The organism is Peptoniphilus senegalensis JC140 (assembly GCF_000321025.1).
GTDB classification, from domain to species: Bacteria; Bacillota; Clostridia; order Tissierellales; family Peptoniphilaceae; genus Peptoniphilus_A; species Peptoniphilus_A senegalensis.
Genome location: NZ_HE610718.1, coordinates 707,210 through 764,880, shown reverse-complemented (window position 1 = coordinate 764,880; position 57,671 = coordinate 707,210). Strand labels below are relative to the sequence as shown.

General features: G+C 32.8%; 49 protein-coding genes, 1 pseudogene and 1 riboswitch (1 of these 51 cut by a window edge). Of the genes and pseudogenes, 15 read left to right on the top strand and 35 right to left on the bottom strand.

From position 1 onward, the window contains the following. Positions 1–96: the 5' end (the start) of an MATE family efflux transporter gene (locus PTSHG_RS08080; protein WP_019108393.1), read on the bottom strand. 1,248 nt of this gene lie to the left of the window's left edge; only the first 96 of its 1,344 coding nucleotides appear in the window; it begins with the start codon at positions 94–96; its stop codon lies beyond the left edge, outside the window. 424 nt (positions 97–520) lie between these two features. Further along, positions 521–820 carry a hypothetical protein gene (locus PTSHG_RS08075; RefSeq protein WP_019108392.1) on the bottom strand — a complete coding sequence of 100 codons (300 nt, stop codon included), beginning with the start codon at positions 818–820 and terminating at the stop codon, positions 521–523. A 418-nt stretch (positions 821–1,238) separates the two neighbouring features. On the opposite strand from PTSHG_RS08075, the pseudogene PTSHG_RS10325 reads away from it, so the two are divergent. Continuing rightward, a pseudogene (locus PTSHG_RS10325) lies at positions 1,239–1,419 on the top strand (IS481 family transposase); the annotation flags it as partial. 585 nt (positions 1,420–2,004) lie between these two features. Here the strand turns inward: PTSHG_RS10325 and PTSHG_RS08065 are convergent. After that, positions 2,005–2,226: a hypothetical protein gene (locus PTSHG_RS08065; RefSeq protein WP_019108390.1), complete on the bottom strand. Its 222-nt coding sequence runs from the start codon at positions 2,224–2,226 to the stop codon at positions 2,005–2,007. Between the two features lie 933 nt (positions 2,227–3,159). Here PTSHG_RS08065 and PTSHG_RS08050 point away from each other — a divergent pair. From PTSHG_RS08050 to fucO, 3 genes are all read left to right on the top strand, one after another. Beyond that, entirely contained in the window at positions 3,160–4,113 is a 954-nt protein-coding gene (locus tag PTSHG_RS08050; protein WP_019108387.1) for a 2-hydroxyacid dehydrogenase family protein, read from the top strand. 8 nt (positions 4,114–4,121) lie between these two features. Next, positions 4,122–5,150: a formimidoylglutamase gene (gene hutG / locus PTSHG_RS08045; protein ID WP_019108386.1), complete on the top strand. Its 1,029-nt coding sequence runs from the start codon at positions 4,122–4,124 to the stop codon at positions 5,148–5,150. A 253-nt stretch (positions 5,151–5,403) separates the two neighbouring features. Beyond that, a complete protein-coding gene (fucO, locus tag PTSHG_RS08040) occupies positions 5,404–6,552 on the top strand; it encodes a lactaldehyde reductase (RefSeq protein WP_019108385.1) in 1,149 nt (382 codons plus the stop codon). Positions 6,553–6,610: 58 nt separating this feature from the next. On the opposite strand, the gene PTSHG_RS09405 is transcribed toward fucO, so the two are convergent. The 13 genes from PTSHG_RS09405 to PTSHG_RS07975 form a co-directional block, all read right to left on the bottom strand. Next, positions 6,611–7,375: an IclR family transcriptional regulator gene (locus PTSHG_RS09405; RefSeq protein WP_019108384.1), complete on the bottom strand. Its 765-nt coding sequence runs from the start codon at positions 7,373–7,375 to the stop codon at positions 6,611–6,613. A gap of 134 nt (positions 7,376–7,509) precedes the next feature. Then, positions 7,510–8,679, bottom strand: a complete 1,170-nt coding sequence (locus PTSHG_RS08030) for a UxaA family hydrolase (RefSeq protein ID WP_019108383.1) — start codon at positions 8,677–8,679, stop codon at positions 7,510–7,512. Positions 8,680–8,688: 9 nt separating this feature from the next. After that, positions 8,689–8,979 carry a UxaA family hydrolase gene (locus PTSHG_RS08025; protein WP_019108382.1) on the bottom strand — a complete coding sequence of 97 codons (291 nt, stop codon included), beginning with the start codon at positions 8,977–8,979 and terminating at the stop codon, positions 8,689–8,691. Between the two features lie 2 nt (positions 8,980–8,981). Then, entirely contained in the window at positions 8,982–9,878 is an 897-nt protein-coding gene (locus PTSHG_RS08020; protein WP_019108381.1) for a dihydrodipicolinate synthase family protein, read from the bottom strand. Between the two features lie 46 nt (positions 9,879–9,924). Continuing rightward, positions 9,925–10,722 carry an amidohydrolase family protein gene (locus PTSHG_RS08015; RefSeq protein WP_019108380.1) on the bottom strand — a complete coding sequence of 266 codons (798 nt, stop codon included), beginning with the start codon at positions 10,720–10,722 and terminating at the stop codon, positions 9,925–9,927. Then, positions 10,709–11,989, bottom strand: coding sequence for an MFS transporter (locus PTSHG_RS08010; RefSeq protein WP_019108379.1), 1,281 nt, complete (start codon positions 11,987–11,989; stop codon positions 10,709–10,711). Before PTSHG_RS08010 ends, PTSHG_RS08015 begins: the two co-directional genes overlap by 14 nt. A 14-nt stretch (positions 11,990–12,003) precedes the next feature. Next, positions 12,004–12,795 (bottom strand): L-fucose dehydrogenase, encoded by a 792-nt coding sequence (locus PTSHG_RS08005; protein ID WP_019108378.1) that lies wholly within the window; start codon positions 12,793–12,795, stop codon positions 12,004–12,006. A gap of 538 nt (positions 12,796–13,333) precedes the next feature. Continuing rightward, positions 13,334–23,599, bottom strand: a complete 10,266-nt coding sequence (locus tag PTSHG_RS09685; protein ID WP_019108377.1) for an InlB B-repeat-containing protein — start codon at positions 23,597–23,599, stop codon at positions 13,334–13,336. Positions 23,600–23,909: 310 nt separating this feature from the next. Further along, the gene (locus tag PTSHG_RS07995) at positions 23,910–25,112 is read right to left on the bottom strand and encodes a 2-oxoacid:acceptor oxidoreductase family protein (RefSeq protein WP_019108376.1); all 1,203 of its coding nucleotides are present in this window, start codon (positions 25,110–25,112) and stop codon (positions 23,910–23,912) included. After that, positions 25,112–25,864, bottom strand: coding sequence for a thiamine pyrophosphate-dependent enzyme (locus PTSHG_RS07990; RefSeq protein WP_019108375.1), 753 nt, complete (start codon positions 25,862–25,864; stop codon positions 25,112–25,114). Before PTSHG_RS07990 ends, PTSHG_RS07995 begins: the two co-directional genes overlap by 1 nt. Then, entirely contained in the window at positions 25,864–26,928 is a 1,065-nt protein-coding gene (locus PTSHG_RS07985) for a 3-methyl-2-oxobutanoate dehydrogenase subunit VorB (protein ID WP_019108374.1), read from the bottom strand. Before PTSHG_RS07985 ends, PTSHG_RS07990 begins: the two co-directional genes overlap by 1 nt. An 11-nt stretch (positions 26,929–26,939) precedes the next feature. After that, positions 26,940–27,158 (bottom strand): 4Fe-4S dicluster domain-containing protein, encoded by a 219-nt coding sequence (locus PTSHG_RS07980; protein ID WP_019108373.1) that lies wholly within the window; start codon positions 27,156–27,158, stop codon positions 26,940–26,942. 10 nt (positions 27,159–27,168) lie between these two features. Next, complete coding sequence (locus PTSHG_RS07975; RefSeq protein WP_019108372.1) at positions 27,169–27,861, bottom strand: ATP-binding protein; 693 nt, start codon at positions 27,859–27,861, stop codon at positions 27,169–27,171. A 417-nt stretch (positions 27,862–28,278) separates the two neighbouring features. On the opposite strand from PTSHG_RS07975, the gene htpG reads away from it, so the two are divergent. The 3 genes from htpG (at position 28,279) to PTSHG_RS07960 (ending at position 32,168) form a co-directional block, all read left to right on the top strand. Next, positions 28,279–30,129 carry a molecular chaperone HtpG gene (htpG, locus tag PTSHG_RS07970; protein WP_019108371.1) on the top strand — a complete coding sequence of 617 codons (1,851 nt, stop codon included), beginning with the start codon at positions 28,279–28,281 and terminating at the stop codon, positions 30,127–30,129. Positions 30,130–30,465: 336 nt separating this feature from the next. Continuing rightward, on the top strand, positions 30,466–31,398 hold the full coding sequence (locus PTSHG_RS07965; RefSeq protein WP_019108370.1) for a MarR family transcriptional regulator: 933 nt from the start codon (positions 30,466–30,468) through the stop codon (positions 31,396–31,398). Between the two features lie 2 nt (positions 31,399–31,400). Next, positions 31,401–32,168, top strand: coding sequence for a hypothetical protein (locus PTSHG_RS07960; RefSeq protein ID WP_019108369.1), 768 nt, complete (start codon positions 31,401–31,403; stop codon positions 32,166–32,168). 120 nt (positions 32,169–32,288) lie between these two features. On the opposite strand, the gene PTSHG_RS07955 is transcribed toward PTSHG_RS07960, so the two are convergent. After that, a complete protein-coding gene (locus tag PTSHG_RS07955) occupies positions 32,289–32,675 on the bottom strand; it encodes a hypothetical protein (protein WP_019108368.1) in 387 nt (128 codons plus the stop codon). A 220-nt stretch (positions 32,676–32,895) separates the two neighbouring features. Here PTSHG_RS07955 and PTSHG_RS07950 point away from each other — a divergent pair, with 220 nt between their 5' ends. The 4 genes from PTSHG_RS07950 to PTSHG_RS10245 all read left to right on the top strand — a co-directional run bounded on the left by PTSHG_RS07950 (position 32,896) and on the right by PTSHG_RS10245 (position 35,694). Continuing rightward, positions 32,896–33,489: a type IV toxin-antitoxin system AbiEi family antitoxin domain-containing protein gene (locus PTSHG_RS07950; protein WP_019108367.1), complete on the top strand. Its 594-nt coding sequence runs from the start codon at positions 32,896–32,898 to the stop codon at positions 33,487–33,489. Beyond that, complete coding sequence (locus PTSHG_RS07945; RefSeq protein ID WP_019108366.1) at positions 33,482–34,315, top strand: nucleotidyl transferase AbiEii/AbiGii toxin family protein; 834 nt, start codon at positions 33,482–33,484, stop codon at positions 34,313–34,315. The genes PTSHG_RS07950 and PTSHG_RS07945 overlap by 8 nt, the downstream gene beginning before the upstream one ends. A 130-nt stretch (positions 34,316–34,445) precedes the next feature. After that, complete coding sequence (locus PTSHG_RS07940) at positions 34,446–35,558, top strand: sodium ion-translocating decarboxylase subunit beta (protein WP_019108365.1); 1,113 nt, start codon at positions 34,446–34,448, stop codon at positions 35,556–35,558. 10 nt (positions 35,559–35,568) lie between these two features. Further along, entirely contained in the window at positions 35,569–35,694 is a 126-nt protein-coding gene (locus PTSHG_RS10245; RefSeq protein WP_019108364.1) for an OadG-related small transporter subunit, read from the top strand. A gap of 68 nt (positions 35,695–35,762) precedes the next feature. On the opposite strand, the gene PTSHG_RS07930 is transcribed toward PTSHG_RS10245, so the two are convergent. The 3 genes from PTSHG_RS07930 to PTSHG_RS09540 all read right to left on the bottom strand — a co-directional run bounded on the left by PTSHG_RS07930 (position 35,763) and on the right by PTSHG_RS09540 (position 37,469). Continuing rightward, positions 35,763–35,990 carry a hypothetical protein gene (locus PTSHG_RS07930; protein WP_019108363.1) on the bottom strand — a complete coding sequence of 76 codons (228 nt, stop codon included), beginning with the start codon at positions 35,988–35,990 and terminating at the stop codon, positions 35,763–35,765. A gap of 5 nt (positions 35,991–35,995) precedes the next feature. Continuing rightward, entirely contained in the window at positions 35,996–36,766 is a 771-nt protein-coding gene (locus PTSHG_RS07925) for a hypothetical protein (protein ID WP_042231074.1), read from the bottom strand. 277 nt (positions 36,767–37,043) lie between these two features. Next, positions 37,044–37,469: a hypothetical protein gene (locus tag PTSHG_RS09540; RefSeq protein ID WP_019108361.1), complete on the bottom strand. Its 426-nt coding sequence runs from the start codon at positions 37,467–37,469 to the stop codon at positions 37,044–37,046. Between the two features lie 151 nt (positions 37,470–37,620). Here PTSHG_RS09540 and tpx point away from each other — a divergent pair, with 151 nt between their 5' ends. From tpx to PTSHG_RS07905, 3 genes are read left to right on the top strand one after another with little or no spacing between them, the layout of a single operon-like run. After that, positions 37,621–38,121, top strand: coding sequence for a thiol peroxidase (tpx, locus tag PTSHG_RS07915; RefSeq protein WP_019108360.1), 501 nt, complete (start codon positions 37,621–37,623; stop codon positions 38,119–38,121). Between the two features lies 1 nt (position 38,122). Continuing rightward, complete coding sequence (gene rlmH, locus PTSHG_RS07910; RefSeq protein WP_019108359.1) at positions 38,123–38,605, top strand: 23S rRNA (pseudouridine(1915)-N(3))-methyltransferase RlmH; 483 nt, start codon at positions 38,123–38,125, stop codon at positions 38,603–38,605. Positions 38,606–38,614: 9 nt separating this feature from the next. Next, positions 38,615–38,995, top strand: a complete 381-nt coding sequence (locus PTSHG_RS07905; RefSeq protein WP_019108358.1) for a hypothetical protein — start codon at positions 38,615–38,617, stop codon at positions 38,993–38,995. A gap of 44 nt (positions 38,996–39,039) precedes the next feature. Here PTSHG_RS07905 and PTSHG_RS07900 read toward each other — a convergent pair whose 3' ends face one another. The 7 genes from PTSHG_RS07900 to hisS all read right to left on the bottom strand — a co-directional run bounded on the left by PTSHG_RS07900 (position 39,040) and on the right by hisS (position 45,376). Then, complete coding sequence (locus PTSHG_RS07900; RefSeq protein ID WP_019108357.1) at positions 39,040–39,795, bottom strand: ZIP family metal transporter; 756 nt, start codon at positions 39,793–39,795, stop codon at positions 39,040–39,042. 96 nt (positions 39,796–39,891) lie between these two features. Continuing rightward, positions 39,892–40,107, bottom strand: coding sequence for a hypothetical protein (locus PTSHG_RS07895; protein WP_019108356.1), 216 nt, complete (start codon positions 40,105–40,107; stop codon positions 39,892–39,894). Between the two features lie 8 nt (positions 40,108–40,115). Next, positions 40,116–40,655 carry a M48 family metallopeptidase gene (locus PTSHG_RS07890; RefSeq protein ID WP_019108355.1) on the bottom strand — a complete coding sequence of 180 codons (540 nt, stop codon included), beginning with the start codon at positions 40,653–40,655 and terminating at the stop codon, positions 40,116–40,118. Position 40,656: 1 nt separating this feature from the next. Next, positions 40,657–41,844: a cardiolipin synthase gene (gene cls, locus PTSHG_RS09390; protein ID WP_238318764.1), complete on the bottom strand. Its 1,188-nt coding sequence runs from the start codon at positions 41,842–41,844 to the stop codon at positions 40,657–40,659. Next, positions 41,841–42,119 carry a PLD nuclease N-terminal domain-containing protein gene (locus PTSHG_RS10140; protein ID WP_238318755.1) on the bottom strand — a complete coding sequence of 93 codons (279 nt, stop codon included), beginning with the start codon at positions 42,117–42,119 and terminating at the stop codon, positions 41,841–41,843. Before PTSHG_RS10140 ends, cls begins: the two co-directional genes overlap by 4 nt. A gap of 12 nt (positions 42,120–42,131) precedes the next feature. Continuing rightward, complete coding sequence (gene typA, locus PTSHG_RS07880) at positions 42,132–43,955, bottom strand: translational GTPase TypA (RefSeq protein ID WP_019108354.1); 1,824 nt, start codon at positions 43,953–43,955, stop codon at positions 42,132–42,134. A 113-nt stretch (positions 43,956–44,068) separates the two neighbouring features. Next, positions 44,069–45,376 (bottom strand): histidine--tRNA ligase, encoded by a 1,308-nt coding sequence (hisS, locus tag PTSHG_RS07875; protein WP_019108353.1) that lies wholly within the window; start codon positions 45,374–45,376, stop codon positions 44,069–44,071. 281 nt (positions 45,377–45,657) lie between these two features. Here hisS and PTSHG_RS07870 point away from each other — a divergent pair, with 281 nt between their 5' ends. Beyond that, entirely contained in the window at positions 45,658–46,881 is a 1,224-nt protein-coding gene (locus PTSHG_RS07870; protein WP_019108352.1) for a sodium/glutamate symporter, read from the top strand. A gap of 81 nt (positions 46,882–46,962) precedes the next feature. Here the strand turns inward: PTSHG_RS07870 and PTSHG_RS07865 are convergent, their stop codons facing one another. The 8 genes from PTSHG_RS07865 to PTSHG_RS07830 all read right to left on the bottom strand — a co-directional run bounded on the left by PTSHG_RS07865 (position 46,963) and on the right by PTSHG_RS07830 (position 57,536). After that, on the bottom strand, positions 46,963–48,447 hold the full coding sequence (locus tag PTSHG_RS07865) for an aldehyde dehydrogenase family protein (RefSeq protein ID WP_026088873.1): 1,485 nt from the start codon (positions 48,445–48,447) through the stop codon (positions 46,963–46,965). 293 nt (positions 48,448–48,740) lie between these two features. After that, positions 48,741–49,469 (bottom strand): amino acid ABC transporter ATP-binding protein, encoded by a 729-nt coding sequence (locus PTSHG_RS07860; protein WP_019108350.1) that lies wholly within the window; start codon positions 49,467–49,469, stop codon positions 48,741–48,743. A gap of 1 nt (position 49,470) precedes the next feature. Continuing rightward, a complete protein-coding gene (locus PTSHG_RS07855) occupies positions 49,471–50,241 on the bottom strand; it encodes an amino acid ABC transporter permease (RefSeq protein WP_019108349.1) in 771 nt (256 codons plus the stop codon). Between the two features lie 17 nt (positions 50,242–50,258). Continuing rightward, positions 50,259–51,113: a transporter substrate-binding domain-containing protein gene (locus tag PTSHG_RS07850; RefSeq protein WP_019108348.1), complete on the bottom strand. Its 855-nt coding sequence runs from the start codon at positions 51,111–51,113 to the stop codon at positions 50,259–50,261. A 106-nt stretch (positions 51,114–51,219) separates the two neighbouring features. Continuing rightward, positions 51,220–51,387: riboswitch (Lysine riboswitch) on the bottom strand. A gap of 192 nt (positions 51,388–51,579) precedes the next feature. Then, the gene (locus tag PTSHG_RS07845) at positions 51,580–53,337 is read right to left on the bottom strand and encodes an S-layer homology domain-containing protein (protein ID WP_019108347.1); all 1,758 of its coding nucleotides are present in this window, start codon (positions 53,335–53,337) and stop codon (positions 51,580–51,582) included. Positions 53,338–53,513: 176 nt separating this feature from the next. Then, complete coding sequence (gene clpB, locus PTSHG_RS07840; RefSeq protein ID WP_019108346.1) at positions 53,514–56,093, bottom strand: ATP-dependent chaperone ClpB; 2,580 nt, start codon at positions 56,091–56,093, stop codon at positions 53,514–53,516. Positions 56,094–56,113: 20 nt separating this feature from the next. Further along, on the bottom strand, positions 56,114–57,040 hold the full coding sequence (locus PTSHG_RS07835) for a DnaJ C-terminal domain-containing protein (protein WP_019108345.1): 927 nt from the start codon (positions 57,038–57,040) through the stop codon (positions 56,114–56,116). Positions 57,041–57,113: 73 nt separating this feature from the next. Next, a complete protein-coding gene (locus PTSHG_RS07830; RefSeq protein WP_019108344.1) occupies positions 57,114–57,536 on the bottom strand; it encodes a hypothetical protein in 423 nt (140 codons plus the stop codon). Positions 57,537–57,671 lie beyond the last annotated feature (135 nt).

The window sequence follows — 57,671 nt, the reverse complement described above, 5'->3', positions numbered from 1 at the left end:
GGACTGTATAAACATGGAAACTACAATGGGAAAGGATACCTGAAATAAAAGTTTTGGGATTGACATAGTCCCCAATTTATTTCCATTACTTTGCACCTAATCACTCCTTAACTTTATATATTATATAGGAGATTATAAGATTTTTGAAGTATAAAAAAGAAGTTAGGAAAATTCCCAACTTCTTAAATATCATTCTTTTCTTTTAACAGTAATAATATGTTCGTAATTGTATAGATAAATGAAACTAGACCCATAAAAGATATTATAATTTCAACATTTTGAAAAAAAGCTAGGTGATTTATGTTTTTCCCATATCTCATGTAATTTTCCATTTAATATAATTTATAAAATAAATTATAGAGTTAAAAGCTAACCCCTTTCTTCCAAATAGTATCATAACTGTTAAGCTAATTAAAAATACACTTATTTTTAATTAGTGTTTAGTATTACAACCTATCGCTATAAAAATATGGTTAAAGAATTATTCCTAAACCATATTTTTATGTTTTTAACTTTTAAATTATAAAACTTTTATAATAGTAATTATTACTATTGAGATTAAACGTCCAATTACAAATGGTAATGCCAAAATAACAACTTCTGTCAATTTTTTTTTAAATTGTTTTCCTAATTTATTTTTATTTACAAAAAGAAATATAAAATTAATTATAAAATACGTCAATATAACCTCATCAATCAAAGATAATATAAAGCTAGTATCGACATAGGATTTTATAAATAACATAAATATGAAAAAAGATGCTATTATTTTTATCTGCATAGCAGGATTTAACATCAGATTTTTAACTTTTTCTTTCATAAATATCGCCTTAATTTTAAAAGACTAGTATGTAGAGTAATCTTCTACAGATTTTAACCGTCTTTTTTTCATTGCTCGATAGTATATCTACCATTAATAAATTTGCCTCTTTATCATATGCCCACACACTATTAAAAGTAGAAAAAAAATAGAAGCAACAAGGCAAGTAATAAAGCTGTATATTTTTTCATTTTTACCTCCTAATATCCAATATAATATAACTTGCATTATATATAAGACATTGGAAACATCTCCTATTTTTTATCTTAAAAATAACATTTATTCGCCCATTTGTCAATACGTTTTCCTCTTCTTATAAAGCCTTTTGTAGCCTTCTAATTGATGTGTGTCCAATAAAAAAAAGAGAAATATCTTATATAATTGCATTAACCAAAAAACAAAAGAAAGGATACTCTCTATGAAGACTATTATACTAAAAACACAAATATATTTACTACACACATTACAAACAAGATATCATGCAGTAAAAAATATAGAAACTGTCATTCTGTAGCTTTTGTTACTAGAAAATATAAGATATCTAAAGTTTTTTAATGATGTGCAATAAAAAATTTGATGGAACTAAATACTCTCGTAAAGATAATTTTCTTCGCCTTATAGATAAATTATGTGATAGTCTGGAAATTAGACATCAATTAATACGTACTAGAACTCATAGACATAAGGGAAAATTGAGAGAAACTATAGAAATGATAATGAAAGATTTTATAGTTATGAGAATTTGACATATCAAATGAATAGATCTTTTTATAAATCTAATAGACTCCCTATGTAATCATTAAATTGGAATATACCTTATAAAAAAATCTATTATTGATAGTTGACTAATCAATAATAGATTAACATACGGTATATTTATTTTTTAAGTTTTTGGTCTAACATCAGTTACAAATCTACATAAGGTTATACATCATTTCCCAGCTTCATTTTTTTTAGAAAAATATATCAAAATTATGGCTAAGCAAACTAATAAGAGAATATCCAAATAATATCTACCAAATTTAGAACTTCTTATATATTTTGTATAAAAATTAAAAAAAGAAACGCCTGTAAAATGATTGAACAAAAAATAAAATATATTAATTCCAATAATTGTTATAATTATTTTTTTTAAAGCTTTCATAATACTAAATTAGTCCTAAACTAAAAAAGTTTAATATTTTTTAAAAAGAAAACCAGTAGTTTTGATATCTATCATATTTAGGACCATGATAAATATAATTAATGGCTCTCATTTTAGGTCTTTGCGTATTTATAGGATATTCATATTGTACTTGTTTTTTTATAGATATATAGTATTCTGGAAAATATCCTCCAGCCAATGTTCCTACGATTGAACCACCTACCACGCTAAATACAGCTCCTATTTTACCGCCAATTGCCATTCCCACTGCATTCCTATCATTATATTTTGAAGGGGAAAGGACACTTGAAATAAAAGTTTTGGGATTGACATAGTCCCCAATTTATTTCCATTACTTTGCACCTAATCACTCCTTACCCTTTCTATTATATAGGAATATATAAATTTTTTAAAGTTCAAAAAAAGATAAAATAAACTTATGCAAATCATTGTAAAAGCTATCTATTTTATGAGTTTCAAATTAATCTAAGCCTTTCTATTTCATATTCCATATTAAAAAACAATATTTCCTAATTTTTTAATACATTTTCTTTTAATATCTTGATTTGTCAACTCAAGGTATAAAATATTGAATTTTAAAACATTATATTATATACTTTTAGAAAGTAATTAGTTAATAAAGGGGAGATTAATATTAATTTTAGATTTACATATTTGCTTCTTGCATGTCTTTTAATTAATGAAATGTATCAAACAAGGAAGTTAAAAAAAATTGAGAATGACATTGAAGAATTAGAAAATGAAGATATCAAATCGGCTTTAAAATTAAACTTTACATTAAATAAAGTGTTATATAAGAATTTATTTAATATTGCTGGTATCTTATTTTTAATAGTTTTCTTTGTAGCAAAGCAAGTTGATTTACTTTAGTTTTATGATATGCATGATGCCTTTTAATCAGGTTATTTATGCATATTCTGTTAGAGATACAGATTTAGTTGTTACTTATTGATGTAAAATAAAAAACATTTATATATAAAAAATAGGCTTTTGCAAAAGTTCTTAAATTAAAGATCTTATAACAAATAGTGTTGATGAGAAATCATCGACACTATTTTTGTTTCTTTCTTGTCACAAATGTTTGACAATCCTAGACTTTTCCCCTTTATAGAATTTTTCTCATCTTTTAATATATTTCTTAAATATGTTAAAATAAAAGTAATGAGGTGATTTTGTGAAACTATTAATTACAAGTAATATTCCAGAAAAAACTTACGATGAACTAGATAAAAATTTTGAGATAAGCTACCACAACTCCAATGTTCCACTTAAAAAAGAAGAAATTATAGAAATGATTAAGGGACAAGACGCCCTTCTCTGTCCCCTATCTGATAAAATCGACAAAGATGTAATTGACGCAGGAAGGGACTTGAAAATTATTGCAAACTACGGAGCAGGCTTTGACAACGTCGACATAAATTACGCCAGAGAAAAAAATATTGTAGTTACAAATGCACCTGCTCCTGCTTCTGCTGTCTCTACTGCTGAGCTTGCCTTTGGTCTTATGCTTGCTGCTGCAAGGCGTATTGTATCTGGCGACAAGGTTACAAGAAAGGGAGAATTTTATGGCTGGAGACCAACATTTTACCTTGGAAGTCAACTTAAAGGCAAAACTCTTGGCATAATAGGTCTTGGAAATATAGGAAAGAACCTAGCAAAAAGAGCCAAGGCCTTTGAAATGAAAGTAATTTATTATTCCCGCACGAGAAAGGAAGATTTTGAAAAGGAATTTGGCATAGAATATAGAGATAAGGACGATGTAATAAAAAATTCTGACTTCTTGAGTCTACACACTGCCTTTGTGCCAGAACTTCGCCACATGATTTCTAAAAAAGAACTTGAAATAATGAAAAAAAGTGCTATATTAATAAATGCGTCAAGAGGTCCAATAGTGGACGAAGATGCTCTTGCCCATGCACTTATAGAAAAGGAAATAGCAGGTGCCGCTCTTGATGTATATGAAGAAGAACCAAAAGTAAATGAAAAATTGTTGAACCTTGATAATGTAATTCTCGCTCCTCACCTTGGCAATGCAACTTTTGAGGCAAGGCTTGAGATGGGCGAAAATGCAAAGGACAATCTAATTGATTTTAAAAATGGAAAAACTCCAAAGAATAAAGTAAACTGAGGTGTAAAATGATAAATTATTACAGCCCACAAGAAATGGGAATATGGTCAGGCAGAGTTGATGACGAAAATGATTATGAATCCTTTAGATGGCATCAATGGGTTAAGCCACTTGACTTAAACGATGAAAACCTAACTCCCTTCGAAGGCAAATTAGGATTTGGAATTATAGGATTTGAATCAGACCAAGGTATTGAGCTTAACAAGGGAAGATTTGGTGCTGCTGCAGGTCCTGCTGCTATAAGAAAGGAACTTGCAAAACTTCCATGTCAATTTTCTAAAGAGCTTAAAATTTTTGACTGCGGAAATGTCACAAGCAAGTACACAACTCTTGAAGCAAGCCAAGACGAACTAGCTAAAGCTGTAAAAAGAGTTCTAGAATTAAATTTATTTCCCCTAGTATTAGGCGGTGGTCACGAAACTGCCTTTGGCCACTACAAGGGACTTTCAACTTACCTTGATGACAAAGAAGACAATAAACTTGGAATATTAAACTTTGATGCACACTTTGACCTTAGACCTTACGAAAAGGGAAATGGAACAAGTGGCACAATGTTTAGACAAATTGCAGACTATACTCGTGAAAAGGGAACTGAATATGCCTACTATGTAATGGGTATTCAAAAACACTCCAACACTCTTTCGCTTTTTAGAACTGCTGATGACTTGGGAGTTAAATATGTTTTGGGAAAAGATTTGATAAATGGCAACTTCTTTGAAATAGTCCATGATCTTGACGAGTACATTGCAGAACAAGACCATATATATATTACAATTTGTATGGACTGTTTCACATCAAGCTTTGCGCCAGGAGTTTCTGCGCCACAAGCTCTTGGAGTTGACCCAGAAAAAGTAATCATACTTTTAAAACACATCTTCTCAACAGGAAAGCCAATGAGCTTTGACATTGCGGAAGTTTCTCCAAGATTTGACCATGACTCTGTAACTGCAAACTTGGCATCAATTTTAGTCTACACAGTTGTATCAACAATGGCACAGTATAAATTAGGCAAAGAAAACAAAAAATATATTCCATAATAAAGTTTTTTAAAGAAAGAGAACCATGATAAAATTTTCATGGTTCTCTTTCTTTAAATAGCTTATTTTAATTTGCCCTTCCAAGCTTAGAAATCTTTTTATTTTATCTAATAATTTTAAGTTTATTTTATCACAATTTCATTCTAAAGCATTGACAAAAAAACATTTTAATACTATTATTAAATCGTAATTTGTATTTGAGTTTACGTTTCTTAAATGCGTATAGTTTTATAATTTTTAGGAGGATAGAATTATGACAAAAAGAATTATTCTAAATGGAACTTCATATCACGGAAAAGGTTCAATCAATGAAATTATTTCTGAAATTAAAATGAGAGGTTTTAAAAAGGCTTTCGTGGCATCAGACCCAGACCTTGTAAAATTTAATGTGACATCTAAAGTTACAGACCTGCTTGACAAAGAAAATTTCCCTTACGAACTTTACTCTGATATAAAACCTAATCCAACAATTGAAAATGTTCAAAATGGCGTAAAAGCTTTCAAAAACTCTGGCGCTGACTTTATAATAGCAATAGGTGGCGGTTCTTCAATGGACACTTCAAAGGCTATTGGTATCATTATAACTAATCCAGAATTTGAAGATGTTCGTTCATTAGAAGGACTTTCTCCAACAAAAAATCCTTGCGTTCCAATTATTGCAGTTCCTACTACTGCTGGTACAGCAGCAGAAGTTACAATTAACTATGTAATTACTGATGTGGATAAAGAAAGAAAATTTGTATGCGTTGACCCACATGATATGCCAATAGTAGCAATAGTTGACTCTAATATGATGTCATCAATGCCAAAGGGGCTTACAGCAGCAACTGGAATGGATGCATTAACTCACGCAATTGAAGGATATACTACAAGAGATGCTTGGGAAATGACTGATATGTTCCACATTGAAGCAATCAGATTAATCGGAAAACATTTAAGAGGAGCAGTGGAAAATACACCAGAAGGCAGAGAAGGTATGGCACTAGCTCAATATATTGCTGGAATGGGTTTCTCCAATGTTGGACTTGGTATTGATCACTCAATGGCTCACACATTATCTGCACATTATGATACTCCTCACGGTGTTGCTTGTGCTATGTTCTTGCCAATTGTAATGGAATTTAATAGAGATTATACTGGCGAAAGATATAAAGACATTGCAATAGCACTTGGAGTTGAAGGTGTCGATAAAATGACTCAAGAAGAATATAGAGACGCAGCAATTAAAGCAGTTGAAAAATTATCAGCAGATGTTGGAATTCCTAAAACTAACGAAAGAATTAAAGAAGAAGACCTTGATCAACTTGCAACAGATGCATTAAATGACGCTTGTTATCCAGGAAATCCAAGAGAAGCTACTAAAGAACAAGTCATTGAAATGTTCAGAAAATTAATGGCTTAAATAAAATAAGAGATAAAACAAAAACTCTTCTAACTTAAAAATTAGAAGAGTTTTCCTTTTATATTAAATCTTCATCTTTGAATATAGTGTATTCAAAGGTGCTCTCTATTTCTTTTTTATATTTTAACAATATATCTAAAATACCCTTTAACTTCTCTTCGCTACTTCTAAAAGTCGGCACAGAAACGCTCATCGCAGCTATGACTTTTCCATCTTTTTCTATTGGAACAGCAACACATTTTGCATCTAAACTTGTTTCTTGAATGTCATAAGAATAACCTCTTGACTTAACCTTTTCAATTTCATCAATAAACTCATCTATGTTAGTTATCGTATATTTTGTCAAAGCTTCCATATCAGCGCCAATCAACTCTCTAATTTCATTTTGGCTATTTTTATAGATCAAGACTTTTCCCAAAGCCGTCGAATATATTGGCAAAAACTTGCCAACATAACTCATAAGTTGAATTGATTGCTTAGGTTCTTTCTTTGCAATATAAAATACCTTATTATCTTGAACTATACCAAGTTGACAAATCTCATTACATTCCTTTACAACTTCTGTCATATAATTTTTTATCATTTCAAGAATTGATGTAGAATCAATATAAGACTCGCCAACTATAAAAGAATTAATTCCAATTCTATACTTCATATTATCTTTTTTTGATAAAAACTTTAGCTCAACCATAGTTGTCAATATTGGTGAAATTGTACTTTTTGGAATACCAGTCTTATCAGAAATCTCACTTAAAGTGAGATCCTCCTTTTCAGAAGCAAGAGTCAAGAGTATTTGGAGCACTCTCTCTGTTGGTTTATGCATACTTTACTCCTTCCTAAGAATAAAAAATTTAATATTAAAAATTTAGTTTAATTTCATTACAAATCTTTTTAACTTTATCATTATATATTAATTGACCACAAAAAAAAAGAGCCCTTAGGCTCTTACTATAATAATTAAACGAAGGCAGAAGCTCTTTGAATTGCAGTTTCTGTATAGCCTAAAAGTTCTGCTTGAACTAATTTTCCATTACATACCTCAACAATTAAATCTAATAATTCTTCACTCGCTTCTTCAATACTTTTATTTTCTGTAATTACTAAACTTGCATCATAATCAATGTTATCGCTCATCTTAGCATAAGTCTCACTATTTCCAGTGATTTTTAAAACAGGGGCTATAGCGTGTCCAGTCGGCGTTCCTCTACCAGTTGAAAATACAACCAATTGACATCCCCCAGCAATTATACCACCAACAGAAGACGCATCATTGCCCGGTGTATCCATGATTACTAATCCCTCTTTACCTTTTATCTGTTTAGAATAATCATAAATATTATTTATGCTTGATGTTCCACCCTTATGAATACATCCAAGGGACTTTTCTTCCAAAGTTGTCAAACCACCTTCAATATTTCCCGGCGACGGATTTCCATAACGAACATCTAAACCAGTATCATTTCTTATCTTATCTTCATAATTTTTAATAATTTGATATATTTTATCATGAACTTCTTTATTTTTTGCTCGTCTAGCCAAAATATGTTCCGCACCAATAAATTCTGTAGTTTCACAAAGTACAGAAGTACCACCAGCTTCTACCAATTTATCACTAACCTTACCTATTGTAGGATTTGCAGCAAGACCCGATGTTGTATCAGACCCTCCGCAATTTGTCCCAAGAATAAGCTCTGTTAGTGGAAACTCTTCTCTTCTAACTAATGCAGCATCGCCGATCATTTTTTTTGCAAGTCTTTGTGCCTTTTCGATAGTCTTTAAAGTGCCACCCTCTTCTTGAATAACAAGAACTTCAACTGGCTTAGTAGTTCTCTCTAAGATCTTATCCCTTACTAGATCTGCTTGAGCAGTCTCACAACCAAGCCCCACAACAATAACACCATACACATTTGGATTAGCACCATAACCTGCAAGAGTATCCAAAGTCAACTCAAAATCTACACCAACCTGAGAACAGCCAAGTTGTAAATTAAAAGTTACTGCACCATTTACCCCTTGTGCAATCAATCTTGTTGTATCCGATGCACAAATACTTGCCGGTAATATTAACACATGATTTCTTATTCCAACTCTGCCATCTTCTCTTTTGTAACCCCAAAAAGTCCTCAAAATACCACCTCATTCCTTCTCTTCAAGATTTTCTCTGTGATCCTTTACATTGTGCGTATGAACATGAGAGCCCTTAACAATATCCCTGCTTGCCCTGCCAATATTTTCACCATACTTCACAATATTTTCATCTTCCTTAATATCGCATAGTGCAATCTTGTGATACAAAGGAATATCATCTTGTGCGGTAACTTCCTTTATATCATCATTATCCACATACTTTACAAGATCAGATTTTTTTACCTTACTTAAAACCGTTATAACATTATCTCTTTCACTAACTTTGAGAGCGTACTTCATCACTACCTCCTAGACATAACCCTATCCCTTAAATCTTTTGCAAACTCATAATCCTTATTATCCAAGTCTTCAAAAGGGAAAATAGTATACTCACTTATATTAAGTCCATCATCTATTAAAAACTTTTTAAAAATATGTGAAAAATTCATTTCAACACTATATAAAGGCATAAGCCTATCAATTATATTGCCAATGGCTTTAACATCATGAAAACTTCCGTCATTAATAGCCGCTACCCAATCTGACCACAACTTAGGCTCAAAATTAGAAATAGCTGCAATACATCCATTTCCACCAGCAATAACATTTGGCACAAAATGATCATCATATCCAGAATAAACTTCAAAATCATCCCTTAAATCTTTCACTTTTAAGATTACTTCCTTTGTATGAGAAAGATTTGCAGTAGAATCCTTCATTCCCTTAATATTCTTATGTTTCTTTGCAAGACTAAAAGTTGTATCTGCACTCATATCAAAACCAGTTCTGGCAGGGAAATTATAAATATAAATATCTCCCTTAACCCTTTGAGCAAGAACATCAAAATAATGAAAAGCTTCTTCTTGACTTATACCATAATAAAAAGGAGGAAGAATCAAAACCCCTTTAACACCAAGAGAAATAGCATAATTAGATAAGTCAACACATTCGTCAAAATTAAGAGAGTTAGTACCAGGAATTAAATCAAGCCTTCCCTTAGACTCATCCACATAAAGCTTTATCAATTTTTTCTTTTCATCTAAAGAAATAGCCGTAAACTCTCCACTACTTCCTAGTGGAACAGCCCCATCAACTCCCTTATCAATTAAGTGTTTAATTAATAACTTATTTCCCTCTATATCAATATTCCCCTTGTCATCAAAAATCGTAACTGTCGGTGTGATTATTTTTGCTTTCATAATTATCCTTTCAATTTATATAGGCAGTCAAAAAAGACTGCCTTAATTATACATCTAATCCATAACATCTAACTGCATTGTTAAAGAAGAAATCTTCATCATCTTTAAACTCATCAAGTAAAATTGAAAAATGTTCTTTAAATTCAGAATATATTTCAACAACAGGCCAATTTGAGGCATACATAAGTCTATCACTTCTAAAAGTTTCCTTAACAAATTTTAAAAGTTCTCTTACAAATTCCTTGTCTGATGTATTATAGCCTGAAACCTTAATATATACATTATCTAACAATGCAAATTTTTTCATAACATCTTTGTATTCATCACTTAACACTTCAACATTACCTAAGTGATTTAAAATAAAAGTTTCCTCTGGAACTTTTTTAACTGTTTCATAAAAATCTTCCAATTCATTCACTCTATTACAAGACTCAAAAGGCATATTTTTCTTTGAAAGATTTTTTAAACCTTCAATAAAAGATTCTTCTAAGCATCTTCCTCTAGGAGAATCCCCTGTATGGAGAGGTTCTCTTATTCCTTTTGCAAACACTGGAACTCTCATAGTTGGCGAAACTTTTGATCTCATCATAGTTGCTAAAATTTTATCATTATTTTTGCACAAATCATATACTATTTCGTCTTCCTCTACTGGATCAGCGCCATCTATTTCGACATAAATTCCGCCTACAAAATCAATTCCATCGACTTCATCATATTTATTAAAATAATCTTCTATTGTAAAAGTTTTTTTAATAACATCATCAGCACCCTCAAGCCAAGGTAAATTTTGTTTATCTAAATCCCATACATGAAAATGTGTATCTATAACTTTAATTTTTTTCATTTTGCACCTCTAAATTTTTCTTTGAACCTTTAAATCCATACCAAGCACAATATAAGAATCCTGGAACTGTTAACCACATTGCAGCTTGAATTCCTAATTTATCTCCAACAGCACTCATAATTAAAGGAATTATTGCAGCTCCAACTATACTCATTACAAGCATACTTGAACCTGTTTTTGCATCATTTCCTTTTATATCAGTAAGTGCAAGTGAAAATATTGTTGGGAATCCAATAGAAATAAATAAATATGCACCCATAAATAATATTACAGACAATTTACCAAGTCCCAATCCAACAGTTACCATACATATTGCAGAAGTAGTCATATAAACCCCTAATATTTTTCCAGCTTCGAATTTTTTCATAAGTGGTGTTGTGACAAAACGACCTATTGTGAATAGTAAGGAAAGCACTGCCAAATATTTTGTCGCTGTGCCTGAAGTCATACCTTCCCAACTAGAAACTGCATAAGATGAAAATAATGCCATACCTCCTACTTGAAGTCCTATAAATATAAATTCTGCAATTATTCCAAGTACAAAGTGAGTTCTTGACATCAATCTCGAAATAATTTCTCCTGTTTTTTCATCCCTTACCTTTTCTTCATCATCCCCTGGTGGCGATGGAAGATTTGCAAAGAAAAATACTGCTATAACGGCTATTAAAGCTATGGCTATTACAATATAAATTCCCTTCGTATTGGATAAAAATTCAAGCTTAGCCTCTTCAAATCCTGGCTCTCCATAGTTAATAGTTTGTCCAATTATGTTTCCTAAAATAACAGGTCCAACAATATTTCCAACCCCATTAAAGGATTGTGCCAAATTTATTCTCATTGATTCATTTTCAGGATCGCCTAGTTTCGTAATATATGGATTACAATTTGTTTCAAGCGTTGCAGAACCACAAGCTATTACAAACATAGCAAGTAAGAAAAGAGTATAACTCATTGAATTAGTAGCTGGGATCGTGAGAAGAGAACCAATTATAAAAAGTACAAGTCCTGTCATTATTCCGCCTTTATATCCAAACTTCCTTGAAATTATTGAAGCAGGAATTGACAAAAAGAAATATGCCCCAAAATAAGCAACTTGTAATAAAGAGGTTTCTGTATTACTTAATCTCATGTAATTTCCCATCGGTGCATATAGGGCATTTACTAAATTCATAGTAAGACCCCATACAAAGAATAAAGAAGTTACAAGAATTATAGCAAGTCCTGCTTTAGATCCTCTATATTCCTTAATTTGTTTTTTATCATTCATTTGATCAACCCCAATTAATCTAAAGCTCTATCTAAATGAACATAACCACCATCAACATATACCCATTGTCCAGTTGTGTGAGATGCTCTGTCTGACAATAAAAATACTACAGTATTAGCAATTTCTGATGGTTCAGTCATTCTGTGTTCTAGTGGTATTCTATCAGTTATTAAGGCAAGTCTTTCCTTTTGAGCTTTTTCATCGCCAAAAGTTTTTATCCAATCCGCATAAAGAGGTGTCCAAGCCTCAGCAACTACGATTGCATTTACTCTTACACTATCTTTTATAAGTGCAGCTGCCCATTCTCTTGTTAGTCCTAAAATTGCTCCCTTAGCTGCTGCATAAGCACTTGTCTTACCTTGTCCAGTAAGTGCAGTTTTAGATGCTATGTTCACTATTGAACCCTTAGATTCTTTTAAATATTTTACTGATTGATGAACTAATTCATAATAATGAGTTAAATTGCCGTGAATAGACTTCTCAAATTCTTGCCAATCTGTTGTTTCCAATGCTAAATTATCATTTCTTCCAGCATTATTTACAATTCCATCAATTCTTCCGTACTTTTTAATTACATCTTCAACTATAGGTTTTATTTCATCTGTATTATTCAAATCAATGTAATAAATTGAATATTTATCAGTAATCTCTTTAAGTTCTTTCTCAAAAGGTTCAGCTTGATCATTTTTTCTGTTTAATACAACTGGAATAATACCTTCTCTAGCACATTGTAATGAAATTGCTCTACCTATTCCCTTAAAACCACCTGTAATAATAACAACTTTTCCTTTTAAATGTAGATCCATAATATCCTCCTAAAATTAATGTAAATTGTTCGTTATTAAGAACCAATTCGTATTTGCGTTTCTGTAAGAATTATCTCATACTCTTTACAAGATTACAATAGTAAAATAACATTTTCATAAGATTTTTTTTGAAAATTTTTTTATGTTTTTTAGTATCTTGGGCTTTTCTCAAGGAAAATACTATTATTTTTAAGTTTAAATATAATTTTGAAAACAATTTCTTTTTTTCTTTTAATCAAAATTTTATTTCCGCAAGTTTATTTCTACGATTTTATTTCTAAATCGCTACTTCAAAATTTACTTACACAAATTAATTTTTTAACATTTTATGACCACTTCTCCAAAAGTATTTAATTTATTCTTAAATATTTTTGGAGGAGTTAGCTTGAAAAAATTTATTTTATCTTAGCTTGAAAAAATTTATTTTATCCTAAAATATAAATAAAAGTCTCTAAACATTTATCTATCTTTTATCTTTAATTTTTCTCATAAAAAAATGGAAGGCTTTCGCCCTCCACTTTTTCTTTATTCACTTTTCCTATCTAGGATTTCTTTGAAATTTTGCTTGCACAATATTTAGATCCCTTGTATCAATATTGAATACATTTTTGTCTTCTTTAATCCAGTGTGCTCTGTATAAATCATTCTTGTATAAGAAAGTGTTGCTTGCACAAAGGATGTCTTCGTAAGACCACATATCTTTATTGACATCTTTGTAAGATATTAGACTCTTTTCGTTGTTTCTAATGTAAGTCTTGTCAAGAACTCTCTTGAATGCCTTGTTAGAAACTGCGGCAACTTCTTCTCTTGGGATAAATTCATCGCCCTTATAAGTTGCAAGTCCGTCAGTGTAAATCTTTAACCAGCCTTCATTGTATGCTGCTTCGATTTCTCTCATTGCCCAGTGTCCATCTCTCAAATTCATGTGATTTCCACTTGCATTTCCAATTTCTTGGAATCTCTTTAGTGTTGCAATCCATTCATTCCTTGTAATCTTAGATTGTGGTTTAAAGTTACCATCATCGTAACCCTCAAATACATTAGCTTCTGTTACAATCTTGACAGCTCTAGTGTACCAAGCTTCTCCAATGTCCTTGTAAGAAAGTTTGAAGTTTGAATTGTACTTGTAGCCATCTTCAACAAGTGCGTTGGCAAGAATTTGTGCTGCCTCAGCACGAGTAAGTCCATCCTTAGGTCTAAAGTCGCCATTAAATCCTTGCATATACCTTACTTCTTTGAAATAAGCATTGTCAATTATTGGCACTTTGACAACTTTTTCTTGGATTATTGTTTCATATCTAACTTCTGGACGAAGTGGATAGTATGGTCTCTCTGGATAGTAAGGCCTTTCTGGATAATAAGGATCATCTGGTCTTTCTGGTGTTGGTGGCACATACTTATCTTGAACAATTACATCCATTTTAACAGTTACACTTGTTCCATCTGTATAAGTTACCTTTATTGTTGCAGAACTTACTCCTTTTTTGTTTACGTCTGGTTGCTCGATAATATCAATATTGCCAATATCTTTGCCAGTAGGAGGAGTAATTTTTTCTAGGTACTTATCCTTAGTTGGTTGTACGCCTACATCTGTTATTACATATTTAACATTTGGTTGTGGAACAATTGGAGCAGCTTCTACAACATATATTGCTGTTATTTTAGTCTCACTTGTAAATGTCCCTGTCAAAGGTGTATCCCATCGAGAGAATCTCCATCTATCATTTTGAAGTTCATCTTTAACTTCTGGTGAATTTACAGGGATTGTAACAACTTTTTCTGGATTTACCCAGAATACTCTATTTGTTTCGTCCTTTGCCTTTTTTGTTGGAATTACAGTAACTTTTACAAAATTATCTGGAACAGCTGGTTTAGTTGTTGGATCATTTGGATCTGGTTGTTCAACTACATCGCCAGTTACATTGTATTTTACTGGAACTTCTCTTGTTTCTCCATTTGGATAAATTACCTTTATTGTTGTTGTCTTATTTGTTCCTGGTGTTTGAGTATCTGGATTTCCGCCAACAAATTCAAATTTAGTTCCTGGTGGCAAGTTATCTTTGTTATTAGGATCATTATCGTCATAAGGATTTTCTATAAAATCTTTTGGAGATGGATTAGATCCTTGTGGTATCCATTGATCGTCTTTTCCTTTAGGTTCTACATTTTTGTCAAATTCGTAAGTTGCAACTATCGTTTCATCTTTTGTGAATGTGTCTGTAATTTCTGTTTCGTAGAATTTAGCAGGATCACTTCCAACTAATTGCCACTTAACAAATCTATTTGTCTTTGTAACTCTACCTTCTTCAACAACTTTACCTGTTGGAGCAAGAATGTCTGGAATTGTAACTTCCACATTTGGTTTAACCCAGAATACTTTAGTAAATTTAGTATTCGGAGTTGCATTATCAGTTGTATCAACTGTTATCTTTACATAAGAATCTGGTACAAGTGGTTTTTGTCCATTTTCTCCACCAATTTGTGGAACTACATGATCAACTACCTTAATTGGCACTTTAACTACACTTGTTTTTCCATCTGGATAATGAACTTCAATTTCTGCTCTTGCTTCTCCAGGGTTATTTACATCAGGAGTACCGTCCTTTGTATAAGTGAAGGTTGTTCCCTTTGGTAAATTATCTTTGTTGTTTGGATCATTAGGATCAAAAATATTTTTAATCAAATCATTTGGATTTGGAACATCGCCTTTTCCTGTTACAACATTATCCTTTGGAATAGGACCATTAGTTAATTTTTCAGCTTTTACATTGTACTTAGCTGTAATGTCTGTATCTTGATTAAATTTGCCATTAATCTCAATTCCTGGTTCCCAAGATGGTGTAATTGTTCCTCTTGTAACAGCCCATTCTTTGAACAAGAAAGTATAGGTGTTATTATTAGCATCCGTAATTTCTCTTCCTACAGGATCTGTACTTGGAATAGTTACTTGTTCTTTAGGATTTACAAAGTAAACCTTATTTTCCTTTGTTGCATCTGTTGCCTTATCTGTTGGAATAAGTGTTACTTTTACATAGCCCTCAGGTTGTTTGTTTGTACTTCCATCTGGATTGTTTTCAGGAATTACATTTTGAAGTCTTACAAATGTAAATGTGAAAGTTGTCAAATCATCTGTAAATTTCTTATTAAATTCAGTTGGATTCCAAGTTCCACCTACTTCAGTATATGCAAAGTCTGGAGTTTTTGTTAATCCATTAACCTTATCAGTAAGGTCCACTACTTTTTCTGGGTTTACATAATATACTAAAGTTCCTTCTAATTTTCCATTAACACCAACAAACTTAACTGTCTTATAGCCTTCTGGTTTGTCAGAGCCATCAGTATTCTTTTGTGGGATTATATCATCCTTAGAAGTATATTCTGCTGTTATTGTCTCATCTCTAGTAAATGTTTGAGTAAGGTCCTTATCCCAATTCTTAAAGTCATATCCAATATTTGCCTTAACACTTGGAGCAGGTACTGTAACTTCTACATTTGGTTTTACATAGTAAACAGTTTGTCCTGTTAATTCTTTTCCATGTTCGCCCTTATCAAATCTTACTGTGAAATATCCTTCCGGCTTATCAGAACCATCAGTATTCTTTTGAGGAATTACATTGTCTTTTGCATTGTACAAAGCTTTTATTACATCGCCATCAGAATATTCGATTTTCTTTTCTATTTGTGTATCCCAATTAGCAAAGTCAAATCCTGTGTTCGGTATAACTCTTGGTTCTAATACCTTTAATGCAACTGCTGTATTAGGCTTAATATAATAGATACTTGTGCCTTCTAATTTTCCATTTTTCTCTGCACTAAAGCTTACTGTGATATATCCATCAGGTTTATCATTTTCGCCGCCATTTGGCTTATCCTTTGGAATAATATCAGGAATTTTATCGTAAATCGCACTTACTGTTAAATCTTCACTTATAACTTTACTATCCAACTTATCCCATTTAGTAAACTTATATCCAATTTCTTCTTCTACTCTTGGTCTTGTAAGATCGCCCAACGTCTTATTTGCCTTTGGATTTACATAGTAAATAGTTTGTCCTTCTATCTTTGTTCCATGTTCTCCCTTTTCAAAAGTCACTGTTACATAGCCATCTGGTTTAGGATTTTCCTTTCCTTGATCATCAGTTGCAGGAATTATAGGAGCAAGTTCAGTGAAAGTTCCCTTAATTGTTGTCGCTTTATTATATGCTTGTGAAACTTTTGGATCAGGTGTCCAAGTATTAAACTCATAGCCAGTATCCGCAACAGGTGTAGGTGCATTTAGCGTTACTTTTCTATTAGGGTCAACATAATAAGTTGTTGTTTCGCCTTTAGCGATTTGACCGCCATTACCTTCAATTACAAAGTCAACCTTTACATAGCCTGACTTTGGTGTAATTGATACTGCATCTATAGGATTAAAGCTTGCAGTAATTGTTGTAACTGGATCTGTATAAACTCTTGGAACTTCTGGATTTATATCCCATGCAGAAAATTCAAATCCAGTATCTCCAATTGGAGTAGGTGGAACTAAAGTTACATACTTGCTAGGATTAACATAGTAAACTTTATCTTCTTCCAAGCTACCATTGATTCCTGCTGTGAAATTAACTTCCACATATCCCTTAGGCTTATCTACTCCGTCTTTTTTCTCAATTGTATCTGGAATTGGATTTGCCTTAGCTTTTACAACTATATCTTCTGTAATTACAAGTGTATCCTCTTTATCCCACTTGTCAAAAGTATAACCAGTTTTTTCTTCGTAGGCTGGTTTTGTTAATTCTGCAAGAGTAATATTTGCATCTTTCTTTACATAGTATGCTTTACTTTCTGTTAAACTTAATCCTTCATCTGTGTCAAAAGTAACTCTTACATAAGTGTCATCTGGTCTAGTGATTGGGTCTTTTGGATCATAAGGGATAATATCTTTATCATTTGTCCATTGAGCAACAGCTGTTTTACTTTCTTCTAAAGTTACTAAATCACCAGCTTGATAAGTTTTATCTCCAATTTTCCAACCATCAAATTTAGCATCTTTCTTTGATAATCCTGCTGCTGATGCTAGTCTTACGCTAGTACCTTGAGCTACTGTTACTCCTTCTGGAACTTTTCCTTCAGCTCCATTTGCATCGTAAGTCAAAGTAACTCCATCCTTAACAAACCTTGCTACATATTCTAGGTTATTTGTAACAGGATTATTTTTATCAATAGCTTCGTACCATTTTTCAAATAGATAGTTTTTATCTGCAATTGTCTTTGGAACTGCTAGTTCTTTTTCTCCTGCAGTTTGTCCATCTGCCAACTCAACAAGTTTGATGCCTGCCTTTGGATTTACATAATAAATCTTTTCAGTCTTATCTCCCTCAAGCTTACCATGATCGTCCGCTCTGAAAATTACTGTTACATAGCTATCTGGTTTTTTAACACTATCGTCAGTTTTTTCTACTATATCTGTTGACTTATCAAATACAAATTCAAAAACTGTTTCATTATCTGTGAATGTTCCCTTTAAAGTTTTATTATCTTTGTTGCTCCAATTTTCTCCATTTACAAAATATCCAGTGTCTGGAGTTTTTTTGATGTCTCTAGCAACTTCTGTCATATCGACTTCCACTTCTGGCGATACATAATAAATGAAGTTTCCAGTAAGTGTATCTTCAAGCTTTCCGCCTGTGCCTGCCTTGAAAATAACTTTCACATAATTATCGAGAACGCCTTCTGGCTTTTCTCCCTTTGGTCCAGCTGGAATTATGTTTTTGTGAACTTCAACTGGAATTATTACTGGATTGTCATTAGTTCCTTGTGTAGTACCGTCTTTGTATTTAACGATAACTTTTGCTTCTTGCTTACCTGTTGTATTTGGATCTGGTTTTGAAATAACTGTTATTGAATCAATTTCTTTACCATCTTGCGGTGTAATTTGTTTAATTAAATCCTTATCTGTTATTTCTTTGCCTTGTGGCGTATCTAATTTTGTAGTCTTTAATGGATCTTCAATTGTTCCTGCTTGAATTGATTTTTTATAAGCAGCTTCTATTACTGTTACTTTATCTGTATATTGATGCTTAGCTAAATCAATTTTTTCTGGTCTTACATCAATTAAGTTGTCATCAGATTCGCCAGTCTTAACCTTTTGCCATTCTTTAAATTCATAATTAACATTTTTCTTGCCAAGGTTTGGTATATCCACTTCTTGGTTAGTTTTTCCTGTAGGTTCAGTAACTGAAATTGTTACTTCCTTAGTTGAGTTAACCCAGAATGTTTCTTCAAAGGCTGTGTCATCTGTTGCCTTATCTGTTGTCTTAACTATTACCTTCACATAAGATTCTGGTACAGGAGGTTTATTGTTAGGATCAGTTTGTTCAACTACATCCTTTTCAAATCCTGGAGAAATGACTGTCTCTTCTGTAAATTTATGACGCTTGCTAAAGTCATAAGCACCATTTTCATTTTGTGCGTCTTTATCTGCTGACCAATGAGTGAAACCAAGTTCTTTCTTTTCAGCTTCTGTCAAAGTGATTTCAGGAATTTCTACCCAAGCGTTTTTGTTTACATAGTAAATCTTAGAATCTTTTTCCCCTGGCTTTCCTGTTGGATTAACTGTAACTTTTACATAGTTACCAGTGACATTAATAAGATCTCCATCAGCTTCTGTTGCATCCTTTAAAACTTTTGGCATTGCTCCACTTGTAAGGGCTTCGTAAACATTTTTATAAACCTTTACTGGTATTTCAATCTCTTGTTTAGAGTTATCAGAAAACTTTATCTCTGCCTTGATTTTTACTTCTCTAACAAGTTCTGTTGAATCGTCTTTGTCAAGTTCTCTTAGTTTTTCATAGATTTCATCTGCACTGTCCTTGATTGTAATTTCTGTTCCTGTTGGGAAAGCTACTTCTTTTCCATTTTTATCTAATTTTTTAACTTGTTCTTTAAGCACATCTTCAGTAGGGATAAAATTATTTATCCAATTGCCGTCTTTAAAAGATTCAGTAACAACTAAAGTATCAACCTTTACATCAGACCAGTCAAAAAATGCAGTAAATGTGTAATTTTTATCTATTATAGTGTTGTCATTTAATAGAGGTTTTTCATCCCACTTTATGAATTTCTTTCCTGCATCTGGAGTGATGTAATACTTGCCATCTTCTTTAGCTTCGCCCTCTTGTAATTCTTGTGGTGTAACTAATAAATCTGATTTAAGTCCCTTAATGACATCGTAGTTTATTTCTTTTACTGGATTTCCATTTTTGTCAGTAAAAGAGCCACCATCTTTTACCTTGTAGGTAACTCTTACATATCCATCTGGAACTGGATCATCCTTTGGAACATCTATAACTCTAACATCTTCATAATAGAAGAATATTTCATCAAGACCTGTTCCGTTGATACCTTTAAACTCTCCTGTATCTTCTTCCACATCATAGAAAAGTTGTTGTTGTGGGTCGCTTGCAAGCTTCCAACCTGGAATGCGTCTGTAATTTCTTGCATCAAAATGTCTATTTCTACTTACAACTTCTTCTTGAGGTATTATGCTATTATCTTTAACAATATTTGCAATAGCTGCCTTCTTTTCTTCAAGAGTAGCCGTACCTGCCATTATCTCGTCAATTTTGTCTTTTGCCTTTTTGTCAAGATAATTTACCTTGTAGTCACGAGTTTTAAAGCGTCTGTAATAGAAATGGAATTCATTGAACTCTGCCTTAGGATTAGGTTTAGAATTTCCATCATCCCCCAAAATAAATTGCGGTTCAACTTTTAATGAGTGGAGGTCAGTATTATCAAACTTGTGATGCTCGTTATATTTCTTGTAGTCTTCCTTTACTTTATTGCCATCTGGCAAAGCCATAAGTTCTTCATGAGGCATTAAAATCCAATCTTGATTTTGTTCTGTCGCTGTGGCTGCAGTGTAAAATTTTGCACGAGCGTCTTCGATTATAAACTTCCTTGGATTTCCTATTTCATTTCCATCTTTACCAATAAAGTGATGATATACAGGAACATCTATTTTATTGTTTGCAAGCCAAATAGCTTTTATATATACGTCGCCAACAACATCATTTCCAAAAGCATAAAGTTCAGGAACGCCATATGTCTTTCTGTAACTTGTATCTACATTGCCATCTTTATTGTATCTAATAACTTGCCAGCCCAAAAAGTCATAACCCTTTCGTTTAGGCTTTTGTACCTTATTAAGCTTTTCTTTATGGTTTACTGTAAAGATTTGCTTGCTACCTTCATTTGCTTCTTTTACTGCAGACTTATTTACATTGTGATCCTCACTTCTTCTAAAGATTAAATCTTCAACAGTAATATTTCTCATTGTTCCGCCATCTGGGTCAATGGTTACCTTCCATTTAGCGTCAGGTTCTCCCCACTTAGCAAAAAGGAATTGGTCATAATGAAGTTTTGTTTCCTTGCCATCTTTTAGCAAATTTTCACCGGCAGGATCTGTAGCCCATCCCTTGAATTCCCAGTTATCAGGTACCCAATCCGGCTTTTTAGGCACATTATTTGTATCTAAGTTCAAGTTATTTAAGGGCATTTCATAATACACATCAAACATATCTTTGTTCAATACATATTCGTTGTCATTTTTAATCGCCTTCGGGTCGTTGTTTAGTTTTAACTTGTACTTGTTGCGATAGTAGTTTGCATAATCGTAGGCATTCGTCCCATCAAATAATTTTTGGCTCCAAGGAAAATGAGAGATGTATTCGATCTTGTCGTCGTCGCTTCTAAAAGGCGTTTTTTTATTTCTTTCTGCATTTAATTCATCAAAAGTTTTATCTACATCCCCAACTTTTTCATTTCTTATCAATTGCGCCGGCCTTTTCTCTTTTTTAAGCGTAAATCCTTGAAGATGAGGCAAAATGAATTCATAATCGTAGGTATTCGTGTCACTCTTCCAATAGCTCATGTCATAATCGATTTGTTCCTTGCCCTCAAAATCGTCCTTTATAATGTCAATATGGTAAGGAATAGCAGTGTCAATGTAGCTGGCTCCAAGGGAAATTTCATATTTATCTCTCGCTTTGGTTTTCCCATCCGCGATCGGTATCTCATCTGCGTGGCCATTTCCATGATCGGTGTCTGTCCCCATTACATCTTCAGGGTCGATAAAATCTTCTGCACTTAAGCGATAAGGCGGCGTGTCACGAAAAATTAGTACCCCATTATCGTTATTATTATGATTTATCATCCAACCGATTAAGCCATCATCTCCGGTAGGCTCGCTAGTATCACCTTTCGGAAGACCTGAAATTTCTTCATCCTTTGGCCATATTTTATCTAAGCTTTGGTTGAAGCGAACATCTACTTTATAAGGAGCCCCTTCCTTACCTAAGACTTGTCCATCTTTTGTAATAATCGGCCAGTAGGCATAATCATCATATTCGTTATTAATGGATGTAAAGTAGAGGGTGTAGACTCTGCGGTCGTAGTAAACATTGTAGACCGTCTCCCCGGTGGACAAGACGGATTTTTGAACGTTCGGATTTTCTTTCGATGCGTTTTGCTTTTCGGTCAATTTCTCATTTAAGAAATAATATCTGGCAAATTCCTTTGGATCATTTTGAGCCTTCTCCAATCGTCCATCGTTTAAGTCCGGGAAGGTAATGCCGTCGATAGGTAAATTAGTAAGGTCTGGTCTTGATCCTGTATCTGCATTTTCAATTCTCCTTGAACCTATATAGTCATAGCGCTTACGCAAAGAAAGTGTGTCATATTTATCATCGTAATCTGGTTTTTCAGTCCAAAACTGGATTAGATAGTCAGCTTTTGGAGCATCTTTCCAATCAGCTTTGAAAACAACATTTTTTGCCGGCACTATTAGATTTGCATCCAAATCTTTAATTGCATTATCTGCATTATCTTTTATAATTTCATTTGCCGCAAAAGTTTTATCTACATTACCAACTCTTCCCTTTATTTCTACTGATGGTTTCCATCCAAGAAAGATAGAGCCTTTTTTTGTTGGTACTTCTACTTTTGGAATTACTTGTCCATAATAAAGAAGTCTACTGTCAATATCCGAACCATCTACTGTGTCATAATCAATTTCGTATGAATTACGGTTGTAACGGTACTCTACTTGAAAACCGCTTGTGTTTTCAGGCACCATACTTGTTAATTTGTCAGCTTCTGGTGTAAAACCTTCAATTAAATTATCATCTAATGGTTGGATGTCTAATATTGAACCGGTTCTACCTGTAACTAGACCAAAATGGTCGTCAGTCTCGCCATCTTTTTTTCCATATTCATTAAAATTTGTCAAACTTTGGAATACATGCTTTACATAGAATGCACTTTCCTTTGCATCATATTTGAATTCTTGATCTTTTTGCCAAGTATCTCCTGTTTTTTCTCCAGTTTTAGCTGCCTTAACTATACTATCATAAGTTATGTCAAAGGAGTCTTCTTGCTTGTCATATCCCTTTAAGTCTGGTAAGTTTATTTTTTTATCTACCTTAGCTCGTTCTTCTGCTGTCGCATTTGCTCCGACACTTGCCACATAGGGTTGATAATTAACCCTCCATTTGTGATCCTTTTGAACTAGATAATCTGAGCGCAAGGTATAAATCTCCGGCATTTCCGGTTCTTTTATATATTCATTTGCATTATCAGCTTTTCCCGGTGTAACTGGATCTATATTGTTAATATAAGTGCTTTTTTGTCCACCTATATCATCGTAGTTTAGCTGTGCTGCTATGGCTTGTAAAGGAAATGCAGTGATTAACATGATAATTGCTAATAGTCCGCAAAGTCCTTTTTTAAATAAGCCCTTTAGCTTATTCTCTCGAATATACTTCATTTTTTCCTCCTTAATACAATATATTTAATATTATTAATACCCCCCCCCTAAAAATTTTTCATTTAGATAGGTATTCATACTTATAAGACCATTATAATTGAGTAAATTTACTATTTCAATCTATTTTCAAATTTATTTTATATTTAGAATATTATTCAAATATAATTTTTTGGATGAAAAAAATATTTAATATAATAAATAGTTTTTATAAAAATTTTTGACCCAAAGGCTCAGAATTTTTTTGCACAATTAATCCAAGCAGTCTTTGGGTCTTCTTTATTTTTTATTATTTATTCTTTATTTCAAAAATTTACATTTTCGAGAACATTTGGTCAGCCCACCATTCTTCCTTGTAAATGTCATACTGACCTGCAACTTGTTCTAGTTGGAAGTTTTCCCAATATTCAAGTTCATCATAAAGTTTCTTTGCATTGGCATCCATAGATTTTTCCTTAGCCTTAGCATAGAAGGCTATGGAAGAATTTTTGATGTCCTTAGCTATTGCAAATACATTGAGTGCAAGTCTTGCCTTTTCTGGGTCAACCTTGCCCCAATCGTAATCTTCTCTCTTAGTAAGTTTTGCCTTGATCTTGTCGGCAAGAGAAGTTTCGTCTTTTGATTTTAATGTTTCCTTTAATCCCTTTAGGTAAGAGATGTGTTCTTCTGATTGATGTGCAAGTGATGCGAAGATTTCTCCTGCATCGTCGCCCTTTAACATTTCAGCAGCCTTGTCGCAGAATTTAATAGATTCGCTTTCAATGGAAAGTGCTTCTTCAACAATTGACATTTCATTGTCGAAAATCTTTTGGTCATCTTCTGCTGAATATTTTTTGATAGTCTTTAGGTATTCGATGTTTTCAAGATCTCTTCCGCTAAGTTCAACGCTTGCTGCAGTTTGTCTTGAGTAGTGGCTCTTAACCTTAGAATTAGTCTTTTCTGGAAGGATTTGACATACTCCACCAAGACAGCCTGCTCCCTTTATTGCTTCTTGTCCACTTGCTATTGCCTTTTCATTTATTGGAAGTAGTTTTTTCTTTGAGTCGCCATAAACTTTTGTGAAGGCCTTTATAACTGATTCAACTTTTACTGTATCAGTTACTTGCAAAAATGCTCCAAGCATTACCATGTTGGCAACTTTTGCATTGCCAAGTTCATTTGCCAAGTCATTTACTGGAATAGAAAATACATTTATGTCATCTCTTGTTGGTGCTTTTTTAACAAGGGAAGAGTTTATGAATAAATTTCCGCAAGGTGCAACATATTGTTCAAATTTTTCTAGTGATGGTTCGTTCATAACTACTACATCTGTTGCTTGTGAAATTACTGGAGAGCCAACAGGTTCGTCAGAAACTACAACTGAGCAGTTTGCAGAACCTCCACGCATTTCTGGTCCATAACTTGGTAGCCAGGAAACAAATTTATTTTCAAGCATTCCTGAATAAGTTATAAGTTGACCCATTGCCATAATACCTTGTCCGCCAAAGCCAGCAGCAATAATATCTCTAGTAGCCATTATTCACCCCTCCTAAAATTACCAAGTGGATAGTATGGAATCATATTATCTCTAAGCCATGCAAGTGCATCTGCAGGAGGAAGTCCCCAGTTTGTTGGGCAAGATGATAAAACTTCTACAATTCCAAAGCCCTTGCCTTCAAGTTGATATTTGAAACATTCTTTAATTGCTTTCTTTGCCTTTCTAATATTTGCTGGAGTGTCAACTGAAACTCTTTCAACAAATTTTGCTCCGTCAATAGTAGCAAGCATTTCAGAAACTCTAATTGGCTTACCACACCAAGCTTCATCTCTTCCGTAAGGAGAAGTTGTTGTAACTTGACCAATTAGTGTTGTTGGTGCCATTTGTCCACCAGTCATACCATAAATTGCATTGTTGACGAAAATTGTTGAAATATTTTCTCCTCTGTGAGCTGCTTGAACAATTTCTGCAGTACCAATAGAAGCCAAGTCGCCATCGCCTTGGTATGTGAATACTAAGTTGTCTGGATGAACTCTCTTTATGCCTGTTGCAACAGCAGGGGCTCTACCGTGAGCTGCTTCGTGCATGTCGCAGTTAAAATATTTGTAAGCAAGAACTGCACAACCAACTGGTGCAACTCCAATTGCATCGTCTAAAACTCCTAGTTCAACTAAAGATTCTGCCACTAATTTGTGGATAACTCCGTGAGTACATCCTGGACAATAGTGAGTTTCATTTCTAGTCAAACCATCTGAATATTTATATAAAACTTGTTCATTAGTTTTTTCCATTATTTGAGACCTCCTAAAACTTCAAGAGCAGCTTCTTTAATTTCTTCCACATTTGGAATTACGCCGCCTTGTCTTCCAAAGAAGTGAACCTTTTGTCTGCCTTCAACTGCAATCTTGACATCATCAGTCATTTGTCCTTGGTTCATTTCGCAAACTAAAATGTCTTTGCAAGATGGGTTTATGCCCTTGAAGGCTTCATAAGGATATGGCCAGCAAGTTATTGGACGGATAAGACCAACTTTGTGACCTTCTCTTCTTAATTGTTCAATTGCACTCTTTGCAATTCTAGCAGTAGTTCCATAGGCACTGATAACTAAATCAGCATCTTCAATTCCATCAACTTCTACTCTAATTTCATTTTCAGTAACTTGTCTGTATTTTTCAATTAAATGTTTGTTGTGTTCTTCAAGTTCATCTGCAGAAAGATAAATTGAGTTTATAATATTTCTTTCGCCGTGATTCTTTCCCTTGCCTCTTGTTGCCCAAGTTTTTTCAGGAAGATCCATTTTTTCTTGCATTCCAAATTCAACTGGTTCCATCATTTGTCCAAGTACACCGTCACTCATGATTACAACAGGATTTCTGTACTTGTCTGCTAGGTCAAAGCCAAGTTCAATTAAATTTACAAGTTCTTGCACAGAAGATGGTGCTAGGGTAATTGTTCTGTAGTCCCCATTTCCGCCACCTCTTGTTGATTGGAAATAATCAGTTTGAGAAGGTTGAATTGATCCAAGTCCTGGACCCCCTCTCATCATATTTACAATTACGCAAGGAAGTTCTGCCCCTGCCATATAAGAAATACCTTCTTGCATTAGTGAAACTCCAGGAGAAGAAGATGAAGTCATAACTCTTGCTCCAGCTCCTGCAGCACCATAAAGCATATTTATAGCTGCAACTTCAGATTCAGCTTGCAAAAAACATCCGTCAACCTTTGGAAGTTCCCTTGATAAATATTCAGGAATTTCAGATTGAGGAGTAATAGGATAACCGAAAAAATATTTGCAACCAGCTTCAATAGCTGCTGCACCAACTGCTTCGTTCCCCTTCATAAGTACCTTTGTCATGTAAACACCCCTTAAGAAATTTTATAAACTGTAATAATTGAATCAGGACAAGTTATTGCACAATTTTGGCAAGCAATACAATCCTCTGGTCTCTTTGCCATTGCAGGTGCATAACCCTTTTTGTTAATAGTATCCATGTCGATTTCAATTACATCTTTTGGACATACAGTTACGCATAGTCCACAACCCTTACATCTGTCGCTTTCAAATTCAACTCTTCCTTTAGCCATTATTTACCTCCTATAACATCCAATCTTCTCTAAAATATAAGTCTATGGGAAAAACTTCTGCTCCCAAATTCAAAGCTCTAACATCACTCTCTATACTTCTTAGGCAGACTGCATAGACATAGGGAAGATTTAGCTTATCTGAAACCTCTCTTGCAAGCTCATCGCCATACAAAATATCATCTGCTATAGTTTCCTTCAAAAAATGAGTAGTGTTAATTATTCCCGTTACTTTGCTTTGTGAATGACCTTCCACTTGTCCAATAAAATCTCTAACAGACTTAAAGTCCTTAGTCTCTGGTCTATTTCTATTGATGACAAAGTAGTGGTCATAGCCTTCTCTCTTTAAAATATCTCTATATCTGCCAAGAGAAAGTGATCCCTTAGGGTTTCCGCCAACATCTAATACAGCTCTATAATTCTTATTTTCAAGTGGTTTTAAAATTGATGCATCAACTGCTGGTATATCTAAGGCGTTTTTATCACGCATATTAGATGAAAATGATTCCACGCCGTGGTCACTTAAAAAATCCATTTTCTCTCTAATTCTAAAATATGTATTTATAATGTCCAAATCAACTGCTGCAACTTTTTCAAAATACTTTCTAAGATATAGGGCATAATTTATTGAAAATTCAGTTTTTCCACTGCCAAAGTGTCCTGTAATAATTTTTATTCTATTGCCTTTTTCTACTTCAGTAAACATTTTGCCTCCCTTCTAAAACACCAACTATATTATACATCAATTGAAAACTTTTGAAAACAATTGCAGCCTTATTTTAAATTAATTATTTTTATTTATTTAATTTTTGCTAGGTATTTTTTATTTCCTGCAACAAATTTTTTTATGAAATTTGCTATTTTACACAAGCAAAAATTTTCATAAATTTACTGTATTTTTTTCTTATTTTATATCTTTCTAATTGGAAAAGTTTTCTCCCGTAAATATTTTTTGCATGATAAGTTATAAAATTAAATGCGCCACAAATAAAAACTCATAAAATTTGACTATTTATTTGACTATTTATTTGACTATTTATTTGAAAAGATATATATTATTAGCAGATGAAGTTATTGAGTGCTAATAAATTTTAAAATAATAAAATTGAAGAAAGGTGATTAAATGAAAAATAAAAAATACAACGCTGAAACCGAAAGATTAATGGACTTAATGATTAATTCCATTTACACAAATAAAGAAATATTTTTGCGTGAGTTGATTTCAAATGCCTCTGACGCCATGGACAAGATGTACTACATCGCCCTAAATGACGATAAGGTAAAATTCAATCACGAAGATTATTATATAAGAATTAGACCAGACAAAGATAAGAGAACTATTACCATTGAAGATAACGGCATAGGCATGACAGAAGATGAACTTGTATCTAACTTGGGCACAATTGCCAAGTCAGGCTCTCTTGATTTTAAAAACTCAAATGAAAAAAATGAAGACCACGAAATAATTGGACAATTTGGCGTGGGCTTTTACTCTGCCTTTATGGTTGCAGATGAAATTACTGTCCTCACAAGGTCTTATAAAGAAGATAATGCTCATCTTTGGAAGTCCAAGGGAGCAGAAGGTTACACAATTTCTAATGGAGAAAAGGAAAGTCACGGCACAATAATCACTCTTCACTTAAAGGAAAATACTAAAGATGAAAATTATGACAAGTATCTCGATGAATACGAAATAAGAGAACTTGTGAGCCACTACTCCAACTACATCTCCTACCCAATAAAGATGGAAGTGGAAAAGAAAAGACCAACTGATGACTCCACAGAGGATGAACCAAAATTTGAATCTTACAGAGAAGATGATGTCCTTAACTCATCTGTTCCTATGTGGAGAAAAAATAAAAATGAATTAAAGGATGAGGACTACAACAACTTCTTTAGACAAAGACACTTTGGCTTTGAAGATCCCCTTGCCCACCTTCACATCAGTGTGGAAGGGATGATTTCCTTTAAGGCAATTTTATACATTCCTTCAAGGAGACCCTTTGACTTCTTGAGCCCTGATAGAAAGGGCGGACTTGAACTTTACTCCAACGGAGTTCTCATTATGGAAAAATGCGAAGACCTTCTTCCAGATTATTTGAACTTTGTAAAGGGTGTAGTTGATTCAGAAGACATTTCACTTAATATATCTCGTGAAATGTTACAAAAAACTCGTGAATTACAACTTATAAAGAAAAACATTGAAAAGAAAATCCTAGATGAACTTGCAAAAATTCTTAAAAATGACAGAGAAAAATATGCTGAGTTTTTCAAAAATTTTGGCGTAAGTTTAAAATCTGGCGCCTACGAAAACTTTGGTGCAGACAAGGACAAGTTAAAGGATTTGTTTATCTATAACACAACAAAAAGAGAAAATGTGACATTTAACGAATACAGAAAAGAAATGGCACCAGACCAAGACAATATTTATTATGCAAATGGTTTGTCTCTTGAAAGCATTAAGGAACTTCCACAAATAAAACACTTTATAGAAGAAGACCTTGAAGTCCTTGCCCTAACCGACCCAATAGACGAATTTGTCATCAAAATGCTTGATGAGTACGATGAAAAGAAATTCAAGTCAATTTCTGAAACAGAAGTAAAAGAAGAAGACGAAAAAAATCTTGGCGACTATGTAAAGAAGATGAAGGACCTTTTAGCTGGCGAAGTTTCATCAATAAAGGAAAATCCAAATCTAAAAGATGACGCAGCTTATCTATCAAGCAAGGGCGAAATCTCCATAGAAATGGAAAAGACCCTTAGCCACATGCCAAACAATGAAGCCTTTAAGGCAGACAAAGTTTTGGAAATAAATCCAAACCACCCTGCTGTTAAAAAATTAAAGGACATGGACAAGGACTCAGAAGAATTTAAAACCTACACAGAATTACTTTACGATGGTGCAAGACTTGTGGCAGGTCTTGACATAAAAGACCCAATTACCTACGCAAGAAATGTATCAAAGTTGATGTAAAAGATTTTATAAATTTAAGGCAAATCATCTGCTTAAAAAATTAGAACTTTAAATAAGATTTATCAAGAAAGCTCACAAACTCGTGGGCTTTTTTTGTATATCAGGCCATATTAATTCCCTGTTTTCCATAAGCTAATTTAAAAAATTTTTAGGTGATGTTGCAGAGTAGAATCATCTATTCTGCGACATCACCCTTTTAATTTAAACATAAGTTTCACACTCATCACTATTACCACCTCCCTCAAAACTAAAAGATCTAATAACTCAAAAAATTGACTTTTAACTTTGATTAAGTTAAAATAAAATAAATTAAGTTAAATTAGGAGGGAAGTAAATATGCATAAAAATATATTTGGAATTTCTGTAAAATATGAAGAATGGGAACATCAAAATTATTTACCAGTATATATTATGGATAGTTATGATGTTTATCAAGCAAGCATTGGAAACACACGTTGTATAATACTTAAACCATTAGAAGAACTTGTAACGCTACCCGCCTTAACAAAACAAATAAAAAAAATACAAACAATTGACAATGTACCAGTTGTTCTCGAATTTGAAACAGTGACAAGTTATCGTAAAAAAAGTCTTATAAAGAATAACATACCGTTTATTACCAATAAACAATTATACCTACCTTTTATTGGAGCAATGCTTATGGATGAAGAAGAAACTCAAAAACTACCAAAAAAATTTGTTTATTCAACACAACAATTATTCCTATTTTATCTATATAATAATAAAAAAAGAATGTACATTTCAGAAGCTAAAAGGTATCTTCCATATACGGCAATGACATTGACAAGAGCTGTAAAACAGCTGGAAGCAACGGATCTATTTTTTATCGCCAAAGATGGTGTAAATAAGTTTATCGAATCAAAATATAGTAGAAAGGACTTGTTTACAAAAGCCAAACCCTACTTATCTACTCCTGTTATTAAAACAGGATATATAGATAAAATGCAAGTTACACACGACATGGTTTTTTCTGGTGAAACAGCACTTTCTAAAAAAACCTTGTTAAGCCCAAGCAGAATTGTTACTTATGCAATAAATGAAAAAGATTATGATAAAACATTATTGCAAAAAGAATTAATAGACCCAGAAAAAAATGTTAAACTCGAATTATGGGCGTATAATCCTAAACAATTTTCAAGGGATACAAATGCTGATGATATCTCTGTTGTTTTATCTTTTAAAGACACAACTGATGAGAGGATTGAAGAAGCAATAGATGATTTACAAGAAAGAAGGTTGCAAAACTGATAATGGATGGGTTAGCAAAATTTAAGGATAAATTTCAAGGATATGAAAACCAATATGTCATAATAGGTGGCACAGCTTGTTCTTTGTTAATGGAGGATGAAGAATTAGCATTTCGTTCAACCAAAGATGTAGATATGGTATTAATTATTGAGTCCCTAACACTTGAATTTGGTAAACAATTTTGGGAGTTTATTAAAGAAGCAGATTATAAACATTTGAATAAAAGTACTGGAGATGCACAATTTTATCGTTTTACAGAACCAAAAAGTAGTGAATATCCCTACATGATAGAAATATTCTCAAGAAAGCCATACTTTATAAATCTAGATGATGATGCTATTATTACACCACTCCCAATAGATGAAGAAATATCTAGTTTATCAGCAATCATTTTGAATGAAGCATACTACAACTTACTGAAAACTGAAAATAAAATAATTCACGGGATTCCAGTATTGAGTACAACTTGCCTAATACCCTTTAAGGCAAAAGCATGGTTAGATTTAAAAGAACAGAAGTTGAAAGGAAAGCATGTTGATAGCAGAAATTTAAAGAAACATAAAAATGATATATTTAGGTTAGTTCAATTAATTACACCCAATACAAGAAAAATTCTTAGTCAAGAAATAGCCAAAGATATGAAAAGATTTTTACTAGAAGTAGCTGATGAAGATGTTAATTTAAAATCATTGCATATAAAAAAGTTTACTAAAGAAGAGATTATAGATATTCTATACAAGTGTTATTCCTTGAGAGATAATAATATTTAAACACGCAGATATAAAAAGTCTGTGTGTTTTTTTTAATTGGAATATTTCAAAAATATTCTTACTATATATACAGAAGAAAGATTTTGCAAAAAGGCTCTTTTACTGTATGAGAAGAGCCTTTTATTGTTGACCTTTATTTAAAAGCAAAAAAATATTCTCGCCTAGAATCAAGAAAAAATACAGTACATTAAAATCATAAAGATAGAAAAATTTTTCAGACAAATAATATTTTTTAGTGACTACATAAACTACAAGTATAAGAATTTCAATTAAGAAAAATATTCCAGCAGATTTTTTTGATAGCTTCCTTGCAAAATTAAAATAATAGGCAAGCATAAAACCCAAAAATAAAATCATTAAAATTTTAAGAAGAGCTAAGATAATCATATATTTTATATCAAAGGTTGCTTGAATCCTGCCACCTATGTATCCAAAAATTTTTAAACTGATTATGTTTAAAATCGGAAAAAGAAAGAGTGAGGTTATAAAATTTATATATTTTTTCAAAAAATCCTCCTAACTTTTAATTTCCCTTTTACATCTTTTAATATTACTAAAAACATTTACTATATCTCTACTTTACTAAAAAATATCATATACACTACTATAAATCAATTTTAACTTTATGAATTAAGATAAATATTTTTAACTAAAATAATTTTTGTTGTAAACCTGCGTACAAATTGATAAAATGTAAGCACAAAAGCAACAAAACAGAGGCGATATTTTGAATTATATAGAAATTATTGAAAATAAAATAAAAGAAAACCATGGGATAATAACTAATAGGGAACTTGTAAAAAATAACATACCTACTATTTATCTTCATCGAATGGTTAAATATGGATTTCTAGAAAGAGTTGATAGAGGTGTTTATATCTCAAAGGAAGGCGATCACGATGAATACTATTTTTTTTCAAACAGATATGATGTGCCTATTTTTTCTTATACATCTTCTCTATACCTTCACGATGTCACAGATTTTATTCCCCAGAAGATGGAAGTAACAGTGTATAGAGGTTACAATGCTCACAGAGTTGATAAAAATGTAATTGTTCATTATGTAAGTAAGGACCTTTATGGGCTTGGAATTACTAAAATAAAAACTAAGTATGGAAATATGGTTAAAGCCTATAATAAAGAACGAACTTTTTGTGATTTTGTAAAAAGTCGAAAGGAAATAGACAGTGAACTTTTTTCCAAAACCATAAATAATTACATTAAGGATAAGAATAAAGATTTGAATAAACTTTATGACTATGCAAGGAAAATGCAAATCGAAAGAGAAGTTAGCGAAATAATTGAGGTTATATATGAATAAAAATAAGTTGAAAGCCCTTTGTTTACAAGTATCTCAAAAATCAGGCTTAAGTTACAATTCCATTCAAACCTATTATTTTTTGGAAAGAATACTAAAGCAAATTGCTGACAGTGATTTTTCCTCTGATTTTATTTTTAAGGGTGGATTTTTGTTGTCTAATATTATAGGTCTTGAGGAAAGGACAACTAGAGATATTGATTTTTCAATAAGAAATTTTTCTTTGGAAGAAGAAATTCTTAGAGAAAAGTTCGAAATAATATTAAGGGAAAATGGCGATGATATTTCTTTTGACCTTATTGATTTAAAAAGCATAAAAGACGATGATCTTTACGGCGGATACAGAGTTGAAATAATGTGTAAATTAGAAAATATTAAAGAAAAAATTCACATCGACATAGCAACTGGAGATCCTATAACTCCAAAAGAAGTGAACTACAATTACAAAAGCATTTTTACTGGAGAAAACTTTAATTTAAAGGCTTACAATGTTGAAACTATTCTCGCAGAAAAAATTGAAACTATTTGCTCAAGAGGAGTTTTTAACAGTAGAAGCAAAGATTTTTTTGATGTTTATATTATTTACTTACTGAAAAAGGAAGAAATAAATTTTGATAATCTAAAAAATGCCTGCATAAATACTTTTTCTTATAGGGGGAATGTCTTCAATGTTGATGAGCTTTTAAATACAATTGATTTAATTTCCTCTAACGAAAATATTTTACTCAAGTGGAATAATTATATAAAAAATCAAATAAACTACTTTAATATTAGTTTTGAAGAAGTTATATTAAATATAAAAGAACTTATTCAAAAAATAAATTCTTAACCTTAATAAATTTGAATTAAATGTCAAAATAGTTCACAGAAAAATGTGAGCTTTTATAATTTTCACAAGAATTGAATATTTGTCCTATTTATGTTATATTACTTTGCATGTAAAATATTTAGGAGGTCAAATGGAAACACTTTTATCTGGAATTTTAAATCTCGAAGTTAAACACTTAATTATGTTTGTCATTGGCGGCATTTTAATTTATCTTGCCATTGAAAAAGAATATGAACCATCACTTCTTCTTCCCATTGGCTTTGGAGCAATTATTGCTAATATTCCACTGTCATCCGCAGTTGGAGAAGAAGGTTTCTTGACAATACTTTATAAGGCTGGAATTGCAACAGAACTCTTCCCAGTATTAATTTTTATAGCTGTCGGTGCCATGATAGACTTTAAACCACTTATTGCATCGCCTTTTATGCTCTTCTTTGGAGCAGCGGCACAATTTGGAATTTTTGCCACAATGCTTTTTGCAATTTCAACAGGAAAATTCACACTAGCAGAAGCGGCGTCCATTGGAATAATTGGTGCAGCCGATGGCCCTACATCAATTTATGTTGCCAAGGTCTTTGCACCAAATTATCTTGGACCAATATCTGTTGCGGCATATTCTTATATGTCTCTAGTGCCAATTATTCAGCCACCAGTTATTAAACTTCTTACAACTGAAAAAGAGAGAAAAATCAGAATGAAGTACACTACTGTTCATGTGCCTAAAAAAGTTGAAATTCTCTTCCCAATTGTCATAACAGTAATAGCTGGAATTATAGCTCCAATGTCTGTTGCACTTATTGGCGCTTTGATGTTTGGAAATTTAATCAGAGTTTGCGGAGTTCTTGAAAGACTTTCAATTTCTGCACAAAATGAACTTTCAAATTTAGTTACAATTTTACTTGGGATAACAATTGGTGGAACAATGTCTGCCGATGCCTTTTTAAACATCCACACACTAATGATACTTGCCATGGGACTTGTTGCCTTTATCTTCGACACAGCAGGCGGCGTTCTCTTTGCAAAATTTTTAAATTTATTTTTAAAGAACAAAGTAAACCCAATGATTGGTGCTGCTGGAATCTCAGCCTTTCCTATGTCTGGTAGAGTTGTGCAAATGATGGCGGCAAAGGAAGACCCAACTAACTTCATCCTTATGCAGGCAATGTCAGCCAATGTGGCAGGACAACTTGGCTCAGTAGTTGCAGGTTCAATGATCTTGGCTCTCGTGCCAATGTTTATGTAGGAGTGATAAAATGGACATGACAGTATTTATGCAGGGTATAGAAGTCGCAATTTGGGGACTGGCAGGAGTTTTCGCAGTCCTAATACTCTTCTATATCTTTACAAAAACAATGCTAAAAGTTTTTAAGGAAAAATAAATTTGATTAAAAAAAGTGATGTGCAAGATAGGTAAATCTATTCTACACATCACTTTTTTTGCTAAAATTTATTTTTCAATTCTTTCATCATTTTTATCATTTAATGCTTTTTCTAAATTATCAAGTTTTTCCAACATAGTATTTAACTTTTCATTAAGAATGACAAAAACAATTACAATAAAAATATACATAGAAATAATTAAATCAGAATTGCCTCCGCTAAAATTCTGTCCAATTATAAGTACCAATATGAAATTTAAGAACACATATAAGCACGTTTTTAATATATATTTCATATATCCTACCTCATAAGAATATAATCTCTTCCCATTTCCTTTGATTTCCAACTAGGCGTAAACCCAATAGAAATATTACTTCCAATATAAATTGATGGACTAAAACCTAAATAATTGTGAAGATACTTACCATGAACTTCAACATAATCCTTATTTTCTCTATTATCAATAACCAAATAAACTTTTCCACTACTTAAAGATCTTAAAGCCCCAGGTGCATAGCTTTGTTCGAAATCAAATCTTAAACCTTGAACTAATCCATTAGGAGAATAATATTGTTCGCCTTTGTAATTGCCATCTAAATCTCTATATGTAACTTTCATTACTGTTCTATCTAAATTAGCTGTAAATCCATCACTAAATCCAAAAACGACAGTATCTTTCCCCGCTGAAACTGGGGAAGACTCCCGTGCCCAATAAGCATCAACAACTGCGTAATCTCCATATTCAAATCTATTTTTGTACATATTAAATTGAAAGTTTGCACTAGCTCTTCTTGCAACATCATTTGAAACTTTATCAGCACTTAGTCCTTTAGTGGACAATATTGCATCAATTTGTCTATCATTAAAATTCATCTGCTCTAATTCATTACGTGAATTTTTAGATAAATTAATTATCTCCTTTTTAAACTCAAGTGTTTCATCATACTTATCACTATAACTATACCTTAATTCAGAAATTATCTCTTTTTCAATGATTGCATCAAATTCATTGATAATTTTTGAACCATGTTCTTTAGATAATTCTGAAAAATCTGGAGCTGGAGAATCCATAAACTCCTGGATTTCTGTATCTATGCTTCTTGCATAAACACTAGATGAACTAATTAAAAGAAATAATAACAATGTTAAACTTACTAAGTTTTTCATAACATACCTTCTATCATGAAAACAACATTTTGTAACTAGATAAAACTTTATCCTATTAAATGGTATCATAAAAGTTATTTTTTATCAAGAAAACGATTTATACTTTATTAATTCATTTTATTTCAAAATAAATTTTGGATTAAGGCAAAAAACTGTTGGAAAAATAAATCCAACAGTTTTTTTACTTATCTTTATACTCTCCGATAAAAGAATACCTTGTGTCCCAGTGGTCAAATACTAAATCAGGTTTAGGTTCTCTATCCTTGTAAGTTCTCATGCCATATATCCCAGTGACAGGCTCCTTTAAGTCGTCAAATTTCATTATGACTTGGTAGCCTGCGCCTGCTTTTTTTAATTTATAAGTTCCAGTAAAGTCCATGGCATTATTTCTATCAGTCATGACAAAATTTTTCTTGTCAAATTTTATTACCATGTCATTATATACTTTGTTGCCAGTATCCAAGTGTGTCATGTCCTCAATAGTCCACTTGACATTATAAATTTTTTTGTCTGGAAGAAGTTCACTTTCTCCTTGACAAGCTGATAAAAAAGTCCCGCACATTCCAATTGCAAAAACTAAAAGCAAAGTTTTAAAAATTTTTTTCATATGTAACTCTTCTCCTTTTTAAACTAATAAACTTTCTTTTAAGAATTTTTACCCAAATTTTATTATTTTATTTCAATCCCTTGTTAAAATTCATCATAATTGGATATAAATGTAGTGTAAATTAAAGTAAATTTTTTTGGAGGTAATTACAATGGACATAACATTTGCAGGAAATAAAGTAAACTTAGAAGGTAAAGAAATCAAAGTTGGAGATATGGCTCCAGAGTTTAAGGCAGTTAAAAGAGATTTGTCTGATTTTAATTCAGCTGACTTAAAGGGCAAAATCGTAGTTTATTCAGTTGCACCATCAATTGACACACCAGTATGTGCTATCCAAGCAACAACTTTTAACGAAGAAGCTACAAAATTATCTGAGGATGTAAAAATCGTAACTGTAACAGTTGATCTTCCTTTTGCACAAGAAAGATTTTGTTCAGTAAAGGGAATCGAAAATGCAGACATAGTTTCTGACTACAAATACAGAGAATTTGGCGAAAAATATGGCTTCATGATTGAAGAATTTAAACTTCTTGCTCGTGGCGTAGTAATTGTTGACAGAGATGGAAAGGTAGCTTATGTTGAATATGTTCCTGAAGTAACTCACGAAGTAAACTTTGAAAAGGCTCTTGAAGCAGTTAAAAAATTAAGCTAATATGATAAATATTAATTTAATTGTACTTGGCAAAATCAAGGAAAATTATTTTAAAGATGCCATAAATGAGTACAAAAAAATGCTTAAATCTTATGCGGATTTAAGCATTTTTGAAATTATGGACGAGCCTTGCCCCGAAAACTTATCAGAAAAAGACATAGAAAGAGTTAAAAATATTGAGGGCGAAAAAATTTTATCCAAGATAAAAGATGGCGCCTATGTAATTGCCCTTGCCATTGAGGGAAAGAGCCTTGACTCTGTCGCCTTTGCAGATAAAATTAATAAACTCATGATTGACGGCTACTCAAATATAACTTTTGTAATCGGCGGCAGCCTTGGCTTATCTGATGAGGTTTTATCTAGGGCTGATTACAAGCTAAGCTTTTCAAAGATGACCTTCCCCCACAAACTCATGAGGGTTATTTTAATGGAGCAAATTTACAGGGCATTTAGAATAATAAATAACCACCCCTACCACAAGTGAGGCGATAAAATGATTTTTTCCTTTGACTCTTACATGATAAATGTAAATACTTACAAGACAGAAGAATTTATGAAAAAATTAAAGGCAGTTGATGATTTAATTTTAGATGAAAAAATAATATCCACCCTAGAGAAAATATCCCTTGACTACAAAAAGCCAAGCTACATAAAAAAACTTGGGAACAAATTAATTTTAAAATATCACGCAGTGGGCGAAATAATCTCCTACGGTGATGTTAGGACAAATAGTAATTTGAAATTCATTGATGGCATCCACCCAATTTATTTTTTAGAGGATGCAGAAATTTATTTTACAGAAGCAGTGGAGATGCGGGAAGATTCTCTCGATGAAAACTCCTTTGAAATTAATATAAAGGCAAAGATAAAATAAAAAAATACCTCATGACTAAAAAAGTTGTGAGGTGTTTTTGCTTCTTAAATTAAGGCATCTAAAAACATCATGAGAATAAAGCCAAAGATTACGCCATAAGTTGCGGCTCTCTCGTAGCCATTGTTGTGTGTCTCTGGTATTATCTCATCGCTAATTACAAAGAGCATGGCTCCTCCTGCTAAGGCGAGGATAAATCCAAGTGTCGCTGAAAAAATTGACACAAGCCAAACTCCCAAAAATGCTCCAATTGGTTCAACTATTCCCGTTAAAGTTGCTATGGCAAAACCCTTCTTGCGAGAATAGCCTTCTCTCACAAGGGCTAGGGCAACGGCTAGTCCTTCTGGCATATTTTGAAGGGCAATTCCAAAGGCAACAGAAAGTCCATTGGACATGTTGTCTCCACCAAAGCCAACTCCTGTTGCAAGTCCTTCGGGAAAGTTGTGAATTGCTATTGCTATTACAAAGAGCCAAATTTTGGATAAATTTTTTACATTCATTCCCTCATGTTTCTTCTCTATTAAATGTTCGTGAGGTGCATACCTATCTATTAAATCAAGTATAAGCGCACCGCAAAAAATTCCCAGTCCCGTAACTAGAACTCCCATCTTGCCTTCGCCTGCTTCAAGGCTTGGTATAATAAGAGAAAAGCAAGTTGCAGCAAGCATTACTCCTGCAGCTGCTGCAAGAAGTACATCTAGAAGCTTTTGGCTGACATCTTTTGCAAAAAATATTGGGATTGCTCCAACCCCAGTCATAAGTCCTGGCACTATACAGCCAAGTATTATAAAAGTTAAATTCATTTTCTCACCTATTTTTTATTATAACACAAAGCTTAAAATTTTTACTGCACTAAAAAAGCACGCCCACGCGTGCTAATTTTATTTAATAAAATATATTTACAAACTATTTACTGCTCTTTTTATTCCACCTACAAGCTCGTTGAAGAAATTTGAAACTCTATCAAAGAGATCCCCAAGGTTGAAATTTCTTATTCCATCTATTATTTGGTTCTTATCAATTTTCTGATTTCCAACAAATATTGAGATATTAAAAAGTTTCATTAGAATTATCACCAGTGCGATTATTCCTATTATTTTTAATGCTTTTTTCATTCCATCACCTATCTCTTTAAGTTTCTTTCAATCTCTTCATAATTTGGCATATACTTTTTGCACTCTTCTCTAAATTTTTTGTCATGATAAAAGTATTTGAGGTGGATAAGCTCGTGAAGGACAACTGCTTCTATCTCTTCTAGAGGTCTCGATGCTAAGTAAAGATTTATCTTTATGTCGCCCCTCTTGGGATAGCAAGTGCCCCATCTCACTTTCATCTTTCTTATCTCATAAGAATTTGGACTTAAACCTGTGAGAGCTTCGTATCTTGGAAAAATTTCTCCAAGAACTTTTTTTAGCTCTCGCCTATATATTTCTTCCAAGTCTTCTTCTGATGTAAAGTTTACTTTTTCGCCAAATAAATTATTTTTGTATCTATTTCGACTTTCATCAGCAAGCTTCAATTTCTCTATGACATCTTTATTGGTCTCAAGAAGTTTCTTTATTTCTTTTTCACTTGCCCTAAGTGGCGCTGATACTTTTATTATACCATCTTCTACTTTTATCCGAAGACTTTTTATATTTTTTCTCTTTATTTCTATTTCCATTTTATAAAAGTGGTGCTAAAAGTCTTGAGATTGCCTCTCTAAATTTAGTAAACCTTGACCTATTTTTATACATTTCCGGCGTGATTTCTGTACAAGACTTCAAATCTTCTTTGAAATCTTCCTTTAATTTTTTATTAATCTCTTCATCATATAAAAAGGCATTTACTTCAAAATTCAATTCAAAGGAACGTATGTCAAAATTTGCTGTACCTACACTTGATAAATAATCATCTGATATTACTACCTTTGTATGGAGAAAGCCGCCTTCATATTGATACACGTGTGCGCCCCACTTTAATAGTTCTCCCATAAAGGAAAGTGATGCCCAGTGAACGAAAACATGGTCTCTCTTTTTAGGGAACATCAAGTGAACTTCAACTCCAGATAGGGCAGCAACCTTTAGGGCCTTTAGAAGTCCTTCATCTGGCACAAAGTAAGGTGTCTGAACATAAACCTCTTTTTTTGCAGATGTTATAAGTTTTTCGTAGCCGTTTCTTATGGAGTCTGCCTTGGTATCTGGCCCACTTGTGACAATATTTATGTCAATTCCATCTTCTATTTCTGGAAAAATTTCTGTTGTAAATCCTTTGGTGCGTTCATTTGAAGCAAATTTAAAATCCAAGAAAAATCTCCAAGCAAGTCCATTAACTGCTGGACCAACTATCCTAAGATGTGTATCTCGCCAAAATCCCATTTTCCCCTTTGAAACATATTCATCTCCAACATTAAAGCCACCAACATAGCCAATTCGCTTGTCTATAACTACAATTTTTCTGTGATTTCTAAAATTTATGTGAGTGTTTAATTTGTCAATTATTCCAGGGAAAAATACTCCAAATTTTACTCCTGCCTCTTTCAGCCTATTTCTATCTTTTATTTTCATGTTCCTAATGCCCATTCCATCTACTAAAAGATATACATCAAGACCTTCTTTTGCCTTTTCAATTAAAATACTTGTAAATTCTGATGACAATTCATCAGATTTGTAGATGTAGTATTGGACATAAATTGTTTTCTTTGCACTTCTTAAATCTTTAAATAATTCTTTAAATTTATCTTTTCCATCATTGAAAATTGTTACTTTATTATTTGTATAAAGTAACTCATCTTCTGCTTTGTTAAACATTTCAATCATGGGAATGTAATCTTTAGTTCTCTCATTTGAATAGACAAATTCATCATTTTTTATTTCAATAAGTTGTGTTTTTGATTTTTTTTTAAAATTTTATCAGCTCTGTTTTTTCCGTCAAATATCCTGGACTTTGATATGTCTTGCCCTATAAAAAGATAGAGAATAAATCCTATTACTGGTAAAAAATTTATAGCCATTACCCATAAAAGTGTTGATGTTGGTTTTTTATTGTCGTACAAAATTATAAAAGCAGATATTAATACATTTGCTACGAATAGGAAAGAATAAACTTGGGCAAAGTTCTTTAACATTTCAAAATATGCGCTAAGCATGGAACACCTCTATTATTTATTTTTCTTTGATTTGTATCTTTGTTGTGAATCTAGGATTTTCTTTCTAAGTCTAAATTCATTTGGAGTAATTTCTATAAGCTCATCATCTTCTATAAATTCAAGGGCTTCTTCAAGGCTCATCTTTCTAACGGGAGAGAGTCTTAGGGCATCGTCTGAACCTGAAGCTCTGACATTGGTTTGTTTTTTTGCCTTTGTTACAGAAACTTCAATTTCAACTCCCTTTGGAGATTCGCCAACAACTTGACCCTCGTAGACATCTTCTCCTGGTTCTACAAATAGAGTTCCACGCTCTTGAGCATTGTTAAGTCCATAAGTTGATGCAGTACCAGTGTCAAAAGAAACTATAGAAGCATTAACTCTCCTTGGAATTTCGCCCTTAAATGGCACATAACTTTCGAAGATAGAATTTAAAATTCCACTTCCCTTTGTGTCAGTCATAAATTCAGTTCTGTAGCCAATGAGTCCCCTTGAAGGAATAATAAATTCAAGTCTTTGATAACCACCATTTGGCTCAATTATATTTACAAGCTCGCCCTTTCTTCTTCCAAGTTTTTCTATGACAGAGCCCGCATAAATACTATCTACATCAATTGTAACCCTTTCAGTTGGTTCTAACTTCTTACCATTTTCATCATACTTATATAAAACTTGTGGCTTGGAAACTTGGAATTCGTAACCTTCACGTCTCATGTTTTCAATTAGTACAGAAAGATGAAGTTCTCCTCTTCCACTAACCTTAAAGGAATCAGTTGTGTCTGTTTCTTCAACTCTTAGACCAACATCAGTTTGAAGTTCTCTATTAAGTCTTGCCTTAATTTGTCTCGATGTCAAAAACTTGCCAACTCTTCCTGCAAAAGGCGAATTATTTACAGAAAAATTCATTGAAATAGTTGGCTCAGAAATTTTTACAAATTCAAGAGCTTCAGTGTCTTCAGTGGATGTAATAGTGTCTCCAATGTTAATGTCTTCAATTCCTGTAACTGCAATAATTGAACCTGACTTTGAAGACTCAACTTCCACTCTGTTAAGACCTTCAAATTCATAAATTTGTGTAATCTTAATACTTTCTTGGAAGTCTGGTTTAGTCTTATTTACTCTAACAAGTTTGTCATTTTCTTTAATTATACCTTGTTCAATTTTTCCAATACCAATTCTTCCAACATAGTCATTGTAGTCAATTGTTGAAATTAAAAGTTTGAAAGGTTCTTCGTCTTTATTCTCTGGTGCTGGAATGTATTTTATAATAGTTTCAAAAAGTGGGTCCATTGAAGTCATCTCATCATCTAAATCAAGTGCTGCGATGCCTTGTTTAGCAGATGCAAAAACAAATGGGCATTCAAGAACATCGTCATCTGCACCAAGTTCAATAAATAAATCAAGAACTTCATCAACAACATCAAGAGGTCTAGCTTCTGGTCTGTCTACTTTATTTATGCAGACAATAACTGGAAGATTAAGCTCAAAAGATTTTTTCAAAACAAATTTTGTTTGAGGCATTGGACCTTCAAAGGCATCTACAAGTAGTACAACACCATTTACCATTTTAAGCACACGTTCAACTTCTCCACCGAAGTCAGCGTGTCCCGGTGTATCAATTATGTTAATTTTAACACCATTGTGGTTTACGGCAGTGTTTTTTGAAAGGATAGTTATACCTCTCTCCCTTTCAATGTCATTGGAGTCCATGACTCTTTCGTTTACTTGTTGATTATCTCTAAAAATTCCTGATTGTTTTAGTAGTGCATCTACAAGTGTAGTCTTGCCATGATCAACATGGGCAATAATTGCTATATTTCTTATATCTTCTCTTTTCAATTTCTCATCTCATTTCTTCAAACTTCTATCCTATTTTAATCTTAAATAAAAAAAAGTGCAACATAAGTTGCACGATTTATTGTATTTTTTAAGCTTTTTCAAAGGAGTCGCAGTCACATACTAAATTTTTCAACTAACTCATCAAAAGTAACTTCTTCCTGATCTCCACTCTTCATATCCTTTAAGCTGTATCTTCTATTTTTAATTTCTTCTTCGCCAAGGACAATTACATAAGGCACCTTAGTTTGGTCTGCGTACTTAAACTTTTTCTTTAGCTTAGCAAATTCAGTATAGACAGAGACCTTTACGCCCTTTTCCCTTAGCTCATTTAAAAGTCTTATGCCATCATGTAAACAGTCATCCATTGGAATAATCAATAAATCAACTAGAGATTTTTCTTCACTGGAAATTATTTTTGCTTCATTTAATTGATAGAAAAGTCTTGAAAGTCCAATGGAAATTCCAACTCCAGGAAGAACTTTGTCAGTGTAGTAACTTGCAAGGTCTTCATATCTTCCACCAGAGCAAACTGAGCCAATCTTTGGATAATTGTCAAGAGTTGTTTCATAAACTGTTCCTGTGTAATAGTCTAGCCCTCTGGCAATTTTTAAGTCGATGTCAAAACAATTTTCGTCTATGCCAAAATCTCTCATATAGCCAACCACTTCAGTGATTTCAGAAAGACCTTCTTGGAAGATTTCATCTTCTATCTTTAAATCATTTAAAGCTTTAATAATTTCATCTGTGCTTCCCTTAATTTTTATAAACTCTAAAATCTTTTCGCCCTTATCCTTTTCTACTCCAAGTTCAGCAAGTTCAGCTAGGACATTTTCTTCGCCAATTTTGTCAATTTTATCTACAATTCTCAAAACATTCATAGAATCTTCAATGCCAAGAGAGGCAAAGAAACCCTTTAAAATTTTTCTATTATTTAAGTGAATTGTAAAATCAGTAAAGCCTAAATCCTTAAATGTGTGATAAATTACAACTGGAAATTCTGCATCATTTACTAGAGACAAGTCTCCCATTCCAATTGTGTCAATATCACATTGATAAAATTCTCTAAAACGTCCCTTTTGAGCTTTTTCTCCCCTATATACCTTTCCAATTTGGTATCTCTTAAAAGGAAAAGATAAGTCATTCATGTGCTCCACTGTATATCTTGCAAGAGGAACTGTCAGGTCAAATCTTAGACTCATATCTGTGTCGCCCTTAGAAAATCTATAGATTTGTTTTTCAGTTTCTCCGCCGCCCTTTGCTAGTAGCACTTCAGATTTTTCTATTACTGGCGTATCTATTGGCAAAAATCCATGTTTTTCAAAATTTTCTCTTATTATATCTCTCATTTCATTAAAGAGAATTTGATCTTTTGGGAGTAGTTCCATAAATCCCGGAAGAGTTGAAGGTTTAACTATGCTCATGATATCACTCCTAATTTTTATTTTAATTTTTAGCATTTGTTATATTTATTAACTTTATTTTATCACATATAATTTACTTTTTGTACTTTTGCATGATATTAAATAAAAGTATTTTATCTTTTAAAGAGCATACTTTTATTCATCTTAAATTTTTATATAGAAATTTATTAACATTTTTTGACTCTATGCCTTTTTTATTTTATAATGATTAAGGCTGAAAAACATAATGATAACTATACTCATTATGTTATCGACCAGAAATTTTTTTTGGGAGGAAAAAAATGGAAAGAATAACTTTAGAATTTGGTATGTTCGAAGTTCTACTTCTTGCTGTCATCGGTATTTACATTGGAGATTTTCTAAGAAAGAAATTCCCTATTCTTGTTAAATACTGTTTGCCATCAGCTGTAGTTGGAGGAACTATAATTTCTATAATTACAATGATCTTATACTACGCAGGAATTATGGAACCAAACTTCGACTTCAAAACAGTCAACACATTATTTTACTGCTTGTTTTTTGCTGCAAGTGGAGCAGCAGCCAGCCTTTCACTTTTAAAACAAGGTGGAAAATTAGTAGTAATCTTTGCCGTTTTAGCTGCAATTCTTGCTGCTTGTCAAAACGCACTTGCTATTGGAGTAGGTAATTTACTTCACGTTCATCCGCTTATCTCTATGATGACTGGTTCAATACCTATGACTGGTGGCCATGGAAATGCAGCAAGTTTTGCACCAATAGCTGTTGAAGCTGGTCAAAAGGCTGCTATGGAAGTTGCTATTGCATCTGCCACTTTTGGACTTATTGCTGGTTCACTTCTTGGAGGCCCTTATGGTAACTTCTTGGTAAAAAGATTTGGCTTTGAAAACCCTGAACTTGACAACCAACAAAACACAATTGTTGATACTGCAAAAACTGTTATGATGAATAAGAAAAATGTAATATCAGCTGTAAATATGCTAGTCCTTGCTTGTGGTATTGGAGAATTATTCTTCTTAGCTCTACAACACTTTAACATCAATATTCCTATCCACGTAAACTGTATGCTTGGTGGTATTATCGTGAGAATATTCCTTGATAAAACAAATAGAACTAATGATAATATATTAGAAGCACTTGACACAGTTGGAGACTTTTCCCTTGCACTATTTGTTTCAATGTCAATTGTTACAATGAAATTGTGGCAACTTGCAGACTTAGGAGGACAATTAATTGTTCTACTATTAGCACAAGTTGTATTAATTTTACTATTCACTTACTTCTTGACATTTAGACTTCTTGGCAAGAACTACGACTCAGCAGTAATGGCAGTAGGGCATCTTGGATTTGGTACAGGAGCTGTTCCAGTTTCAATGACTACAATGAAAACTGTTTGCGACAAGTATAGATATTCTAAACTTGCCTTCTTCGTTGTACCAGTAATCGGTGGATTTATTTCAAATCTTACAAATGCCCTTATCATTACAAAATTCTTAGATATAGCCATGAAGATGGGCGCAGGTATGTAAAATTTAATAAAATTTTAAGCATTTTAAATGGGCTAATAGTTTTTACTACTAGCCCTCTTTTTATGCCTTATTTTTTTATAATTAGTAAAGTCCTGATGGTTTTTCAGAAGTGTTGATGAAAATATTTTTAACTTGTGAATAAGCATCAAGCATCATCTTGTGGTTTTCTCTGCCAATACCAGATGTCTTGTAGCCGCCAAAAGGTGCTCCTGCAGGAAGTTGGTTATAAGTGTTAACCCACATTCTTCCAGTTTCAACGCCTCTTGCAACTCTAATAGCCTTATTGATGTCTCTTGTCCAAACTGCACCTGCTAGACCATAGTCAGAGTCATTTGCCATTTTTATAACTTCATCTTCATCTTTGAATTTGATAATTACAGCAACTGGTCCAAAGATTTCATCTCTTGCAACTTTCATATCATTGTTTGCATTTGTAATAAGAGTTGGCATAGTGAAGTAACCATTTTCTGTGCCATTCTTTGTAGCTTTTTCGCCACCAACAGCAATTGTTGCTCCTTCTTTTTTAGCAACTTCTACATATCCGAGAACTTTTTCAGTTTGTGATTTATTTACTTGTGCACCAACTTGAGTGTCTTCTTCCCAAGGAAGTCCAACTTTAATGCCTTCAAACTTTTTGATTGCCCTTTCAATAAATTCATCATAAATATTTTCGTGAACAAAAACTCTTGAACCTGCACAGCATACTTGACCTTGATTAAATAAAATTCCCATAGCAAGTCCGTCAATGGCAAGGTCCATATCGCAATCATCAAAGAATATATTTGCAGATTTTCCGCCAAGTTCTAGTGTAGCTGGAATTAATTTATCTGCTGCTGCACTTGCAATCTTGTAGCCAACTTCAGTTGAACCAGTGAAGGCAAGCTTTGATAGACCTTCGTGATGTTGTAAATATTCTCCAGATTTTGAGCCAGAGCCTGTTACTACATTGATAACTCCCTTTGGCACTACATCTTTAATTAACTTCATAAGTTCAAGTAGTGAGAGTGAAGTAGTTGAAGATGGTTTAATTACAACAGCATCGCCTGCTGCAAGAGCTGGAGATAATTTCCATGCTGCCATCAAGAATGGGAAGTTCCATGGAATAATTTGTCCAACAACTCCAAGAGGTTCACGAAGGACAATTGATAAAGTATTTTCGTCAATTGCATTGGCAGTCCCTTCTTCTGCTAAAATTGCACCTGCAAAGTATCTAAAGTGTTCAGATGCAAGTGGTAAATCAACATTTCTTGTTTCTCTAATTGGCTTGCCATTGTCTAAAGTTTCTACCATTGCTAGGTGCTCAGCATTTTCATCAATGATATCGGCAATTTGATTTAAAATTTTTGCCCTTTCATATTTGTTTGTCTTTTTGTAAGCATTGAAGCCTTCCCATGCAGCTTCTACAGCTCTATCTACATCTTTTTCAGATGCTTGAGCAATACTAGCTAAAAGTTCACCATCAGCAGGACAAAATGTATCAAGAGTTTCTCCATTTTCACTATCAACAAATTCTCCACCAATAAATAGTCCGTATTTTTTATCTAAATTAATTTTTGGTTTAGTCATAATATACTCCTTATCTTTATTTAATATATCATAAATATCTTGCATATAAGAAATACCCCTCATAATTAATTTAAAACGTATAATATTTTTTTAACAAAGTTTTATCTTGTGCTAATTTTCTCTTTAATCTCTAAAAAATTGCAATAGGAAAACTTATCTTTATACTAAAAAATTTTTCAAATCAGAAAGTTTTTATTAATCTATAAAAATTTTATAAGTCATAAAATTATTTTTAATCTATAAAATTTTACAAAAAATAAAAGCCCTCTCGAGCTTTTAAAGTTTATAATTTTTTATAAGACCATGGATAAAAATTCCTTTGCCCTCTTAGTTTTTGGATTTGCAAAAAATTCCTTTGAATCTTCATCTTCTGCTATGACGCCCTTGTCCATAAAGAGAACCCTATTGGATACATCTCTTGCAAAACCCATCTCATGAGTTACCACAAGCATAGTAAGCCCTTCCTTGGCAAGCTCTTTCATTACATTTAAAACTTCATTTACCATCTCTGGATCAAGTGCAGAAGTTGGCTCGTCAAATAGGAGAACTTCTGGGTTCATGGAAAGTGACCTTGCAATTGCAACTCTTTGCTTTTGTCCTCCAGAAAGTGATGTTGGCTTTGCATCTTTGAAGGCATACATACCAACCTTTTGTAAAAATTCTTCTGCAAGCTTTACTGCCTCATCACGAGATTTTTTTAAAACTTTTACCTGTCCTATTACACAATTTTCAAGGACACTCATATTATTAAAGAGGTTAAAGGATTGAAATACCATGCCAACCCTTGTCCTGTAATTATTTATAGAGATGTCATCTAAAATATTTTCTCCATGATATTTTATTTTACCTCCATCAGGCTCTTCCAAAAGGTTTATACATCTAAGAAGTGTTGACTTTCCTGAGCCAGATGAACCAATAATTGAAACAACTTCGCCCTTTTCTACTTTAAAATTTATATCCTTTAAGACTGAATTGTCTCCAAAACTTTTTTCCAAATTTTCTATTTCAAAAATGTATTCCATCTCACACCTCTTCTTCTACTTCTATGACTTCAGCTGTTGACTGTGAGCCATAAATCTTGTAATGTCCATCTCCGTCCATTTTCTTTTCCACAAACTTCATTGCTTGGCTCACTGTTATAGTTAAAACAAGATATATTAAAGCTGTGATAAAGAAAACTTCGAAGTATCTTAGATAAGTCCCCGCTGCCGATTTTGAAATAAAGAATAATTCTGAAACAGAAATTACATTTAAAACAGATGAATCCTTTATGTTTACAATAAATTCATTGCCCACAGATGGAATTATGTTTCTAACAGCTTGTGGAAGTACAACTTCTGTCATAGTTTGCCAATGAGTCATTCCTATGGAAAGTGCTCCTTCAGTTTGACCCTTGTCTACAGAAATAATTCCCCCTCTAATAATTTCAGCCATATAAGCTCCAGTATTTACAGATACAATTATAAGGGCTGAAGGCATGGCTGCCATGTTTAAATTAAAATATTGAAGGGAGCCATAATAAAACATCATAGCTTGTACCATCATTGGAGTTCCCCTAATTACTTGAATGTAAACTGTGATTATGGCATTTACAATTTTTAGAAGTCCCCTCTTAAAGGCTGATGATTTTTTATTTACTTTTATTGTTCTTACAATTGCTATTAAAAGACCTATTAAGAAACCAATCAATGTGCCAACAACGGCAATTATAATGGTATTAATAGTTCCCTCAACAAAGAGGGAACCATATTCCTTTATTAAAAATCTAATCCATCCAAAAAAACTTTCTGGCATCTTTTTTCTCCTATATTTTATTCGCTAAGTGGTTGATTAGCTACTGCATCTTCCATTATGCTTTGTCTTTCTTCTTCAGAAATTTTTGAAAGTGCATCATTAACTTTATTTAAAAGTTCTTCATTACCTTTTTTAACACCAATGGCAATTGATGTATCTTCAACAGTTGCCTCAAATCCATTTCCTTCTTCAAATTCTACAAAAGTTAAATCATTATTTGCAGAAGTAGCAGAAACTGCTCCTGGTCTTTCAGAAACATATCCGTCAATCTTTCCACTTCTAAGAGCAACTACCATTGCTGGGAAAGTTTCAAGAGCTGTTGACTTATTTACTCCTTCGATTTGGTCAATTACTTCATAATGGAAAGTGTTAAGTTGTCCAGTTATATTTGCACCCTTAAAATCTTGAAGTGACTTTGCATTTGCATAAGGCGAATCTTTTTTAACTACAATTACAAGGTCTGATGTGTAATAAGTGTTTGAGAAGTCAATAGTTTCTTTCCTTTCAGCAGTTGGGCTCATGCCTGCGATAATTAAATCAATCTTTCCTGAAGTAACTGCAGGAGTAAGACCATTCCATTCAGTTTTTACAATTTCAAGTTTCTTGTCCATAGATTCAGCAATTTTCTTTGCGATTTCAACATCATAACCACCAGCGTAACCACCAGATGCAATTGGATAGCCATGTTCCTCACCAGTTTGTGTCCAGTTAAAAGGTGCATAATCACATTCCATTCCAACTTTTAAAGTGTCAGAATCTGCTGGTGCAGCAGCTGCGCCTCCATCACCCTTTGGATTACAAGCTGTTAAAAACATTGTGCTTGCTAAAGCGCCTACAAGTAAAACTTTTGCTACATTCTTTCTTAAATTCATGATATACCTCCGTAAATTCTCGGTGGCTATAAAAAGTAATAAAAAAAAACAGTCTGGAAAACCAAACTGTTAAAGATGTCTAATAAAATATAAGACAAAGTATTTAACTTTAGATAGCTCCCCACATATTTGTGACAGTCATGCAAATATTGTTTGCATGCCCAGCATATTAACTTACCATTAATACACTTCGGCGAAATTTCCTTTCATCTTTCTTCGTCGCATGGTCTTGCTCCAAAAGACTACTGATAAAGTTCGCACCTCTATCGTATTTTTCAATACAATGTATTTAATTGTTTCATCAATTATATATATGAGAATTATAAAAGTCAAGCACTTTTTTAATTTTTATTGAACTTTTTGTTTTTCGCGTAAAATTATAAAATCTAATTAATAAAATATCTAAAATTTTTCTCCATAAATAATAAAAAATAAGACTCCACTAGGGAGCCTCATTATCTTGAATTTATTTCCACATATCAACTTCTGAAGTTGAGTTTAGTCTTTCTCTGTTGTGAGTGTTTGCTGCGTCAAGAATGTTGTAGTAAGCCCAGAATCCTTCATTTACATCTGAAAATTTATTTAAAGCTGATTTATTAACATTATTAAGTGAATTTGCTGTTGTGTTTCTGTTAAATACAGAGTTTAAAATTGTAACAGCTTCTGCTCTTGTAATTTTTGCATTTGGCTTGAAGCTTCCATCAGGGTAACCACTTACATTTTTGTTGCCATTTAATTTGTCAATTGCGTCCTTTGCCCAGTGGTCTTTAACATCTTGGAAGTCAGAAGAAGATTTCTTTTCAGTCTTAACATATCCAGAAATCATTTGTGCAAATTCTGCTCTTGTAATACTTTCATTTGGCTTAAATGTTCCATCAGGATAACCAGAGATTAGTCCCTTTGCAACAACATAGTTAATTGCCTTTGAATACCAATTGTCACTTGCATCAGAAAATCTTGTTGCTGAGCTTGTGCCAAAGTCAGCACCACCATTTAAAAGTGTAGCAAACATTTGAGCTGCTTCTGCTCTTGTAACATTTGCTTGTGGTTTAAATGTTCCATCAGGGTATCCCTTGATGTAAGAAATTGCTTTAACTTCTTCAACTGCATTCTTTGTAACCTTGTATTCAATCTTAGAAATGTTTCCTGATTTATCTTTAGCTTCAACCTTTATAGTTTCGCCAGCAATTAAGGCTCTGTCCAAAAATACAGTAAATACTCCAGAATTATTTACAGTGATATTTCCAAGTTTTCTGTTGCTTGCATCATAAACTGTAATTTCATCTTCTGCATTTGCAGTTCCCTTTACAAGTTTTTGACCTTCAAGTGCTTCTGTAATCTTGAATTTTTTATTTTCAACAGTTTTTGAATCTGTGTAAAATTTTAAATCATTAACTTCTCTGTCATAGATACTATCGCTTAATGTTGCTGAGAAATATGAATTTTTGTCAGTTCTAAAGTTTCCAATTTGTTTGCCGCCAAGATAAACTCTTATATTTTCAAAAGGATGGTTTTTGATATATCCTGTCAAAGTTCTTCCAACAAGTCTTAAATCTGTTGCAGAAACTTTTGTGCCAGTGATGTTTCTATAGTTGTCGTTTTTAATTTCAACTTCTCTTGATTCATTTAATCCATCTCTTGCTACTACAGAATAAGTTTCTCCTTCTTTAAGATCTACCTTAATCTTAAAATCACCTCTATTATCTGCATATCCTATTCTTTCATATCCTCTGTCATAGCTATATCCATATCCATATCTTGAACTAACTCTCTTTATATATATGTCAGCTTTTGCAGAAGTATAACCTGTCAAATATGTTCCATCATATCTTACACTTGAAAGTGAAAGAGTTTCGTATCTTCTTTTTCTTTCAGCTTCTTCTCTTTCTCTCTTTTCTCTATCTTCTTTTTCTTTTTTTAATCTATCCGCTTCTTCTTTAGCCTTTCGAGCTTCTTCTCTTGCTTTTTCAGCTTCTTTTATTGCTTTTTCTTTTTCTTCTCTTGCTTTCTTTTCAGCTTCTGTTTCTGTTTTTCCAGCTTCTCCTGTTCCTGTATTTCCAGATCCACTTCCTGTGCCTGGATTTTGAGGGTCGGTTACTGCTGGGGGAGTAGTTTGTCCTTGTGTATTTGGTTCGTCATTATTTGCAAAAGCAGATACAGGTATTGATGCTGCTAATACTCCTGCAAGCGCAAGTGTTAAATATTTCTTACTATATGGTTTCATTTAATAATTTCCTCCTAAATAAAATATCTTTTTTTACTATGTTATTGAGTTTAAATCTCTTTTGTGATAAAAAAGTGATAAGAATTAGATATTTAGCCAATTTAATATTTTCTTAACAATTTGTAACAGTCTCGACATAAAAAGGACCTGCCTCAGCAAGTCCTCTATCAATTTAATTATTTAACTTTTACAGACAAATCATCAGCCTCTACGCCAACTAAAATAGTATCTCCATCCATGACATCGCCCTTAATAATCATCTTTGAAATTTTTGTCTCAAGAGCGTGACCAATATATCTCTTAACTGGTCTTGCACCATATTGTGGACTAAAGGATGCCTTTAGAATAAATTCTAGGGCAGAATCTGTAACTTCAATTTTAATTTCTCTGTCTTCAAGTTTTCTTTCAACTTCTTTAATGCTTTGTTTGATGATGTCGAAAATTTCATCTCTTTGAAGTGGTTTAAATAAAACTACTTCGTCAACTCTATTTAAAAATTCAGGTCTAAAGGTACTTCTAAGGTCACGCATTACTTCTTCTCTTGAGTCTTCAGTTATTTGTCCGTCAGGACCAATTCCATCAATTAAGAAATGGGAGCCAATATTTGATGTCATAATTATAACTGTGTTTTTAAAGTCCACAGTTCTTCCTTGGTTGTCAGTAAGTCTTCCGTCATCAAGAACTTGTAGAAGAATATTAAAGACATCTGGATGAGCCTTTTCGATTTCATCAAATAAAATTACTGAATAGGGTTTTCTCCTTACAGCTTCAGTAAGTTGTCCGCCTTCATCATAGCCAACATATCCTGGAGGAGAACCAACAAGTCTTGACACAGAGTGTTTTTCCATGTATTCAGACATATCAATTCTAATTAGATTTCTCTCATCATCGAAAAGAGTTTCTGTAAGAGCCTTTGCAGTTTCAGTTTTACCAACACCGGTTGGTCCCAAGAAAATAAAAGACCCAATAGGTTTATTTCTATCTTTAAGTCCTGCTCTCGCCCTTAAAACAGCATCAGAAACAACTTCAATTGCCTTATCTTGACCAATTACTCTCTTGTGAAGAATATCTTCTAAGTTAAGAAGCTTTTCTCTTTCAGTTTTATTTAATTTTTCAACAGGAATTCCTGTCCATCTGCTTACAACATAGGCGATTTCATCTTCTGTAACTTCTTCCTTAACCATAGAAGATTCATCTTTCTTTTCTGATTCTTTTTTTGCAAGTTCTTCCTTTAATTTTGGAAGAGTGCCATATTTTAATTCAGAAAGTCTTTCTAAGTCGTAATTTCTTTCAGCTTCTTCAATGGCATGATTTGTATCTTCAATTTTTTTCTTGATCTCCTTAGTTGAATCAAGTTCTTTCTTTTCAGCTTCCCATTTTGATTTCAATCTGTCAAATTCTGCCTTTTCTTCAGAAAGTTCAGCTTGAAGTTTTTTAAGCCTTTCAGCACTTGCATCATCAGTTTCCTTTTTTAGTGCTTGGTTTTCAATTTCAAGTTGCAAAATTTTTCTTCTAACTTCATCAATTTCTGTTGGCATTGAGTCTATTTCTGTTCTTAGCATTGCGCAAGCTTCATCCATTAAGTCTATGGCCTTATCTGGCAAAAATCTATCAGTTATATATCTATCAGATAAAGTTGCGGCAGCAATTACTGCAGAGTCAGAAATTCTTATGCCGTGATAAATTTCATATTTGTCCTTTAAACCACGAAGAATTGCAATTGTATCTTCAACAGTAGGCTCTTTAACCATGACTTTTTGGAATCTTCTTTCAAGAGCTGGATCCTTTTCAATATATTTTCTGTATTCATCAAGAGTTGTTGCACCAATTGCATGAAGTTCTCCACGAGCAAGCATTGGCTTTAAAAGGTTTGATGCGTCCATAGCGCCATCAGTTTTTCCTGCACCAACAATATTGTGAATTTCGTCGATGAATAAAATTATGTCGCCTTCAGATTTTTTCACTTCATTTAGGACAGCCTTTAATCTCTCTTCAAATTCACCACGATATTTTGCCCCAGCTATTAGAGCTCCCATATCTAGAGAGAAGACAGTTTTATTTTTAAGTCCTTCAGGCACATCTTCAGACACAATTCTTTGAGCAAGTCCACCAGCTATGGCAGTTTTACCAACTCCAGGAGGACCAATTAAAACCGGATTGTTCTTTGTTCTACGAGATAAAATTCTTATAACATTACGAACTTCTTCATCACGACCAATTACAGGATCAAGCTTGCCATCACGAGCAAGTTCAGTTAAATCTTGTCCGTATTTTTTTAAGGCGTCATAAGTTCCTTCAGGATTATCTGTAGTAACATGTTGATTGCCCCTAATTTTTTTAAGAGCATTTAGAAAACTATCAGCATCAATTTTATGTTTGTTAAAGATTGAAGATGAATCAGTTCCCTTCATGTTTAAAAGTCCAAGATAAATGTGCTCAACAGAAAGATATTCGTCGCCCATTTTTTTCATAAAGTCTTCTGCCTTTTGGAAAAGCTCTCTATAAGAAGAGTCGGCATATACTTCTGCACCTGATTGTTTAGGAAGTCTTTCAATAACCTTTAAGAGTTCACTTTTTATCATGTCAGGATTTTTTTCCATATAAGTTAAGACCCTTGGTATAAGTCCTTCTTTGTCATTTAAAAGTGCATAATTTATGTGAATTTCTTTTACCTCAGGATTGCCGTATTCCTTCGCAATATTATATGCGCCTTGAACGGCTTCAAGGGATTTTTGAGTAAATTTTTCAAAATTCATAAAAACACCTCATTTACATTTTATTTATTTAAATTTTGTAATTCTTTATATAATTTTATTTGATCATCAGATAATTTCTTTGGATTTATGATATTAAAGATAACATAGAGGTCGCCCACCTTGCCCTTTAAATCTTTAAAACCCTTGGAAGGAATTCTCATTTTATTTCCTCCAACAAAACTTTCTGGAATTTTTAATTTTAATTTGCCATTTAAAGTTTCCACAGTCTTGCTGCTGCCAAGAGCCGCATCCCATGGATAAATATTTTCAGTCTTAATAATGTCAAGTCCATCTAGGACAAGATCCTTTTGGTCGCGAATATTAATCTTAAAGAGAATATCTCCAGGAAGACCAAACTTTTCGCCATTGACCTTAATCTTTTTGCCACGAGTGATGCCCTTTGGAATTTTTACAGCAACGTCATATTCCTTATTATTGTAAGTAAGGCTCACATTTTTCGTAGTTCCTTCATAGGCATCCCTAATTGATATAGAAAGCTCAGATTCAAACTTGTTTCTGGACTTGTTGGAAGACTTGCCTCTTCCTCTTCCAGACAAATCTCCAAAAATATCATTTATATTAAAGCCACCAGAGAAATTTCTCCCTCCGCCAGACCTTGATGAGCCGAAAATGGTTTCGAAGAAGTCAGAAAAATCTGCGCCACTTCCACCAGTAGTATAAGTGTAACCATATTGAGAAGGGTCAAAATCATATCCAGAGCTAAAGTCATAATTAGAGCCAAAAGTATCATATTTTTTTCTCTTATCCGCATCAGACAAAACCTCATAAGCTTCAGAAACTTCCTTAAACTTCTCTGCTGCAGCCTCATCTCCTTGGTGTAAATCTGGATGATATTTTTTTGCCAATTTCCTATAGGCTGATTTAATCGCCTTTTCATCTGCATCTTTAGAAACTCCAAGGATTTCATAATAATCTTTGTATTTCAATTTGTAACCTCCTCATATCTATTTAAAATCAAATTACTCTCTAACTTAATTATATCCAAATTTTCTTAATTTATTATATTGAAAGTTTGTTTATAAAATTAATAATTTGACTAATTTTATTATTAATATATATCTTAAAATTTTGCTTTTGCTTTGCTTTGCTTTGTTTTGCTTTGTTTTGTTTTGCTTTGCTTTGCTTTGTTTGTTTTGTTTTGCTTTGTTTGTTTTGTTTTGTTTTGTTTTGCTTGTTTTGTTTTGTTTTGCTTGTTTTGTTTTGTTTTGTTTTGCTTGTTTTGTTTTGTTTTGCTTGTTTTGTTTTGCTTTGCTTTGTTTGTTTTGTTTTGTTTGTTTTGCTTTGTTTTGTTTGTTTTGTTTTGCTTTGTTTGTTTTGTTTTGCTTTGTTTGTTTTGCTTTGCTTTGTCTTTGCCCTCGCCCTCGACTTCGGCTTCGGCTTCGGCTTTCTAGGCAAAATTTCAAAAATCAAAAACTTTGTCAAAGTCCTCAAATTTTCTTTGACTATCTTTGACTATTTAATTATACAATATCGTTAGCACTCTTGCAAGTACTCTGCTAATTATTTTTTTAAACTTTTTATAATCATAACCACAGGCTAAGCCGGTGGTTTGTTTTG

Coding starts and splice junctions, on each gene's coding strand:
- PTSHG_RS08075 (WP_019108392.1), bottom strand. CDS start 820: ATGAAAGAAAAAGTTAAAAATCTGATGTTAAATCCTGCTATGCAGATA.
- PTSHG_RS08065 (WP_019108390.1), bottom strand. CDS start 2,226: ATGGCAATTGGCGGTAAAATAGGAGCTGTATTTAGCGTGGTAGGTGGT.
- hutG (WP_019108386.1), top strand. CDS start 4,122: ATGATAAATTATTACAGCCCACAAGAAATGGGAATATGGTCAGGCAGA.
- fucO (WP_019108385.1), top strand. CDS start 5,404: ATGACAAAAAGAATTATTCTAAATGGAACTTCATATCACGGAAAAGGT.
- PTSHG_RS09405 (WP_019108384.1), bottom strand. CDS start 7,375: ATGCATAAACCAACAGAGAGAGTGCTCCAAATACTCTTGACTCTTGCT.
- PTSHG_RS08025 (WP_019108382.1), bottom strand. CDS start 8,979: ATGAAGTACGCTCTCAAAGTTAGTGAAAGAGATAATGTTATAACGGTT.
- PTSHG_RS08020 (WP_019108381.1), bottom strand. CDS start 9,878: ATGAAAGCAAAAATAATCACACCGACAGTTACGATTTTTGATGACAAG.
- PTSHG_RS08015 (WP_019108380.1), bottom strand. CDS start 10,722: ATGAAAAAAATTAAAGTTATAGATACACATTTTCATGTATGGGATTTA.
- PTSHG_RS08010 (WP_019108379.1), bottom strand. CDS start 11,989: ATGAATGATAAAAAACAAATTAAGGAATATAGAGGATCTAAAGCAGGA.
- PTSHG_RS08005 (WP_019108378.1), bottom strand. CDS start 12,795: ATGGATCTACATTTAAAAGGAAAAGTTGTTATTATTACAGGTGGTTTT.
- PTSHG_RS09685 (WP_019108377.1), bottom strand. CDS start 23,599: ATGAAGTATATTCGAGAGAATAAGCTAAAGGGCTTATTTAAAAAAGGA.
- PTSHG_RS07995 (WP_019108376.1), bottom strand. CDS start 25,112: ATGGCTACTAGAGATATTATTGCTGCTGGCTTTGGCGGACAAGGTATT.
- PTSHG_RS07990 (WP_019108375.1), bottom strand. CDS start 25,864: ATGGAAAAAACTAATGAACAAGTTTTATATAAATATTCAGATGGTTTG.
- PTSHG_RS07985 (WP_019108374.1), bottom strand. CDS start 26,928: ATGACAAAGGTACTTATGAAGGGGAACGAAGCAGTTGGTGCAGCAGCT.
- PTSHG_RS07980 (WP_019108373.1), bottom strand. CDS start 27,158: ATGGCTAAAGGAAGAGTTGAATTTGAAAGCGACAGATGTAAGGGTTGT.
- PTSHG_RS07975 (WP_019108372.1), bottom strand. CDS start 27,861: ATGTTTACTGAAGTAGAAAAAGGCAATAGAATAAAAATTATTACAGGA.
- htpG (WP_019108371.1), top strand. CDS start 28,279: ATGAAAAATAAAAAATACAACGCTGAAACCGAAAGATTAATGGACTTA.
- PTSHG_RS07965 (WP_019108370.1), top strand. CDS start 30,466: ATGCATAAAAATATATTTGGAATTTCTGTAAAATATGAAGAATGGGAA.
- PTSHG_RS07960 (WP_019108369.1), top strand. CDS start 31,401: ATGGATGGGTTAGCAAAATTTAAGGATAAATTTCAAGGATATGAAAAC.
- PTSHG_RS07945 (WP_019108366.1), top strand. CDS start 33,482: ATGAATAAAAATAAGTTGAAAGCCCTTTGTTTACAAGTATCTCAAAAA.
- PTSHG_RS07940 (WP_019108365.1), top strand. CDS start 34,446: ATGGAAACACTTTTATCTGGAATTTTAAATCTCGAAGTTAAACACTTA.
- PTSHG_RS10245 (WP_019108364.1), top strand. CDS start 35,569: ATGGACATGACAGTATTTATGCAGGGTATAGAAGTCGCAATTTGGGGA.
- PTSHG_RS07930 (WP_019108363.1), bottom strand. CDS start 35,990: ATGAAATATATATTAAAAACGTGCTTATATGTGTTCTTAAATTTCATA.
- PTSHG_RS07925 (WP_042231074.1), bottom strand. CDS start 36,766: ATGGATTCTCCAGCTCCAGATTTTTCAGAATTATCTAAAGAACATGGT.
- PTSHG_RS09540 (WP_019108361.1), bottom strand. CDS start 37,469: ATGAAAAAAATTTTTAAAACTTTGCTTTTAGTTTTTGCAATTGGAATG.
- tpx (WP_019108360.1), top strand. CDS start 37,621: ATGGACATAACATTTGCAGGAAATAAAGTAAACTTAGAAGGTAAAGAA.
- rlmH (WP_019108359.1), top strand. CDS start 38,123: ATGATAAATATTAATTTAATTGTACTTGGCAAAATCAAGGAAAATTAT.
- PTSHG_RS07905 (WP_019108358.1), top strand. CDS start 38,615: ATGATTTTTTCCTTTGACTCTTACATGATAAATGTAAATACTTACAAG.
- PTSHG_RS07900 (WP_019108357.1), bottom strand. CDS start 39,795: ATGAATTTAACTTTTATAATACTTGGCTGTATAGTGCCAGGACTTATG.
- PTSHG_RS07895 (WP_019108356.1), bottom strand. CDS start 40,107: ATGAAAAAAGCATTAAAAATAATAGGAATAATCGCACTGGTGATAATT.
- PTSHG_RS07890 (WP_019108355.1), bottom strand. CDS start 40,655: ATGGAAATAGAAATAAAGAGAAAAAATATAAAAAGTCTTCGGATAAAA.
- PTSHG_RS10140 (WP_238318755.1), bottom strand. CDS start 42,119: ATGCTTAGCGCATATTTTGAAATGTTAAAGAACTTTGCCCAAGTTTAT.
- hisS (WP_019108353.1), bottom strand. CDS start 45,376: ATGAGCATAGTTAAACCTTCAACTCTTCCGGGATTTATGGAACTACTC.
- PTSHG_RS07870 (WP_019108352.1), top strand. CDS start 45,658: ATGGAAAGAATAACTTTAGAATTTGGTATGTTCGAAGTTCTACTTCTT.
- PTSHG_RS07865 (WP_026088873.1), bottom strand. CDS start 48,447: ATGACTAAACCAAAAATTAATTTAGATAAAAAATACGGACTATTTATT.
- PTSHG_RS07860 (WP_019108350.1), bottom strand. CDS start 49,469: ATGGAATACATTTTTGAAATAGAAAATTTGGAAAAAAGTTTTGGAGAC.
- PTSHG_RS07855 (WP_019108349.1), bottom strand. CDS start 50,241: ATGCCAGAAAGTTTTTTTGGATGGATTAGATTTTTAATAAAGGAATAT.
- PTSHG_RS07850 (WP_019108348.1), bottom strand. CDS start 51,113: ATGAATTTAAGAAAGAATGTAGCAAAAGTTTTACTTGTAGGCGCTTTA.
- PTSHG_RS07845 (WP_019108347.1), bottom strand. CDS start 53,337: ATGAAACCATATAGTAAGAAATATTTAACACTTGCGCTTGCAGGAGTA.
- clpB (WP_019108346.1), bottom strand. CDS start 56,093: ATGAATTTTGAAAAATTTACTCAAAAATCCCTTGAAGCCGTTCAAGGC.